Genomic DNA, 57,671 nt, shown 5'->3' on the forward strand with positions numbered 1-57,671 from the left:
TGCCGTCGTAGATCAAATAGGTCGCGCCGTCGTGCGTGGCCAGCACCGCCTCACCCGGTGCGGCACGGCGCATTTGGGCACCGAGCCGTGGTGCGCCGGCCAGCACGGTGCTGCGCAGTCCGGTGGTCGCGTCTTCGCACAACGTCCATTCCGAGCGGCCGCGGTCGGCTGGGCCGGGCAGCGCCGACGGTGCGCCGGGAATGCCGAGCAGCGGCCCGCGCGGCAGCGACGACAATTTCGCGTCCTTGACCGAGGTCGGTGATTCACCGCTGCCCGTGATCAGCCGTGCCGACGCGAGATTGAGTGCCGGATGCAACGTTCCGTCGACCACCGCGTACAGCGCGCCGGTGCCGGAACCCAGCACAATCTTCGCCTCGCCGACCTGCCCTTGCGGGCGCAGAAACGACAATATCGCGCAGCCCGCGGTGACCAATACCGCCAGCACAATTCCGGTGATCAGCGACCGGAATTGGATGCGCATCGGATCGTGCAGCATACGCACATCTCGGCGCACCATCGCGTGCCCGTAACGCTGGAGCAGAAAGCGATATCCATTCACCTGCGCGCGGGTAGTCAACTGGGCAGGCACCACAACTCCTTACGCAATTTCGGCTGACCTGTGAGACGCTAACGCACAATGGAGGGTTTGTGCTGAATGGAGACAGGCCGAGTGAATAACGAACAAATTCCGGGAACCAACCCGGCGGAGTCGAATGCAATTCCGGTACCGGCGCTGTGCCGCCGCACCCTGTTCGACAGAGTGCCGTTGCCCATCGTGTTGCCGTGCGCCGCCGCGGGCACCGCGGCCGCTACCTCGGCAATCGCGTGGAACGCCCCGCCATGGGCGGTGGCGGGCGCCGGTATCGCGGTTTCCGCGCTCGGTGCGGCCCGCGTGCGGAAAACAAACATTTGGCGAATTCTGGGCATGCGCACCGCACTGTGGTTGCGCAATCGCAGCAAGAATGCCGCCCCTTCGCGTACCGAACCGTTCGATGTTCCGATACCCGAATCCGGCAGCAGCCGGTGCGGAATGCGCTGGGACGGCCGCTATCTGATCACCATGCTCATGCTCGACAGCGCCGCGGTGACGCCCACCCTGCTCGACACGACCGATGTGCACTCCCCCTCGACCATCTCCCTGGCCGACGTGGCAGGTTGCGTGTCCCAGTTCGATATTCGGCTCGCGGCCGTGGACGTGATCGCCCACGGCGTACGCACCGATGGCCCGCACAATGTGGCCGGACTGTACAAGAAGTTGCTCGGCCCGCTGCCCGCCGCGGCATCGCGCACGGTGTGGCTGGTTCTGCGGTTCGATCCACTGGACAACGCGGGTGCGATCGAGAACCGGGGCGGCGATCAGGAGGGCATGATCCGGACGGCGCTGGTCGCCACCCGCCGCGTCGCGAGCCGCCTCACCACTCGCGGGGTGCGCGTTTCGGTGCTGACGGCCGCCGAGCTGGCCGCGGCGGAGGCGGCCGCATTGCACGACACCGAGGTGGCGCAGTGGTCCGAGGACTGGCGCACGCTGCGCAACAACAGCATGGAGTTGACCGGCTACACGATCCCACCGGCTCGGCTCGACTCCGGTGTGCTGTCGGCGGTGTGGACGCTGCCCGGCAAATCCGTCCTCACCAGGCTGCGCCTGACACCGCAATCGGAATCGAACACACCGGGCAACCGGGGTACCGCGGTGGCTTTGACCGCGCTGGTTCGGCGCGACACGACGGGCACCGCCGACGCTGAACCCGACACCGCCGCAGAGGATCTCGGCCTGCTCGCGTTGCCCGGCAACCAGCGCAGGGTGTTGCTCGACGGCGGCCACCTCGACTCGTCCGCCGCGCTGAGCGGACCGCCCGCGGCGATGGCCCGTTTCACCGTGCCGGTCAGCGGTTGCGGTCAGGTGATCGGCGCCACGGAAGCCGGTGCGGGCGTGGCCGTTCCGCTGTTCGGCCCCGCGGTCCGGCGGGTGGAGATCGTCGGGTCGCTGCGGCTGACCCAGCTGATGGTGTTGCGCTCGGTGGCCGTCGGTGCCCAGGTGCTGGTGCACAGCGTCCGGCCCGATGCCTGGGCACACCTGATCGATGAAGTCGGCGCCCCTGCGGCGCTCGCCATGTCGTCGGCGGGCGGCTCGCACCAGGCAGCCACGATGATCGTCTACGACGGCGTCACCGCCGCCGGACAGGTCTCGGACGCGACCGCGGTCTACGTGCGCGAACCAGTGGAAGCACAGGTCATCCCGGATGCCGACGTGGTGCTGATCGAATCCCCGGACACCCCTGGCCGGGTGGTGCTGCGCACCGCGGGCGAAGACCTGACGGTCCAGCTGGTGTCCATTTCGGAGGAGTTCGAGTACCTCGGTGCCACCGCGACCGAAACGCGCGCGCTGGTTCCGACGGCATGAGAAAAGGCCCGTCGCCACGGCGACGGGCCCTTCTCGGTGTCAGCTGTTTACCAGACGAAGTCGTCGGCGACGTTCTGGTCGGTGGCCTGCGCCTTCTCCAGCGCGGCCCGCACATTGCCGATGCCCTTGCCGAGAATGACCAGCAGGTCGTCCATATCGGTCATCAGGGTGTTGTGCTTCTGCTGGAAGGACGCGGAAGCCCCCGCATCGCCACTCTGCCACGCCTGGCTGAGCAGCCTTTTCGCCGAATCGTCGGCGTTGGTCCGTTCCGTGGTGATATTGGTCTTGTACCCTTCCAGATCGGTGATCAGCGCGTTGATTTTCGCGGGGTCGTAAAGCATGGTGGTGAAATCCCGTTCTCTGGTGTGTATTCGGTGCGATTCAGAGGTAGTTGGTGTTCAGCGTGGTGAAGCCGGACATGCTCTCGTCTTCCGCCGACGCGACCTTCTTCTCACCGGTGTTCAGTGCGTCGGACACCAGACCCAGGTCGACGTTCACGGCCTTGATCTTCGTCTGAAGTTCGGTGGCGAATTTGTTGAAGGCGGTGTAGGCCTCACCTTCCCAACCGCTCTTCGCGCTTTCCACCGCGACACCCAGATTGTCGACGGTCTTGTCGATCGGGGGAATGATCGCGGCATATTCGTTCGCGTACTTCTGGAAAGTAGCGAAATCAAGGTGAAGTGCACCGGCCATGAGACGTCCTCTCGAGTGAATGGATCTGTGAAACTGCCGGAGCGATCACTCCGGACGATCGGGAAATCGGCGGTTACGGCATCCAGCGGCCCTGCGGCAGCGCCTCGATCTGCGCGGCGACCGCATGGGCCAGTCGGCGATCGCTGCCTGCGGCCAGGGTGGTCCAGGCCCGCCCGTCGCCGGCGATACTGCCGCCGGCGATGATGCGGCCCACCGCCGTGTCGTACACCGCGGCGGTGGCGGGCGAGCGCACGGCGACGCCGTCGGCGTGGGCGTAGCAGACCAGCTCGGCGAGCGAAGTCCATTGCCGCAGTGCGAGTCCCAGCGTGACCGCTTCCGCCTCCGGCATACCGAGCTGGTACACGGCGTTGGTCGCGCTGCTGCCCGCCTCGTCGAGTCGCTGCTGCAACTCGTCGGTGGGGGCGCGGAAGGTCGGGATATCGGCGGGCTGCGCCGGCCCGAGCGCGTCGAGCAACGGCCGGGCCAGCAGCTCCGGATCCTCGTCACCCCACACGGGCCGGATGTCGAGTTCGTCGCCGACGCGGACCGCGACGGCATGGTCGAGTCCACGCCGGACCAGACAGACCCGGTGCAGCACCCCACCGCGTCGGATCCGCAGCACCAGTTCGCGTTCCGGGCGGGCGAGAGCGAACAGCGCGGTGGCCAGCTCGTCGTCGCGGACGTCCCCGTCCGCGTCGAGCAGGCCGCGATCACGCAGATCCAGTACCGCGGCAGAGCGCGCCACCGACGCGGACGCGTGATCGGCATGGCCTGAACGCAGTGCGAGCACCGCGGGGAAAGTCTGCACGCCGAGCGCATCCGCGACGACGAGCGCGCCGTCAGTGGTCAGGGTCGCCATCGGCCCTCCCCTCTCGGGATCGATCGGCGGCCTTTGCGCTGCACCATGTTCGAGCGGCGTGCGGCGTCGGGCAGTTCGGTGACGGGGGCAAGCCCTCGGCGGGTCGCATCATGACTGCACCTCCTGTGGCACAGTCTCTGCGCGCCGGACTTGTCCCATGGCGCCGCCACCCGACACCACTGCCGGACCACCGCCCGGTGCCGCTGTGGCACCCAATACCGCTGGCGCGGTAGTAAATCCGGCGTCCACCACGATCTGCTCGCTGATGTCGCTCGCATCCGCGACCCCGGCACGGGCCGCGGCCTGTTGCGCGGGCGAGGCGGACTGTGTCGTGGTGGGCGGCGCGATCGGCGGTGGCACCGCTGTCGTGCCGAGGGGCATCGAGCCCGACGAGGGCACCGGCGCGAGGGCCGGGCCCGGCTGCGGTAGCGGGGTGAGCATCAGCGACTCGCTGCCGACCGGCACGGTCGGCGGCGGCGGTGCCAGGTCGAGGGCGGACAGATCAATCGTCACCGCTGGCGCGTGCACGACCTCGGCGGGCACCGGCGTCGCGGCGGGCGGCTCCGGGGCCGCGGGCGTATTGCCTTGGCCCCGAGCCTTTTCGGCGAGCAGGTTGGCGCCCGCCGACACCGCCGGTGCCAGCTCCTGCGTCCACGGGACCGCCAGCTTCTCCCCGGCCGCCTCGTAGGTGCGCATCACCTGGGCTGCCTGCTCGCGCAGCGCGTCGACCTGGCGTTCGGCCAGGTCGAACAGCCCGGCCAGCGGTGCGCCGAGCAGGCTGCCGTGCAGCATGTCCTCGGCCGAGCGCACCGCCGCGTTCAGCTCGCCCACCGGCGGCATGGCGAGTTTGGCCAGCTCGTACGAGGCGGCCTGCTGGGTGGCGGTCGCGGCATTGTCGGTCGCCGCCGCGGTGATGGCGTCGAACCACGTGGACAGCCCGGCCAGCTGGGCCAGGCCGTCCTCGCTGGAGTCGGATCCCCAGGCGCCGCCCACCACCGAGAGGATGGCGCGAAATTCCGTACCGGCCTCGCCGAGTCCTGCGGCGAACTCGGCGTAGGCCAACCCGGCGTCGCCCATCTGGGCCGCACCGGGACCGGTGGTCAGCTCGTGCGCCAACTGCTCGGCGGGCACGGCTGCCCAGTTCGTGCCGGTGAACCCGGCCAGCGGTGGCTCGACCATCGCGTTACATCAGCGGCTTGAACGAATCGACCACGTCGCCGTCGGCCACGGCGGCGAGGTCGGCGTGCGAGCGCAGGTTGGCGGCGATCTTGCGCAGTTCGCCGACCCCGCTGAGGTACGACTCCTGGAACGACCCGCCGACCGCGCCGATGGTCTGCGCGGTCTGCCGCGACACCGGGTCGAGGCCTGCGGCGGCCGGGCTGAGCGCGTCGCCACGCCGATGCAGCGTGCCCTCCAGACCGTCGGCCAGGGTGTCGAGGCGACCCGCCGCCAGCCGGGCGAGTTCACCGTCGAATGCGATCTGACTCATCGAAATCTCCTCTGCTACAAGCTGTACGGGTTATCTGTCTTACTCGGTGGCGCCGCGCCGATGACCGGCGCCGCGGTCTCGGGGGGCGCGCCACCGACGAGCTCGTCGACGTACCTGGCGTCCACCAGCGCGTCGGCATCCCCGTCCACCGGCCGCGACCGATCACCCACGCTCGCAAGCCCACCCATGCCGGGCACGAGAGGTGGCAGCACCTCCCCCGCGAACCGGACGGTCGAGGTGGTGGCGCCCGGCGCCGGCCCCGACGACGTGGCGACGACGGTCTCCGCCTGCCAACCACCCAGCGGTGCCGCCGCGCTGGTCACCGAAGGGGTGGACATCAGCGGTCCGATCGGTGCGCTCAACGCGGCACCGGTCGGCGGTCGATTCGGCACCGGCGCTGTGGTCTCCGTGGCCGGTTTCGGCGGCAGCTGTGCGGTGACCTGCTGGCCCGCCTGGCGCGCCGCCGAGATCAGCGGCTGCACGAGTTGCACCAGCTGCTGGACGACCTGGTCGCCCGAGGTGGTCGAACTGGCCGCCGTGGACTTCGCCGACATCCCGCCCGATGTCTGCACCGAGCCGGGGGCAGGGGTCGCCTTCCCCAGGTTCACGCCCTTCATCAGCGACTGCGACGATTTACCCAGGCTGCCCAGCTTCGGGGTGGTCGGCTTGCGCACCGCCACCGGCTTACCCGCTTGCGCCATCTGCGCGGACTGCCCGGCCAGCTGTCCCTTGGTGTGCGCGGTGATCGCGATCGCCTCGAGGCCGGCTTCGATCGCCGATGCCAGCAAGGCAGTCTGCCCGGCCGGAGTCGCCAGGGTCAGACTGAGCGCGGCGGTGGTCGCCGCGAATCGCGCTGCCACCGCGGCCATTTGCAGGTATCCGATGGCCACCGTCCCGGCGGCGCCCGCGGTGATGCCTTTCATGTGCGTTGCCTGCCCGGCGATCTCGGTCGACGTCGCGACCGTCTGCACCGCGGCGGAGGTGGCGGCCCGGCTGCCCGCGCTCTGCATCTGCTGCAGCAGCTGAATGCCGGTCGTCGCCAATTGCGTTGCGGTGCTGATTGATTGAGTGATCTGCTGGAGCACGGTCTTCGGGTCGAGCGGGCCGTTGGCGCCCAGATTGCCGTCGCCGAAGCCGCTGAACAGATCGGTGACCGGCTTGATCAAGTTCAGCGGATCGATCGTCGGCAGCGGCGGCAGGCCGGGCAGCGGCGGCAACGCGGGCAGTTGGGGCAGCGACGGCAGCCCGATGTGCGCCAGCACCTGTTCGGTCGGCCGGTCGAGGAAGGGCGCTACCGGGGTGTTGCGGAGCGCGTCGAGCACGGTCGGTGACAGCGGCGCCGCGAGGTGCGCGGCCGTCATGCCTGTGCGCCCGCGGGCGGGACGAAGGCCTCCGCGTTGGTTTGATCGGCCAGCTCGTAGGACTGCGCGGCGGCGCGCGCGGTGAGCGCGGTCCCGGCGAAGTTGGTCACCAGCTCGCCCACCGCGGTGAGGTGATTCGCCTGCGCGTAGGCGAAACTCACCAGGAATTCTTGCCCGATCAATCCGAACACTGGGGCGGCGGCGGCCACGACCGCGGCCTGATCGACGGCACCGGCGACGGCGACCGCCGCGGCCATCCCCTCGGAAATGTCGCCATATTGACGGAATGTCTGCGGCTGCACATTGACAACATTCATCGCGGTACCCTCCTGGGCTGATCTGCGAACTCGATACCTGGCGGTTCACCCGGAAATCTAACGAGCACACGGTCTTTCGCAAGATCAGCGCGGGTCGCGGATCCTACTGTTCACCTTGCTGTTGTTTGTTCACCTTGCTGTTGAAGTCCTCGACCAGCCCGCCGCGGACCGCCAAGGCGCGCTGCGCCGCGACGGACGCCGCGGTTACCACCGCGCTGTCGAATTCGGTTGGTGACAAACGGGATATGCCCTCGGTCAGGCGAAGGTCGAGGAGCCGGCCCGCGCCGTCCACGACGGCCGTGACCGTCGCATCGTCGCTGGTGTGGTCGACCTTGATCGCGGCGATATCCTCCGCGAGCCTGCGCATCCGATGTATCTGCGCGGTCGCATCCGCTTCGAGTGCGGCGAAATCGGTCACCATGTGCTCCCATCCTGATCGAGCCAGCTGCGCGGCTCGTATTCGTGTTCGGCCTCGTCCGCTAGTTCGGACTGTTCGACAGCCTGCTGGGTGGGCAGGCCGAGCAGACGCAACGCGTCGTCGCCGAGGCCGAGGCCGGTCAGGTATTCCCGGCGGCTCACGCCCGCCCGGTCGGTGGCGAGCCGGCACAGCCGCAGCACGTCGTCGGCGAGATCGTCCGGATCGCGGCGGAGTTGGTCCGGGGTGACGCGCACCATGGTCGGGAGCCCGGAATCCGTTGCGGTAACAACGATGTCGCCACCGCGCAGGGAGGCTTCCCCGGTCGCGAAGGTTTCGAAGTCCGGCACTTCGGGTGCTTCCGGTGCCGGTTCGGGCTCGGTGCCTTCGTACACCGGGTCGTCGTGCACAGCCGACTGGATCGCGCCGGTGTACCAATCGGTGTCGGCGGCTCGGGTTTGCTCAGGCACGGCGCTCGTCCTCCAAGGTCTGCAACACGGTGGTGATGTGGGCGGTGATCATGGTCGCCAGCAGGGGGCGGTCGACGGGCGTCGCGACCGGCCCGGCCGTGTCGGTGACGGCGTAGCGGCCGTCGTCGACCAGGTCGTGCCATTCGATGCGGTAGCGGGTTATCCCGCGTGGCCCGAAAATGGAACTGCCCAAGCGGGTTTCGATAACGCCGAGGAACTCGGCCTGCTTTCCCAGCCATTCGGCGCTCCGCCGGTCGGCATCGGCGTAGCTTTCCTGCACCTTCGACCGGCCGTAATAGTGGTCGGTGGCACCGTCGTCGGGCGCGGTCACCAGTGGCGTATCGGGCACGCGGCCCGCGGCACGCTCGGGCAGTGCCCCGGCAATGGCACCGGCGAGCCGATCCGCGGCGCCGACGGTGATCACGTAACCGCCACTGTGCCAGATACTTTCGCCCGGCAGCTGACTGATCAGTGTGGCTACTGCCCCCTGCCTTGCACCGAGTACTCGAACCAAGCCGTCGGGGCGGTCCTGGTGTCGTGGATCGAATCCCTTGGCCGACACCAGGACATCGGCCCGCGCGACCCGGATGAGCGCGTCGTGCAGGGCGCCGTCATCGAGATCGGCCGTGCGCGCCCTGGCCTCGGCGCGCAATCGCGCCCAGTCCTCGGTGCTCTCGCCGCGGTACAGCGCGAACAGTGGGGCGGGCAGCCTGTCCTGAAACAAGCTGTCCCACAGGTCGATCAGCTCGACATCGGTGAGCCGCCAGGTGCGGCTCACCGGTCGAGCACCGGACGGATGCCGCGTCCGGGCTCGCCGAGTGCCTCGTCGAGATGATCGGTGGAGTTCAGGTATTCCGAACGCTTCTTCTCACGTTCATCGTTCGGGTTCGACCGGCCGGGGACGCCACCGTACGGCGCGCCCGGCTGGAGTCCGCTGCCCGGCCCGGCCCGGCCGACCACCTTCGCCTCCGTGGGCACCACGGCGCGGGGAAACAGCGGACTCGGCGCCGCACCGAGGGCAACCGGGGCGCGACCACCCAAGCCTCTGCCGCCGATTCCACTGCCGCCCTTGCCGACCGGAGCTCCGGTGTGCGTGCCGACCGGCGGCACCGTGCTCGCGAAGATCCCCGGGTTCTTCGAGGGGTCGGTGGACAGATCGCCGAGCGGTTTGTTCAGCGGCGACAGCGATTTGTTGCCGATGCCCTCGAGCGGATTCGGTGGCTTGCCCGGATTGGTGGTCGGTGGTTTCGATCCGGGGTCGGGATTGCCGATGGTGGGCGGCTTGGATCCACCCGTCCCGGTGCCACCGCCGCCGCTGCCCTCACCGCCTTCGCCACCGCTACCTTCACCACCACCGCTGCCTTCGCCGCCTTCGCCGTCGACCGGCGGCTTGTCACCGGAATCACCGCCCACGCCTTCGGGTTTCGTCTCGCCGTCCGGGGTTGTCGGTTCGGTCATCGGCACCCCGGGCGTCTCGTCGCCGACGAACAGCCCCGGGGTCGTCACCGGATCGGGCGACGGCAAGGTCACGACGCGGCTCAGCGTCTGCGGGTAGCTGTCGGAGTAGTGGAGCTGAAAGTTCTCCTGGTACCGGATCAGGTTGACCTCATTCGCCATATTTTGCGAGATGGAGGTGGCCGGCGGCGGCGAGGGTGTCGGCGGCATCGCGGTCTGCTTGGTCTGCTGGAGCCAGCCCGAGGTGTAGACCAAGGTGTCGCCCAGGAGGTTCATGTCACCGGTGAGCTGCTTGGAAGCCTCGGTGTAGCCGGTGGTCGCCGTGATCGCCGACTGCGAGCCGACCCCCTGCCACCGGTCCGAGGTGGACGAGATCGTGGTGCGCAGGGTGGTGAAGCCGGTTTCGAGGGTCGTGGACAGCCAATGCCACACCTCTCCGGCATTGGCCACTGCCTGCGGGGTCATCGAATTGCAGATGATGTAGAGCATTTCCCAGCCCAGCTGGCCGCCCATTTCAGGGCCGAACCCGAACGAGTCGTATTTCGTCACCGGGTCGGGTTTGCGTGGACTGCTGGGGATGGTGCCGGTCGGTGGGGCCCCGCTCGGCGGCGTGCCCTTCGGGTTGAAGGAGATGTCTTCGAAGCTCGCCGCCGACTCACCCTCGGTACGCGCGTAGCGCTTGCCCGCGGTGACGAACGTATTGCCCATGTCGACCAATATCTGACGGTGCCGGTCGATGCGCTGGCGCAACTCGGTGCCGAACTTCAGGCTGAACACCGTCCACATCAGCTGGCCCGACACCGAGGCAGCGATATGCGGGCTCGCCGCAGCGGTGTTCTGGTTGATCCAGTTCTGCACGCCCACCACAACTTCGAGCATGTCCTCGACGTGCTGGGCACACTGTTCGGCCGTGCCGGGTTCGAGTTTCAGGTTCCCGTTCTTCGCCGAGGTGAGCAGGCCAGCCCAGAGCGTGCCTTCGGACGGATTCGGTTCAGGTGCCATGTGTTTCTCCGATCACCGCAGTTGGTCGCGAAGACGTTCGATGCCCGCCAGCACGACGTCCGGTCCGGGGAAGCGCGGCCGGTCGTTCTCGACGGTCGGCGCGTAGAGGTCGGCGACTTTACGCGCGACCGCCGCCACCGCCGCGCGGGACGCCGCGACGATGGCCTCGGCAATCTCCTCGTAGCCGAGATCGGCTATGGCGCCGGAGAATTGCAGATCGATCAGCACGCCGTCGGCGTTTACCGCTACGGTCACCCGGCGGCCCTCGGCGGACGCGGTGGCGAAGAGGCGAGCACGCTGTTCCTGAAGTTCGACAAGGTCGGCATGCTCGCTGACAACGGCGAGTGGCTCGCGCTCGGCAGGTGGGGTCAGCAATGCCGGCGGCGGTGGCGGCAGCTGCTGTTCGTCCGGCATCCAGTCGACCAGATCCGACAGCTTCGGCAAGCCCAGCAACGCCGCCCGCTGCGCCGACAGAATCTCGTCGGCTTTGCGCTGCACCGCCGCGGCCGCCCGCTGCGCCGCCTGCACGACGCCGCGGGCGATCTGGTGATAGCCGAGATCCTCGATGTCGTCATCGAAGTCGACCTCCGTCACGGCACCGGACACGTCCGCTACCACGACGATTCGCTCCCGCTCGGCCGACGCCGACGCCGTCACCTTCTGATGCAGGCGTTTGGCCTCGGCGAACCCGCTGATGAGCCGGTGCACGTCGTCGACCACCTGGGCGACTTCCATTCTCAGCCGATCATTCGGACCGTGCACCGGGCCTCCGTCTCCTGGGTGCGGCACATGATTCGCTCGCCGCTCATCGGCCGTGGTCGTAGACGCTGGCCCTGGCCACCCCGCGGCGCGACTCGTCTTCGCGGACCAGCATGAGTTCGTCGCAGTGCCGATCGATGAGGGCGCGGAATCCGTCGCTGTCGACCGCGACGGCGGCGGTAGGTGTTTCCATGCCGATCGCATAGCAGCCGTCGCCCGGATGGTCTTCCCAGACAAGCCATTTCGTCACCTGGCCGGCCGGGCCGAAGTTCGAATGGCCCTGGGTGATCACGACCCGGCCAACTGTCGCCTTCGGCGCCGCCTGCCACTGCCTGCACCGGGCGTCCACGTCGCCGTCGCCCTCGTCGTAGAGCGAGCTGCGGCCGTGCCAGTGATCGAGATCCGCCGCCCCGCCCGAATCGAGCAGTTCTACCCGAGTCTGGTGGCCCGCCGTCATGGGCGGAAGTTTCTCCATAAGCAGGCGGGTCAGCGATGCGGCATCGCACTCGGTGATCTCCAGCTCGTCCTGACTTTCCAGCATGGTCGGGCTGAAACCCTGGATCAGTACCGCGCGATCACCGAACTTCCTGCCCGCCATCACGATTCGACCATCCAGCACCCGTGCGGCGCTGTAGTCGTCGGCGTGGACAGCCAGCCGGATATCGGCCCGAAGCGATTTGACCAGCACGTCGGCCAGTGCCGGATCCCACGCGGCCTGCAACTCACCCCAGACCCGCGCCTTGGCGAACTGGTAGTCGTAGTAGCCGCGAATGGGTGAGGTGTAGATGAACGGCCAGTTCCGATCGCGGTCGACGAGTCGTTCGCGCAGCACCCGATATTCGAGGCCGCTCAGGCGCCAGGTGCGTTCCACTATCGGTTTCCCTCCACCGTTATGCCGGGGGTCCCGGTCGCCGTTTCGCCCGCCACCTCGGTGGTCGACTTGGTAGCCGTGAAGTCCTCGAACACCTCTGGCTGATGCCCGCCGGCTCGGCCGGGAAGGTCGAGCCGCAACTGCGGTGCGCCGCCAGGGGGCAGCGCGAAGGACACACTGAGCGGCCCGGTCGCACCCGAGGGGAACAGCTGCTCCTCGAGCTCGTGCACCTGCCGTCCGATCCGCTCCGACGCCTCGTCCAGCGCCTGCTTCACCGTCATGGTGCCGTTCTCCACGGCCTTCGCCAGCTGCTGCAAGGCGGGCCCGAGCTGGGCGGCGAGCTGATTGCCGAGCTGGACCAGTGTCGGGATCGCCGACGCAATCAGTTGCAGCGCTTCGGAGAACAGACTCATCATGTCGGCACCGGAGGCCCCGCCGCCACCTATTCCGATCGGGCCCATCGGCCCAGTTGGGCCGACGCCCTGACCGGGATTACCCGAAGGGTTCGAGCCACCGCCACCGGTGCCGCCACCGGATTTGCCGCCGTCGGAACCGGTTCCGCCACCGGAGCCTTTGCCTTCGCCCCCGCCACCGGTGCCGCCGGACTTGCCGCCACCGCTCCCGGCGCCCTCACCGCCGCCGCTCTTGCCGCCGCCGGATTCCCCGCTCTTACCGCCGCCGGATCCGCCGCCATTGCCGCCGCCGTTTCCGCCGCCTTTACCGCCACCGCTGCCGCCGCCGGGATTGCCGGTGGGCTCCTTATAGTTGTAACTGCCGGGCAGATCACCGGTGGCACCCATCAGCTTGTTCGGATCGGCGAACATGGGAATCAACCCCGCAAGCTGCGTCACACCCCCGCGATAACCCTTCTGACTACTCTGCGCATCACCCTTGTCCCAGAACGCCCGCATCGCGGTCAATGCACCATTCACATCGGTGGATCTGAGGACCGTGGAGGGCTGACCACCCGCGTCATACGCCTTGAAATCCGCGTACTGATACAAACGAGAATAAATGAAACTGTTGAAATCAGCCGTATTACCGACAACATTCGACATCGACTCCATACCCCGCTGCAAGGTATCCGTCGCCTGCAGATATTTCTCCAGGAAAGCCACCGCGCGTTCGGCGCCACGACCCTCCCAAAACCCATTCTTGAAAACGAACTCCACCTCGTCGACGAACTTCTGCACCGAACGCCGCCACAGCACGCCCAACGCCTTCCACTCACCCGCGAGCCAGAACGTATTACCACCATTCTTCTCGATCATCTTCGCGATATTGGCGAAATCGAGCAGGACGAAAAAGTCACCGCTCTCGATCGCACCCTCGATCCGCCCCTTCGCTCCCGAATCGAAACTGACGCCCGAACCAGCAGTCGTCGGCAAACCCGGACCCGACTTCCAATTATTGGGCGCAGTAGCGTGAAACTTCGACAACTCCGACCAATGATCCGTCCCCTTCTCCGGGGCGTTAAAAGTATGCGCATTATCATCATCGGTATTGCTATACGACTTGTGTGCCGCAACAAAAGTATTCGCCATCACCGTGACAATCGCCTGATGATTCTTCAAAATGTCGACCAGCTCGACCGTCCGCTTGTCTTCGAACCTGTCGAACAACATCTTCATACTATCCAAAGTCGTCACACGCTGCGCAGCCTTATCGACCGAAAAATCCTTCTTATTATCGATCGTCCACACGAACTTCCCAAAATGTTCCCCCAGCACCAAATCAATAAACCCCTTGATGTCGGCAGCGAATCCCTCAGCCGCCGACACCAGCTTCCCCAACCCCCCACCATCGACCTTCAACAACTTCAACTTGCCGTCCTGCGCGCCCTTCAACAACCCAGACCACTCGGTCTGATCGAAACCAGGCCCACCCGACGTCATCCCACTCCTACCGTCAATTCACTGCGTCCGCCCTGAGTTTCTAGCACCGAACAATCGGGCGGTCACGCTGTAAGGCGACCGCAGCCCGGTCCGTACACCATCCGTTAACCAACGCCGTGCGATGGCTCGTCGCGGTACGTGCACCCCGGCATGAGACGACGTCTTCCCTACGCACTCAGTCGCGTCGAGCGAACGGGCGAGGGCCGCTGGAGCACTGCGTCCAGGCGCATCAGTTCGCCTTCTTCCACCATGCGCCGGACCATTCCGTCACAAGGGATTTCGGCTCGGAAACAGGCGCCGGCACCGTCGAGACTGCCGTGCGCTACGGCCACCTGCAGCAGGTCACGGGAGTAGTGCGCGAAATGGCGCGCCATGGTGCCGCCGCTGCTCGCCGCCTCGGTGGCCCGGGCCAGCCAGCCCTCGAAACTCGGGTATGGGTAGTGCAGAATCATCGGCGCGGTGACTGTTCCGCTCGCGCCGGTGAATCCGGTGAAGCTGTGTGTATCGACCGGCTCGATATCCGAATCGAGCCGGACGGCGCTGCGGTTCGCGGGCGCGTCGAGGAATGCGGAGCGCCCGCTGACGCGGAACAAGGTGCACTCGCGGAACGGGTCGGCGACCGGCTGCGGCTTCGGAACTGCCTCGTGGGCGATGAAGGTAACTTGCCCCGCCCCGGGGATCTGCCAGCGGCGCCTGCCGTCGTCATAGAACAGTTCCCGCGGGCCGAGCGGAAGCAGCCAGGCCATACCGGCCGAACGTGCGGTCGCGACGGCAGCGTGAATATTGGCCACCGCACGCTCGACCGGATCGGCGACGGGAACACTGTTGTCGCACAGCAGTATCGGGTGCTCAGTGTCGCGTGCGAGTGCGCGCACGGCCGGATCATCGGAGTAGACAATGATCAGGTCCGCATGCACCGCATGGTGATCGAGCCAGTCCGTGAGCCCCGGCTGCGGCCCGTCGACGGAAACGCAGATCGCCGTCGGCTCGGCCCGTTGCCGGTACCCGGCACCGACTCCCCGATACACCGTCGTTGTCAGGTCGATCTCGTGCTGTATCAGGTAGTCGTAGTACTCCGTCCACGTGTTCACCCCTGCCGCACGGGCCGCCGCGTAATTCGGGCCGCCGACCGGTCGGGTATGCCGCACGGTCACCGCGTCGACAATCGCGATCGACGAGGTGTCCGGCACGAATCTGGGCCAATGGAAGTCCAGGCCCCACCCGGTCTGCGTGGCGTTGAACGTCGGCAGGCAGCGGAGCAGGAAATCCCGGCGAAAACACGGCGCCATGATCTCGACGAAATTCGTATACCGGAGCTCGAACCTGCGATCGACCAGGGTGATCTCGTGGGAGTAGTAGCTGTCCTCGGTGAGTGCGGGCTGGGACAGCGCGAGCCGATAGCGGGCCGCGTATTCGAACAGTTCATTGATGGACGCGGTGTCGGTGGCCAGATCGTCGTCCGGGAGCCAGATGTAGTCGTAGTCCTCGATCGTGCCGGCCAGGTCGACGGTGAGCACGTGATGCAGCGCAGGCCATTTGGGGCCCTTGCGGTCCAGCCGGCGCACGTCGCCCGTGCGATAGCGGTGCGGGTCGTCGCCGAAATAGCTCACGACCAGATCCCAGGTGCGTGGCTCCGGCCCGGCGAGCCATTGTTCGTGCAACGAGGTGTCCCCCGCCCGTAGCACCACCAGGTTCCGGCGCCGTCCGCCTGCACGGAAGACACTCCGCCGCTGCCGAATTGCTCCGCTTGTCACGCGGCGTACCAGCCCTCTCCCCAGAGCGTGCCGAGACGTTCGAAATACGTCTCGTATTGCGGGGCAACGACATCGGTGGAAAACCTGGACACCGCGTAGTCGCGAATCCCTTGGTAGTCGAGCTTGTCGACCGCATCCGCGGCCTCGCAGAATTCGCGCAGCGTTCGGCAGCGAAAACCCTGCACACCCTGTTGCACGGTCTCGGTGAACACGCCCCAGTCGGTGGTGATCACCGGAGTCCCGCACAGCATCGCCTCGGCATGCACGCCGCCGAACGGTTCCAGGTAGAGCGAGGGCACGAAAACCCCACGCGCCCGGCTCATCAGCTCGCCGCGGCGCACATGATCGACCACGCCGACATACTCGGCGACCTCCGCAGGCGGCGCCACGCCCGCGCCCGCGACCACCAGCTTCACCCCGAGCCGCTGACAGGTGTCGACGGCGATCTGAATTCCCTTCGCCTCGACCAGGCGACCCATGAAGAGAAAATAGTCGTCCTTCTCATCGGAGAACGGAAAGTCTTCCACCTCATAGTAATTCGGGATCACTGCATCGTAGAACTGGCCGCGAGCGCTCATCACGCCGGGAACCGTGGAACGCGAACCATAGACGGAGTGCATCCACGCGTAACTTTCGAACACACGATAGTTCGCGAACACCCCGCTGTAGCCGATCCCGAACTCGACGGTCATCAACTCGGGGAACGTGTCCGCGATCGCCTGCTGACAGGTGCCACCGAGCACGCAGATGAAATCGCGATCCTGTCTGCGCTTCGCGATCTCGGTGATAGCGCGCTCATTGGTGGTGGTCCAATGCGGATCGTAGGCATTCCAGGTGAGGTTGTTGAGGTCCTTGTACAGATCGTTGCCGCCGAACCACTCGGCCTGCTCCGACTTCGACGCGATGGTGACGAACTCGGTGCAGGCCGCGTCGTTCTCCTCGCCGCCGTACAGGAACACCTCGTGGCCCAGACCCGTCATCATTCCGGCGAAACGCCGGATCTTCTGGGTGTACGCACACGGCTGATAGTGCTTGGTGGTCTGTGTATTGGGGAAATTCACGACATGAAAACGCATGGCAGAGCTCACGTTTCGGTTCGAAGGATGGACTGGTCAGCGGTCGATGATGGGCCGGACCGACAGGGGATCTTCGCCGACCGCCTCCTCCAGGTGCTCGGTACTGTCCAGGTAGGCCGCGCGTTTGCGCTGTTGCTGCTGTTGCTGTTGCCCGCCGGGGGCGCCGCCGCCCATGCCGCCACCCATCGGGTAGCCGCCGTAGGGCATCGCGGCCGAAGGCGCCACGCCGGCTCGCGCGGTGACCGCTTCGGCGGAGTTGCCTGGCGCTGCTGCGCGAGGGAACAGTTTGTCCTCCAACGGATTTGCAGGTTTGCCTACCCCCGCCGCACTACCACCCGCCGAGCCGCCACCCACACCGGCCGGCTTGATGTCGAAACCGAATGGACCGGAGGCACCGGTGGGTCCTGACGCTCCCCAGGGACCGGAGGCGAACGGCAGCGAGGGGCCGGACACCATTCCCGATGCCAGCTGCTGCAATGCCTTTGTCAGTGCCGACAGCGGTCCGGTCGCGCCGACGACCGGTCCGGTGGCCCCACCGGGAACCATGTCTTTCGCAGACGATGGTGGGCGGGAGGATGATTCGGTGCCGCCGCCGGAACCCGGCGGCTTGCTGCCGGATCCAGGTGGTTTGCTGCCCGCGCTGCCCGCACCGCCGCCGGTGTCTTTGCCTTCGCCGCCGCCCCCGGTGCCGCCACCGGATTTACCGCTGCCGGTTCCGCCGCCGTTGTTACCGCCGCCGTCTTTGCCGCCACCGGTTCCGCCGCCACCTTTACCGCCACCGCTGCCACCACCATTGTTGCCGGTGGGGTCCTTATAGTTGTAGCTACCCGGCAAATCACCACTGGCACCGAGCATCTTGTTCGGATCGGTGAACGTGGGTATATACCCGGCGAGCTGGGTGATACCCCCGCGATACCCCTTCTGCGCACTCGACGCATCACCCTTGTCCCAGAAAGTCCGTGCCCTGGTCAGCACATCATTGACATCGGTAAAATTCTGAACCGAAGAAACCGATCCGTCGATATACTTGTAGTGCTCATACAGAGGCTGATGCGACCTGATGAAGACATTGAAATTCGCCGTATTACCGATAACATTGGACATGGATTCCATGCCGCGCTGCAAGGTATCGGTGGACTGCAGATACTTGTCCAGGAAGGCCACCGCACGATCGGCACCAGCACCCTCCCAATACTGGTTCTTGAAGACGTAATCCACCTCGTCGGTAAACTTCTGCACCGACCGCTGCCAGACCACGGCCAGCGCCTTCCATTCACCGGCCATCCAGAACGTATTGCCACCGTTCCGCTCGATCATCTCCGCGATGGCGGCAAAATCGAGCAACGACAGGCTATCGCCGCTTTCGATCGCGCCCTCGATCCTGCCCTTCGCGTTGGTGTCGAAACTGACACCCGACCCGGCAGTCGTCGGCAACCCAGGGCCGGACTTCCAATCGGCCGACGGAGTCGCATGGAACTTCGCGATCTCCGGCCAATGGTTCGTCCCCTGCGCGGGCGGATGAAACATACTCGCATTATCGTCATCAGTCTTACTGAACGACTTGTGCGCCGCACCGAAAGTATTCGCCATCACCGTGACGATCGCCTGATGATTCTTCAAAATATCGACCAGCTCGACCGTCCGCTTGTCATCGAACTTGTCGAACAACATCTTCATACTATACAAAGTCGTGACACGAGGCGCGGCCAGCGCAGCATTCGAATGTGCTCCGGCAGCCTTATTATCATAAACCCACGAAAACTTCGGAAAATTATCCTCACGAAGCAGAAAATCAATCAATCCCTTGATATCGGCCGCGAATGCCTCACACGCCGACACAATCTTCCGCAACGCCCCCGCATCCACCTTCAGCAACTTCAACTTGCCGCCCTGCGCACCCTTCAACAACCCAGACCACTCGGTCTGATCGAGACCAGGCCCACCCGACGTCATCCCACTCCTACCCGCTCAGCCGCTGCTGCCGGACACCTAACCACGAGGAACCGACTACGTCAGGCCGCCCACAACCCGAACCACCAACCAGACACCTACGGTTAACCATGGGCCGCGCACCACGCATGCCGTCTCGGTTCCGGGAAGGGAAACAGACATGACTGCCGCAGATCTGATCGCCACCCTCGGCGCACGCGCATTACAGACCCGCTGGTTGGTGCGCGCGCCGATCCGGCTCTACCGCGCCGGACTCGGGTTCCTTCTCGGTACCCGCGTCCTGATGCTGGAGCACGTCGGGCGCAAGTCCGGGGCGAAGCGGTACGTCGTACTCGAGGTTGTCGACCGGCCGGGATCCGACGAGTACGTGGTCGTGTCCGGGTTCGGCCCGAAAGCGCAGTGGTATCGCAATATTCGAGCGCAGCCACGGGTGCGTATCTCTACCGGCCGACTACGGGACGCCCCGGCGATCGCTGCGCCGATAAACGAGGACGACGCGGCCGATGCGCTGGAGCACTACATCCGCCACCATCCGGCGGCGTGGAAGCGGCTGCGGAGCAGCATCGAGCGGGCGACCGGGCAGCCGGTCGGCACGTTGCCGATGGTGCGCGTGCGTCTCGCCCGCTGAGGCACTTCGGGTTTTGCCTCGGATCTTGCGGGTAGTAGCCGTGACGGAAGGAGGGATGCCGACGACACAGCCAGTTCATGGAGAAAGTCCAGGTGGCAGTGGTTATCCAGACCCCTGCCGGACGATCGTGGAAACGGGGTGAGCACGATGGCGGAAACCCACGTCGACGACGATTTGTGGGACGAGTTCCATCGCGTCGTGAACATGTCCTCCCGCGAGTTGCGGGATTGGCTGCGCACCGCGAGCGCGGGCCCGGACGCCGAGGCGTTGCCGGACCACTCGGGGCCGCAGCTCGGTCAGCGGGTGCTGGCCATTCTGGGTAAACGGCGCACCGATCTGGTGGCCGAGGATGCCGAGGCCATGCGCAGAGTGGTGCGCGAGGTGACCGATGCGCGCCGAGCCGACTTGGAACCGGTTGCCGGCCAGGCACATTGGCGGCACCGGCTGATGTCGCTCGGCCACGATCCGCTGAAGGGACCGTGACCATGCAGAATACGAAACTTCGCGAGATCGTCGAACGGGACGGCCCGTTCGCCTCGCTGTACATCGACGCCTCGCACAACACCGATCGCTGGCCGTACGGCGCTGGTCGCCGACGAAGTGCTCCCGGAGCTGCCGCCGCGCGATATCGCGCGCGTCGCCCGCCTGCCCTATGTGCTGCCACTGCTCGAGCGCGCGGCCCGGCAGGTTGCCCATGTGGTCGCGGCGGTCGACCGGCGTTGACCAGCGGGGCCACGATCACGCCGGTCGATGAGGCGAGCGCACCACCGGAAGGTGTGGGAGCGCTGCTTCGGCACCGGTAATCCGACGAACCGAGGAGACAGCGATGGAACGGGGAAACAGCAAACACGGTCCCAAGCTGGACGACGAACTCGCCCACGAACTCGAGGGCACCATCCGCGGCAACCGATCCAGCCGAGCCGAGGAATGGCGCGACCCGGGGCCACCCGCCGACGATGACGAGATCACGGGTGACCGGCCGACGCGCGAACGAAACTCCTAGCAGGTAGATCCGGGTGCGGCCGTCGCGCCGCACCCGGACGTTATTCGGTAGGGGCCCCGATCGGGGTAGGTAGGAATCCGGATTTCATGAAGGCGCCGATATAGGTGTCGAGCACGCTCGCGTCGATCGGCAGGCAGGAGATCGCGCTCCCCGTGAGTGCGCGTTTCGTGTTGCCGCAGTCCACCACGAGATCGGCCGCGCCACCCGCGTAGTTACCGCCGAGGAGTGCGGCGCGCACCAGCGAGTCGTCGCCGGCCAGATAGCGGGCATTGGCTTGCTCGGCGAGGCGCCGCTGTACGGTTTCGAGAGATGCTGTCTCGATGGGTATTCCGTGGCGGCGCAGACACTCGAAGATGTCCCGGATCGCCAGTGGTACCTCGTTCACCAGGTGGTAGGCGGTGTCGGTCGCGTTGCTGAGGGAGATCTCCACGATGGCACGCGCCACGTAGGTCACCGGAGCGAGCGAGATCGTCGCCGCTCCCACGTCGGGGGCCATGCCGAGGATCGCTGCCGCTCGGATCATGTTCCAGAAGGAGTCGTCGGCGCTGTTCACACCGACCTGTAAGTCACCGGAGACCAGGCCGGGCCGATAGATCTTGATCGGCACGCCGCGCTCCCCCGCCTCCAGGGTCAGTTGCTCCGCCGCCCATTTACTCGTTGGGTAACCCTGTGCGGGCAGCTCGGCGGCGGTGATTCGGGTGCCCTCGTCGACCGGGGCGCCAACGTGGACCGCCGACATCACCGTGTTGATCGTGGAGACGAAATGCACGGGCTTGACGCGCCGAGTCGTCGCCAGCCGCAACACTTCTCGTGTTCCGTCGACGTTGGCGGCCCGCAGCCGCGCGTACGGCTCCAGGTGATTCACCTGAGCGCCGTTGTGATAGATAACGTCGATCCGTTCGGCGAGCCACGCGTGACAGGTGTCGGACAGCCCCAGCGACGGTGCCGCGAGATCGCCCGGCACCGGGACGATTCGGGACTCCGGGACGTCGCCGCACAGTCGATACCGCTGCAACGCCTGGTAGATCCGGTCTCGCCCCGCAGCGACGGTGTCGGCCCGAACCAGGCACCACACGACGGCGTCGGTGCGGTCGAGCAGTTCCCTTAGCAGGTATGCCCCCACGAAACCGGTCGCTCCGGTCAGCAGCACGTCACGTGCGGGCCCCTGGCGGATCGGCGCGATGCCGACGGCCGAAATATCCGGTCCGAGTACGGCATCGGCGGCGATCAGCGCCGGACTGTGCACCGGCGCATCCTGACCGGCTATGCGTGCCGCCAAGCTGCGCACAGTGGAGGCACTGAACAGCGACGACACCGGCAGCTCGACACCGAGCCGGGCCGACAGCGCGTGTTGCAGGGTGAGGGTGAGCAGTGAGGTGCCGCCGCGGGCGAAGAAGTCGTCGTCCGCACCGACCTGCTCGACACCCAGCACCTCCGCGAACACCTCCGCGACGATCTCTTCGGTCGGCGTCGACGGGCTCCGGAACGCTACAACGTCGAACATCGGCTCCGGCAACGCCTTTCGATCCAGCTTGCCCGCGGGCGTCAGCGGAAGACGGTCGAGTTCCATGATCACCGCGGGGACCATATGCCGTGGCAAGCTGCGCTCGGCATATTCGGTAAGCCCGTCCGCATCGAACTCCGCGCCCGCCACCGCACGCACATACGCCACCAGAACCGTTTCGCCGGTGGGAGTTTCGTGGCCGACAGTCGCCGCAAAGTCGACGCTGTCGTGTCCGCCGAGCACCGCGTCGATTTCGCCGAGTTCGATGCGGAAGCCGCGGATCTTCACCTGGAAGTCCGACCGCCCGACGTACTTCAACTCCCGAGGGGCGGGCCGGGAATCGCCCTGCTGCTCCGGCACGCACCAGCGCACCAGGTCCCCTGTGCGGAACATGCGCGCACCCGGCTCGCCCCAGGGGTTCGCGACGAACCATTCCGCCGTCAGCGCAGCACGCGAGCGATAGCCGCGAGCCAATGTCCCGCCAGCCAAATACAATTCGCCGGTGACACCGGGCGGCACCGGATGCAACCGCCGATCCAGCACCAACGCGGACACGCCTTGCACCGGTCCGCCGATGGTGATGTCGCGACCGGCGGTTTGTGCGCCGAAGGTCGCGGCAATCGTGACCTCCGTCGGCCCGTAGGCGTTGATATACCTGCGGCCCGGTTGCCACTTCGCCACCAGTTCCGGCGCGGTGACATCACCGCCGACCAACAGGGTCCCGATCGCCACACCGGTGGGATCAACCGTGCTCAATACGGCCGGAGTGACGCTGCAATGCGTCACCCGTTCGTCGCGTAGCACCGCCGCGAACTCGGGTCCGCCGATCACCGCAGGCGGCAGGATGACCAGCGTCGCGCCGACCGACAACGCACACAACCACTCCAATGCCGCCGGGTCGAAGCTCGGCGAAATCGAGTGCAACAGACGATGTTGCGGCTCGAGTTCCAGGACCCCGACCGTGTGCTCGATCAGCCCGGCCAGCCCGGCATGGGTGACGAGCACGCCCTTCGGCACACCCGTCGAACCGGAGGTATAGATCAGGTACGCCGGATTCTGCGGGCGCAGTGGGGCTGTCCGGTCGGCGTCGGTGATCGCTCGCGCGGACCGCCGCGCGCACCCGGCCTCGATGGCCGGATGGTCGAGCATCAGCCACGTCAGCTCCTCGGGCAGGCGATCGACATACTCGGTGGCGGTCAGCCCGATCACCGCCGACGCATCGGTCACCATGTGCCGCACCCGATCCGCCGGATACGTCGGATCGATCGGGAGATACGCGGCACCGGTCCTGGCGACCGCGAGCACTGCGGCCAGCATCTCGTAAGAACGTGGGAAAGCCAGCGCGACAACACGTTCCGGACCGACTCCGAGATTGATCAGGAATCGCGCCAGCCGGGCCGAAGAATCATCCAGTTCGCCGTAGGTGATCGATCGGCCCCGGTCCCGTACCGCGATCCGATCGCGGCCCCACCGCACACCACGCAGCAGCAGCTCCGGCATCAGGGCACCGGTCATCGCTTGGGCGGGCTCTACCCTGGTGAGCGCGGCGTACTCGTCGTCGGCGAGCAGCGGAAGATCGCCCACCGGTATGCGCGGCTGCGCGACGATCGCCGCCAGCAACCGCGTGAACCGGCCCGCCATCACCCGGATCGTGGCTTCGTCGAAGAGGTCTCGCGCGAAGGAGAATTGCGCGGCCATGCCTGCGGCGCTTTCCCGGACGGCCAGTGACAGATCGAACTTCTCGATACCGGTGTCGAAATCGACTGCGGCGGCGCGCAATCCAGGCAGCTCGAAGGCGGATTCCGGCAGATTCTGGAACGCGAACCCGACCTGGAACAACGGATTGCGGGCGGTGGATCTGGCGGGGTTCAACGTCTCCACCAGCCGCTCGAACGGAATATCCGCGTGCTCGAAGGCCCGCAGATCGTCGTCGCGGACCCGTTCGAGCAACGCGGTGAAATCGTCCTGCGCACGGACCCGGGTGCGCAGCACCAGCGTGTTGACGAACATACCGACCACCGCATCGAGTTCGGCCTCGCCGCGACCCGCGACCACCGTGCCGACCGCGATGTCGCCGGTGCCCGACCAGCGGGCCAGGAAGATCGCGAACGCGGCGTGCAGCACCATGAACACCGTCGCGCTCTGCGCACGGGCGAGCTCGGCCACTCCGCGCTGCACGTCGGGGCCGATCGAGAACTGCACCTGCCCACCGGCGAACGATCGCGTGGCCGGGCGCGGCCGGTCGAAGGGCAGGGCGAGCTCATCGGGCAGGCCGGCCAGCGTGGTGCGCCAGTACTCGGCCTGTTGCGAGATCAGGCTGCCCGGATCCGACTCGGCGCCGAGCGTGGCCCGCTGCCAGAGACCGAAATCGGCGTACTGCACCGGTAGTGGCGCCCAATCCGGCTCCGCGCCAGCGCATCTAGCGGCGTACGCCAACATCACGTCGCGGGTCAACGGCGCCATCGACCAACCGTCGCTACAGATGTGGTGTGCGACGAGCACCAGGACATGCTCGGATGGGTCGATACGCAACAGGCTGGCGCGCAACGGAATCTCGGTCGCGACATCGAACCCGGCGGAAGCCACCTCGATGATCCGCGCCAGCACACCGGCGGCGTCGATCGGCTCCGGCGTGAGATCGAGAACGGCCTGCTCGGCTGGCAGGATCGCCTGGTAGGCCACACCATCGTGCTGCGGATATATCGTGCGCAGTATCTCGTGCCGCGCAATCACGTCCTCAATGGCACGGCGCAGCGCCGGGACCGCCAGGTCGCCGGTCAGCCGCACCGCGACGGGGATGTTGTAGACCGCCGAGCTCCGATCGAACTGGTTCAGGAACCACATGCGCTGCTGTGCCATCGACAGCGGAATCCGTTCCGGCCGAGGCCCTGCCACTAGTGCGCGGCGGCCGCCCGCGACCAGATGCCGCCCCACCTCGGCAGCCAGCGCGGCAACTGTCGGCGCGGTGAACAGCAGCCGCGCGGGCACCCGTGCGTCCAGTGCCGCGCCGAGCCGGGCCGCGACCTGAGTGGCCAACAGCGAGTTGCCGCCGAGGGCGAAGAAGTTGTCGTCCAAGCCGGTTCGGTCCACGCCGAGCACCGTCGCGAACACGTCGGCGACCGTTTGCTCGAGCGGATGCTCCGGCGCACGGAACTCCGCGGTCTCGACCACCGGTGCCGGTAGGGCTGCCCGATCCAACTTCCCATGTGCGGTCAGCGGTAATGCGTCGACTGCGACGAACGCCGACGGAACCAGGTAGTCGGGCAGCACCCTGGTCAGCTCGCTGCGCAGCGTCGCCACCTCCCGCTGTCCGACCACATACGCGACGATCCGCTGATCGCCCGGAGAATCGGTCCGGACGACCACGGCGACCTGGTCGACCGACTCCAGTGCGAGCAGGGCGGCCTCGATCTCGCCGAGCTCGATGCGGAATCCGCGTACCTTCACTTGATCATCGGCGCGCCCCAGATACACCAGGTCGCCGTCGGCATTCCACGCGGCGAGGTCACCGGAGCGGTACAGCCGGGATCCGCCGGCAGTGAAGGGATTTGCGACGAATCGCACGGCGGTCATACCCGCGCGGCCGAGATAGCCCCGCGCCAATTGCGGACCCGAGAGGTAGATCTCGCCGGACACCCCGGTCGGGACGGGGTTCAAGCGGTCGTCCAACACCCAGATCCGCAAACCTGGTATGGCAGAACCGATTACGCTGCGGCTGGTCGCCGAAACCTGATGGCTGGTCGCGTGGACGGTCATTTCGGTGATGCCGTACATGTTCACCAGCTGTGTCGCGCCGTGCCGGGCGCGCCAATCGTCGAGTCGGTGGAACTCGAGCGCCTCTCCCCCGAACACGATGTACCGCAACGCCAATGGGGCGATCTCATTGTTCGCCGATGCGGTGCGGTCCGCGTCGGCCAACTGATAGAACGCCGAAGGCGTCTGATTGAGCACGGTCACCCGCTCGGTGCGCAGCAACTCGATGAATTCCGCCGGCGACCTCGATGTTTCGTAGTCGACAACGAGCAACGTCCCGCCGTGCAGCAGTGCGCCCCACAGCTCCCACACCGAGAAGTCGAACGCGTACGAATGGCACATCGTCCACACGTCACGATGGTCGAAGCCGAACTGCGCTCGGGTGTTCGCGAACAGCGCCACCACATTGCGGTGCGGGATCTGCACACCCTTGGGGCGTCCCGTGGAACCGGATGTGTAGATCACGTACGCGAGGTTTTCCGGGCGCAACGCGGCGGTCCGGTCCGCGTCACCGATCGGCGAGGCGTCCATGCCGAAGTCGCTGCGGCCCAGCTCGATCGAGGGTGCTGCGGTGGGCAGAGTGATGCCCGGCCCCGTCACCACGCACATCGGCTCGGCGTCGGCCAGCAGGTAGGCGATGCGATCGGCCGGGTACGCCGGGTCGACGGGCAGGTAGGCACCGCCGGCCTTGACCGTGGCGAGCAACGCGACCACCAAGTCCAGCGATCGGGGCATGGCCACGGCCACCAGCTTGTCCGGACCGACACCCAGTGCAATCAGCTTGCGCGCCAGCCTGTTTGCCCGTGAATCCAGTTCCCGGTACGTCAATGTCTCTGCGCCGAATTTGACCGCGGTCGCGTCCGGGCGTGCCGCCACCACGTCAGCGAACAACTGCGGGAGGGTCTGCTCCGGCCGCGGCGCGAAGGCGCGGGGGAACACGGTGGTGAAGAACTCGGTGAGCGGCTCCGGACATCGTTCCGGCCGAGCGCCGATCGCGACCACCGCCGCCTGTGTGATGGGCACGGCATCGAAGACACCCGTCGAGCCTGCGGTCACACAGGCGATGTCGTCGTCTTGGATCGGACGCACCCGATCCTGGTGCGTCACCGGATCGCCGGGCAGCTGGGCGAGTTCGCTTCGGGTGCCGGGGTCGTCGACCATCAGCCACTCGATCGAGTGACGCGGATTCGAGGCCGTTCTCGACCCGGAGTCGAGCCATGGTGTGCCTGCGGTCAAGCCGAGCACCGGCCTGGTATCGGAGAGAAGGTACTCGGCCTGCTGCGTGGAGGCTCGCGCGTCGATCACGACGAAGCCCGCGCCGGTCTTCGCCACCGCCCACATCGCCGATACCGCCCCGAGCGGCGAGGCGACCGCGACCGCCACCAGTTCCCCGGGGCCGATGCCGCGACTGATCAATAACCGCGCCAACCGCGACGAGACATCGTCGAGTTCGCGATAGCGCAGCGCCGACCCCCGAAAAGCTATGGCAATACCATCGGGGTCGGACTCCACCGCCACCGCCAACAGCCGCGGCAGGGTCGCTGCCTTGGGCCGCCGCGTATGCACTGGGCGCGTGCGTACTGGTTCCCGCACTGGCCCGGACGCGTTATCCCTCACACCTATCTCTCCTACACATTGCCCGACTCGGCAGATTGCCACTGTTCGCCGCCCCCTATTGGTCACATGACCAGTTAGTGGCGTATAGATGTTTCGGGGTCGGCGGCGTTGCCGCCGTTCTCGCCCGTCGGATTCCTATCATGAACACGACCGGTAAACGTTACACCGAGAGTTCCTATTGGAAATAGCCAATTAATAGCTCTTTCCAGAGAATGGTACCGGAAATAGTCGGAGTTTCGCACGGATAGGACACTTGAACGCCACTCGGCTTCAGCGCGTCACCAGGCTTCGGCAGACACGTCGAAGCCATCCGCGCTGGCGATACGAGCCCGAGCTCAGGTAGTAGATCACGACTCCTTGCAGCTGAGACATTGGGTGGCTGACGTACGCAACCTCGTTTAGTTATAGTTAACATCGCGAACCTGAACGAACAACGGCACCATTCAGGCTGGATTGCCATCAATTTGCTACTGATCATTCTACGTGAAGATGAGGGTGAGCAACCACATATATACCCTTTGGGTATTATTAGAAAACTATGATGATTTAATTACGTTCCTCGATGCACAGGACAACGCATTCTGCTAAAGCACCTTCGTAGCTTCCGATCCGCAACCGAACACCGGCAAACCCGCGCGATGAATGTCACCTCGGCCGACTTGGCTTGCGCCCGTTGGGATTCAACGGTCACCCCGGCCGCACCGCAGGCCTGAGCACCGTGTGCGGGTGGTTGTGCGCCCGCTTACAGTAGGAGAGCGCAGCCCGGTTATGTCCGAGTGAGCGGCACCGATGTGTAACAGTTTTGCCGCTACGGAAGACGCACTGGGTGGGATTGGGGCAGCCCGCGCGCCGGTCGAAGCTACAAGCCATAGGGAGTACTAGATAGATGCACGTTCGATGAAGCTTTCCGCACTACGCCACACCGCTACGCTGCGGACCACCGTCGTCGCGCTCGCCGCCATGCTGTCCGCGAGTCTGCTCGGCGCTACCGCCTCGGCCGAACCGCAGAAGCCCTCGGCCGTCACCTCCATCACCAAGGAGGGGCGCACCTGGCACCTCAAGGTGTACTCGGCGGCGATGAACACCGAGATCCCGGTCGACGTGCAGCGTCCGGCCGACGAGGGCAAGTCGGCACCGAACCTCTACATGCTCAACGGCCTCGACGGCGGCATCGGCACCGCCAGCTGGCAGGCGCAGACCGACGCGCTGCAGTGGCTGGCCGACAAGCAGGTCAACGTCATCTCGCCGATCGGCGGTCGCGGCAGTTACTACACCGACTGGCAGAAGCCCGACCCGGCGCTCGGCGTGAACAAGTGGAAGACCTTCTTCACCGAGGAACTGCCCCCGCTGCTGGACCAGACGCTGCAATCCACCGGCCGCAACGCGCTCGCCGGGCTCTCCACCTCCGGCACCTCGGTGCTGCAGCTGGCCGAGGCCAAGCCCGGCCTGTGGAAGTCCGTCGCCGCCTACAGCGGCTGCGCGCAGATCGCCGATCCGGCCGGTCAGCAGTTCGTGAAACTGGCCACCGAGACGTGGGCGGGCGGCAACACCGAGAACATGTACGGTCCGTCCAACGACCCGCAGTGGGCGGCGAACGACCCGGTGATCAACGCGGAGAAGCTGCGCGGCACCCTGCTCTACGTCTCCAGCGGCAGTGGTATCCCGATGCTGGACGACGTCAAGTACTACCTCGGTAGCGCGCCCGGCCCGACGGGCGTGGCAAACCTCGGCCTCGGGGTGATCATCGAGGCGGCCGTCAACGGCTGCACCGCCAATCTGAAGAACAAGCTCGATTCGCTGAACATCCCGGCGACCTACCAGTTCAACCCGGTCGGCACGCACTACTGGCCGTACTGGGAAGAGGCGTTGCACAAGTCCTGGCCGCTGCTGGCGCAGGGTATGGGCCTGACTGCCTGATCGCTCAACTGTCTCCGATGGCCTGCCACCGCCGCACCAGGCGGTGGCAGGCCGTTTTCAGTTCCGGTGGCTCCACTTCGGTGAGTTCGGTGTCGAAGGTGGCGAGAATGCCCGCGACACCGGCCCAGGACCAGGCCCCGAGGGTGAGCCGGCAGTGCTGCGGATCGAGGTATTCGACGACCGATCCGCCGGGCGCCCAGCGGGCCACCGTCTCGGCCGCCAGCCGCAGGCGTGCGGTGCCGACGCATTGCCACTCGGCCGGAGTGTCGCCGCGGTCGTGGCTGGTCATGACGAAGTGGGCGACGTCGCCGCCGGGGAGATCTCGCGGAGTGAACGGCGTACCCGTCGGTGTCTGGAGGTGCAGGCGGTCCACCCGGTGCACGCGCCAGGTGTTATCCGCGAGGTCGTAAGCGACCAAGTACCAGCGCCCAGCCCAGACCACCAGGTGGTGGGGCTCGACGCGGCGCGGTGGGATGAAGTCGGCATCGCGTGGATCGGGGCGCGTGCCGTCGGCACGCAGCGATTCGATGACGAGCACGTGCTGGTGGCGCACCGCTCTGCCCACTGTTTTCAGCGCATCCGGCGCGATGGGCGGACCAGGGAACTCCCAATAGTTTTGCAGCCTGGTCAGCCGCAGCGATTCCATGGCCGCGCGCAGTCTGGCGGGCATCACCTGTTCGAGGGTGTCCAGTGCGCGAGCGGCGTCCTGGCCGAGGCCGAAAACCGTGCTCGGGGCGGTCTGCAACGCCACTGCGACGGCGATCGCCTGCTCGTCGTCGAACAGCAGCGGCGGCAGGGTGTGACCGGCGCCGAGCTCGTAACCACCGGTAGGCCCGTGCACGGTGCGGATCGGGTAGTCGAGCAACCGCAGTGTCTCGATGTCGCGCCGCGCGGTGCGTTCGCTCACGCCGAGCCGGTCGGCGAGTTCGGGCAGTGACCAGCGTCGGCGGGTGGCGAGCAGCGACAGCAGGCGCAGCGCTCGGCGGGAGGTATCGGCCACCGGCACATGATGACCGATAGTGGCCGTTCGGTGTCCACTATCGGTGGCAGTCTCGCGTCCGAAGGTTGTTCGACATCGACCAGAGGAGCCGAAACAAGATGCGCATCATCGTCGCAGGGGGTGGGATCGGCGGGCTCGCGCTGGCCGCCGGTCTCCGCCGAAACGGGTTCGACGTGGCGGTTTTCGACCGCGACACCGACGTGGCCGCGACCGGTGGGTACCACATCACGCTCGACGGGCGGGCGCAGTCGGCGCTGCGGGAACTCGTCGCGCCGGAGATCTTCGAACGGTTGCTGGCCTCCGCTTCGGCGCTGCGGTTGCGGGAGCCGGACGCGCTGTGGGATCGGCGCGGGCGACTGCTCGGGCACGGGCGAGATCTCAGCGGTGACGTCAGCGTGGACGTCGACCGGATCACCTTGCGGACCCTGCTGGCCGAGGCGGTCGGTGCCGATCTGCAGCTGGGCCGAACCGTCACTGCGATCGGTCTGGCCGAGGACGGCACACCGCAGGTGATGTTCGCCGACGGGGCACCTGTTCGAGGCGATCTGCTGGTGGGAGCGGACGGTGCGCACTCGCTGGTAGCTCGCCACCTCGCCGGCGGACCGACCAACGCTCCCGCCGGCATCATCGGCTTTTCCGGGCGGACTTCCGTGGGCGATCTGAGCTCGGTCGAGCGGCAGCGGCTCGGAGCGCGGTCCGGGCTGGCAATCGGCCCGCGGGGTGCGGCGCTGTACATCGGCTATCTCGATCCGGCGGGTAATGCGGTGCTCGATGCCCCCGGGCTTCGGGCGGCGGTCACGGTCGGGCCTACCTATATCTGGGGGGCCATGTTTCCCGAGTCCGCCGCTACCGACGCGATGCGTGCGGCTCCCGGCGAGGTGCTGCAGAAGGAGCTGCTGACCTGGTTCCGCCGAGTCGGCTGGAGTGAACGTTCGCTCGAGGTCATCGCTCGTGCCGACCCGGACAGTGTTGCCGCGTTTCGGTTCAACGCGGCGTCGACTCGGGCACGAGACCTCGCGCCCTGGCCGGCCGGCGTCATCACCGCGCTCGGCGATGCCGTGCACGCGACCCCGCCGACCGCGGGGATGGGGGCTGGTGCGGCCATCCGCGATGCCGCGAGTTTGGTTGCGAATCTGTGTGAGGTCGCGGCGGGAACTACCGCGCTCACGGTGGCTGTCAGTCGGTTCGAGGCGGACATGCGGCTGCGCGGTAGTGAGGTGCTGACAATGGCGATGAAGACGGTTCGATGGATACTGGCCACCGATACCCGGTTCGGAGCGGGTGCGGTGGTTGCGGCTAGCCCGCTTCTGGCTGCTGCCAACAGGATTCGGCGGAGCTGACCGCAGGTTCTGCGGCGCGGCTACTCGGTGGAGTACTGGCCGCGGTCCTGCTCGACGAATGGTGGCTCCAGGCAGGTGCCACCCCGTCGTAGGCCGGGCGTGCGTCCATAGCCCCTGTTACTGCGCGGGCGGGCTCCACCGCCGCGCCAGTTCATCGAGGCGGTCACGGATTCGCCGAATCCGTTTGTTCGGAGCGGTTTTCGGCGAGCACAACGAAACCGACAGCAGGCTCAGTGGTGCCCGCGTGGGGTGCGGCGCATGTGCGCGCTGCAGGACGGCGCCGAGTTCTGGCCCATATCCCAGATCGACCACGATTTGATCGGTCCGATATTCGATGCGGTCGGCGATCGGGATCAGCACCAGCGCCACTACCTCGGGTATCAGTCGCAGCAGCACGGCGGGGGCGAGGCCGACGATCACCGTGGTCGCCGCGACCGTCGGGCAGGCGACGAGCACCCTGCTGAATACGGTCCAGCCGACGGAGAAGACCCGGGAGCCCCGCGCGGGCAGCCGTCGCGCGATCGCCTCGCCGACGGCTGCCAGCCCGAGACCCGACATCAACGCGCGCTCGATCCAGATGACAGGCAGATTGTAATGGCGAAACACCAACTGCCAGAACGTCAGTCGCCCCTGCACGCGTTGCGCGAGCTGATGCGCGAGCACAGCTTCCAACTCACGCGGTTCGAGCAGGCGCAGCGATTCCGCGGGCACCGCGATCGTTCGGCCCGGCACCACAAACCGCCGATCCTTCTCCCGCACCCACAGCGTGTAGGACGCGGCGGCCACACCGGCCTTGTACGCAACATTCTCGAAAGCAGGAACCAGCTTGCGCGGCTCGTCGGACGTCGGCCGCCGCAACCCGACCAAGCGCGCCACCCACCGGCGGTCCGAGCCCCGGGCACACACCGCGGACCAGACCGCACACCCCAGCAACCAGGCCGCCGCCAACGCACCCGGCAACTCGACTCCCGCCGCACGGCCGAGGCCGTACAGCAACACCGTCACCAACGCCGCCGACGGCACCGCCGACAACAGCAGCACCGTCCACGCCCGCACCCGATCCGCCACAGACCGCCGGGCCACAGCAGTTCCGCCTGGGTAATTCGCCGCAGCGATCACTTCGGAGGTCATGCCCGACGGTACAGCGGATGCCGCCCGCCCCGCTGAACCGGCAGTGACCGTTCGGTGGCCATCCACTTGCGATTCGCACACATCCCGCCGCACCCTCCCGCACTCTTCGACACAAAGTTGAGCGAGGTCACACCGCAGCGACGACGGCCCACCATGCCACAAGACGATCGGCCAACCCATCCACCCCGTAATGCTCCCGATGATGATAAGGATTCAGCCCGAAATGCCCCTCGAGCTCAGTCCACAGAAACTCACTGACCTCAGCCCGCCCCGCCCCCGCCCCCAACCTCGTCAACAACGGAACGATCAAACATTCGTACTCATCGTCCACCAGATCAGCCACCCCGACCGGATCCCATTGATTCAGTAGGTATTTCAGGTTGTCCTCGACCTCCCCTGCCCACACACCCACATCGTTCAGGACGCGCCTTTCGACCGCAACATCACGCAGCTGAGCGACCGAGTCGGGCCTCGGGAGCGCGACAGTTCGCACGTGCGGATGCTATGTGGGCTGATCCCCCGCGCCGTATGCGCGAACGGCGGGGCACAGCGCCTATCGTCACTGCGATGAGCGCACACTTCGAGGAACTCGGCTGGCAGCAGACTGCGATGGGGGAGATCAGTTTGCGGCGGCGGTTCGATCCGACGGCGCGCACGGATGTGTTCGAGGTCAAGCTCGGGGATGAGTATTTGATGTCGAGTTTGTTCACTGTGGCGGAGCGTGAACTTGCTCGGCTGGGGCTTGCGCGCACTGTGGGGGCGGAGCTGGATGTGCTTGTCGGTGGGCTCGGGTTGGGTTATACCGCGCAGGAAGCGTTGCAGGACAAGCGTGTTCGGGCGCTTACGGTGATCGAGTACTCGGCTGCGGTGATCGACTGGCACAATCGTGATTTGTTGCCTGCCACTTCGGGATTGGCCGCGGACGATCGAATCACCTTGGTATGTGCCGACTTTTTCGCGGCGGCGGCGAGCACCGTGGGATTCGACCCCGGACATCCGGGGCGGACCTACGATGCGATCCTGCTGGACATCGATCACTCGCCGCGTCATGTGCTGCATCACCCGCACGCGCCTTTCTACACGCGGGACGGGCTGCGGGCGCTGTCTGCGCATATCGTCCCGGGCGGCACGTTCGCGCTGTGGTCCGATGACGCTCCGGACGACGAATTCCTGGCCATCCTCGAATCCGTCTTCACCGATGTGGCATCGGAAGAGGTCGCCTTCGACAACCCGCTCACCCGCGGGCGGTCGACCAACACGATCTATCTCGCCACCCGCGCCTGACGGGCAACCGCATCATTGTCCGCGCGGGATGACGTGCAATTCCACCTGACTCAGTTGTCCCGCATGAACAGTCGCGGTCATGTATGTGTGCTCGGGCTGCCTTCGCCGATCCGTCGGCGAGCCGGGATTGAGTAGCCGTAAACCGTTGTCCGCGACGGTGTCCCATGGAATGTGACTGTGCCCGAACACCAGCACGTCGGTGTCCGGGAAGTCCCGAGCGCACCGCTGCTCGCGACCTTTGGCTGCCCCGGTCTCGTGCACTACCGCAAGTCGCACCCCGGCCAGTTCGGCCCGGGCGATCTCGGGCAGCCGCGCCCGCAGCAGCGGTCCGTCATTGTTGCCGTAGACGCCGATCAACCGTTTGCTGCGCACCTCGAGCCGATCCAGCAACCCCACCTCGACCCAGTCACCCGCGTGCACGACGACGTCGGCCACGTCGACCGCTCGCCACAGCTGCTCGGGCAGATCGCGCGCCCGCTTGGGCACGTGCGTGTCGGACATGATGAGCAACCGCATGCTGTCCGGTGTAGCACGGGTGGCGGCCGGTGCGGGTCAACGCAGCCGGAGGATATTGATCGGCCACCAGAACCATCGACCGGTCAGCGCGGCGATGGCGGGTACGACGAACGAGCGGACTATCAGCGTGTCGAGGAAGAGCCCGATGCCGACGGTGGTGCCGATCTGAGCGATGTTGTGCGCGTAGCTCACGAGCATGGCGAACATCGTCACACCGAAGACCAGCCCCGCGGTGGTGACCACCCCGCCGGTATTGACCATCGACCGGATGATTCCGGTATTGATCCCCGCCGAGAGCTCTTCCTTGAATCGGCTTACCAGCAGCATGTTGTAGTCCGCCCCGACGGCGACCAAGAAGATAAAGGACACCGGCGCCACCGACCAGTGCAGCGGGTTACCGATGATGTGCTGCCAGATGAGCACGGCCAGCCCCAAGGCGGACAGATAGGACAGCGCGACGGTTCCGATCACCGCGATGGCCGCGACGAGACTGCGCAGCAGCAGCAACACCACGCAGAATACGAAGGCGAACGCGGCGACCACGCTGGTGATGAAGTCCTCTCGGACGAAGGCCTCGATATTGAGCAGCGTGCCGCCGGGCCCGCCGATGCTGACCGTGCTGCCGGCCAGCGAGGTACCCTTCATCGCTTCCAGCGCCGTCGGAATGATCTTGGCGCTGAGATCCATGGCCTCCCGGCTGAAGCCCTCCATCTGCGGCGTCACGATCATGCGGGTCACCTTGCCGTCCGCCGAGAAGAAGAAGGGCAGTGCGCTTTTGAAGAGCGGGCTGTCGAACGCTTGGCTCGGCAGGAAGAAGAATTCGTTGGGATCGCCTGCGGTGAAACCCTTTCCGACTTCGTCCAGGAATTGGGTGATCTCCGAGATCTGCGGGAGCAGGATATTCAACGTGCCCTGCAGCGGCGCGAGCACGCCGGTCACCTGGCCGATGAACTCCCGCAGGCTCGCGACCTGAGCATCGAGCTGCGGAAGCGCTTGCGCGGCAGTACGAACGCCGCTCACGAGCCCGTCGACGGTGTTGTCGAGCCGCCCGACATCGTCGAAGAGGGAGAACCCGGTGAGCGCCGCCTGGCAGGCGCGGACGTCCTGGCAATTCGGGATCGAGCTCACCATTTGCTTTGCGGGCCCGGCGGTATCGCGAATGGAGTTCAGCTTGTCGACGACACCGGCGACGGCCGACTGCAACGCGACCGCATTGCCGTTCACCTGGGCGAACCCCTGTTCCCCGGTATCGAGCGCGCCCTGCACCCCTTTGATAGTGAGGTTCAACTGGTCGATGCGCCCGGCAAGGCCGGTGAGATCATCGAGCCGCGGCGCGAGCATGTCCTTCAGCTGGGTGAACCGGTTGCCGATGTAGCCCGCCTGATTGGTCAGCGTGCCTTCCTCCAGCGGAGTCGTCAGCGGCCGGGTAATCCCTTGCACCGCACTGACTCCGGGCACCTTCAGCACCGCGTTGGTGAGCTTCGCGAGTGCGATCAGATCGCCGGGATTGCGCAGATCGTGATCGGATTCGACGAGAAACATGCTGGGCGCCATGATGTTCGGCGGCAGATGACGATCGGCCGCCGCGATCCCCAGGTTCGCAGGCGAATCGCTCGGCTGCGCGATGCGCTCGTTGAAGCTCGGTGCGAACGTCGGCAGCACGAGAATCGCGAGCACCAGCACGGTGAGACTGGCCACCAGAACCGGCCCGGGCCAGCGAACGACCGAGGTCGCGATCCGCCGCCATCGCCGCTGCGACGACTGCGGACGTGGCTCGAGAAAACCGAGCCGACTGCCGAGCGCCAGCAGGGCGGGCCCCAGCGTCAAGGCCGCAGCGAGGGTGACGCTCACCGCGATCGTGCACGGCAACCCGGAGGTGCTGAAGATGGCGAGCCTGGTGAAGGACATGCAGGCGGTCGCGCCCGCGACGGTGATGCCGGAGGCGACGATGATGTGCAGAACCCCGTGCAGCGCGGTGTAATACGCCGTTTCGGGGTCTTCGCCCGCGCGCCGGGCCTCTTGATATCTACCGAGCAGGAAGATGCCGTAGTTCGTGCCCGCGCCGAGCACGATCACCGCGAGCAGCGCGGAGGCGAAGATGGAGACGCCGATGATCTGCTGCTCGCCGAGGTAGGCCACCACCGGCCGGGCCACCGCCAAACCCATCCCGACCGTCAGCAGCGGCATCGCCACCGTGATCGGCGAGCGGTAGACGCAGAGCATCACCGCGCCGACCAAGCCGGCGCACATCATGATGAGCAGCAGCATCGAGTCGTTGATCGAGACGAGTTCGTCGTTGACGACCGCGGACGGACCCGTCAGGTGCACTTCGATGCCCGGCGGCGGTGGATAGTCGGCGATGATGTCCCTGGCCGCCTGGGTGGATTCCATGGCCAGCGCCGTGCCCATATTCCCGGCCAGGTTCAACAGCACGTAGGACGCTTTGCCGTCGGAACTCTCACTCGCCGGGGAGAAGTTCGGATTGGACCACAGGTCCATCGCGGAGTTGACGTGCTTCTTGTCCTGCGTCAGCCGGTCGAGCAGCGCCGAGTAATACCGGTGCGCGTCATTACCGAGCGGCGCATCCCCTTCCAGCAGCACATAGACGAAATTGTTCGTCCCCGCCCCGCCGAACGAATCGCCCATCTTGACGATCGCTTGCACCGAGGACGCCTCGTCCGGCAGAAAGGACCTGGCGTGCCCGTTGACCACCGTCTCCAGTTGCGGGACAAGAAGATTGAGCCCGCCGGCGAGGAGCAGCCACACCGCCACTATCGGCACCGAGAACTTGTACAGCAGCCGCGCGGGCAACGGCCGACCCGGCGCGCGGCGCGCAAGCTTCCGGTCGAACGGCACCGAGAACTCTCCGCGCATCCTGCCGAGCACCTCGCGCACACGGATCATTCGCTCGCTCATGAGACCGGCACCGTGCAGTTGACCGCGGCAAACCGCCCGTTCGCCACCTGCGCGTCCCGGGCTTGCCCGTCGATGACTATCCGGCAGGAGACCTGGTCGGCTTCCGATTGCGCCACGATGCCGGTGGCCAGGGTCAGTTTGCGAGTGCGCAAGGAAGTCCGCCACGGCAGATCGGCGGAGACGTCGTTGACGTTGCCGTGCTCGTCCAGATACGACAGCCGCACCGGTGTGCCCCGCGGACCGTCGATCTCGTAGTCGACGACCTTCTCGCTGAGTCGCCCCAGCACCGGGGGCACGCTCGAATGCCCGATCGCCAGGTCCGGGATCTCACTCAAGCGCAACCGGGCGATGAATATGGCCGTCAGACCCAAAACCAGGAATACCACGCCGTATACCCAGGCACTCTTCATGACGTTCTCCGCTGTCCGTTCGAACCCTTCGACCGCATATTTCCGTGACGCACGGTAACAGATAAAATCAAACATAGGCAATATGCCATATGACATAGCTCGGCTAGCGCGCTGACCACTGCTTTTGATCTGAAACTCCGGCCAAGACCGGCACTCCTGCGCCTTTCAGCCCCGCAGGATCAATCCGTCGGGCACCCTGGTCTCGCCCGCACACTGCGCGACAACAGCACTATTCGGCGGCGCGACGGCCACAATCTGCTCCCCCGGATCGGTTGCAATGATCTCCGCGGGCAAGTGCAACCGCGCGACGATCCCACTGATCGGCGACGCGTTGAGCTCGACCTCGATACCGAGCCGCCGCGCCAACCGCCCGACCACGTACAGCCCGACATAGCGCGTCGGCGCGACGACGAAGTCCTGCTCGCCGCGCAGCCGCGCATTCGCCTGCGCCAGCTTGTCCGACGGCATCCCGATGCCGTGATCGACGACCGCGAGCAGATACCCGGACGCCACCATCCGGCCGTAGATCTCCACCTCGACGTCCGGTGGCGAGAAGGCGAGTCCGTTCTCGATCAGCTCGGCGAGCATATGCGCCAGACCGGTGACCGCCCCGCCGGCGATCGCGACCTCATCGAGCCGGTGCACCACCACCGGGTGATAGTCGGCCACCTCGGACAGTCCGGCCCGGATCACGTCGCTGAGCGCGATCGGCTCGGCCCAGCGCCGCGGGCTCGCCTCGCCGACGAGCACCAGGAGATTCTCCGCGTTGCGACGCATCCGGGTGGCCAGGTGGTCGAGCTCGAACAGGTTGGACAGCTCCTTGGGATCGAGTTCCGTGCGCTCGAATTCGCTGATCAAGCCGAGCTGGCGGCGGACCAGATTCTGATTGCGGCGCGCGAGATTCGCCAAGGATTCCTCGGTGTTGCGACGAACCAGCGCCTGCTCCGAGGCCAGCGCGAAAGCGGTGCTCTGTACACCGTCCAATGCTGCTGTCAGGGCGGTGATTTCGGTGCTGGCGCCGGGTGCGGCGCGCACCGGCTCGGGCGGGAGCGGCTGGGCACGGTCGGCCGCCTGCCAGGCGGCAATGATGCGTGGCAAGCGGCGATCGGCCACGTCGTCCGCATCGGCGGCCAGCATTGCCAGCGGGCGCACGATTGCTCGCACGCTGACGAAAACCAGTGTCGCCTCGGCGATTACCGTGATCAGCGCCGCAAGCAGGACACCGCCGAGAATCAGCGCGGCATGCTTACGCAGCACCGCCGCGCGCTGCCGGACATCGTCGCCGATCACCTGTTGCACGCTGCGCTGCGCATCGATGACCGCCGTCATCTGCGCCCACCAGTCCCCCGGCGCCACCGAGCGCAGCAGCGGTCCATTGTAGGACGCGACGGCGATCTGCTCGGATTCCGCTGCCTCAGTGGCATTTTCACCATGCAGCACGGCGTCGAGCAGCCGCTGCTGACGGTCCGTCGCGTACAGCGCGAACGCGGCGAGGCCCGCCGTCTTGGCGGCGCGAATCTCCAGGAATTGCCCGTACTCGTCGGGCTGGAACGCGTTGGCGGTGAAGACGCCATTGAGGAAGCCGCGCTCCTTGGCCGTCTGTTCCTTCACATCACCCAATGCGTACAGTGCTCGCAATCCGTGCCGGATCTGCTCGTCGCGCGCCGAGTCGAGGCCGAGCGTCAGCCGATTCAGCACGCTGATGCCGTCGGTATAGAACTGAAAGGCCGCCTGCCTGCTGACCCGATGGCCGTCGATCTGCGCACGTGTCGTCGCGAGGGTCGCGAATCTGTCTAGAGCCGAACGTAATTGGTCCCCATCGGCGGTTCCTGCGTCGAGTGTGTCGATCGCCCGATCGGTGCTCACCCGTTGGTCGGCCAATGCCTGCTCGAGACCGGCAGCACCACCCAGCAACCCGTTGCTCAGGCCACGCTCCCGCTGTATCTGCTGCACCAGATCCTGTACCGCCAGTGCGTGCGACACCGCGGTGACGGTCGCACCGCTCTGCCGATAGGAGCCGACCTCCCGGACCACGATCACCCCGAGCGACACCGACACCAAGACCAGCGAAACAATCAGAATTCGCCCCAATTGCCCACTGATGTTGCGCGGTCGAACAATTCGGCTGCGCCCAGCCGAACGGTCGCCAGCCGACCCAGCGATGATTTCCGTTCTGCTGCCGGAATTTTCCGATCGTCGACGTGAACGCACAGCCAGCTCCTCCGCTTTACCGAAGCGATCGCTTCCCGGTGAGCACGGAAAGTCAGGTGCAGCCTCTATCCGCACCACCCACCTGTCAACGCGAAGAACCGACAAATCAGGCACCCGTTACATTTCTAAACACGCTGGTAATCAACCATTTTCGACATGTCGATTCCCGCACAGCGGGCCGGCGGACGCGGTGAGGTTCTGCCGCGGGCCGTTCCGGCATAGGGTTTCCCTATGACGAGCAACCCGTTCTTCGAGCGCAGCACGCTTCCCTACCAGTTGCCGCCGTTCGCCGAGATCGGCGAGGAGCACTACCTGCCCGCGTTCGAGCGCGGCATGGCGGAGCAGCTCACCGAGATCACCGCGATCACCGCCACGGACGAGGAACCGACGTTCGGCAATACCGTCGTGGCCCTCGAACGCTCGGGAGCGCTGCTCACCCGGGTATCGAACGTCTTCTTCAACATCGCGTCGTCGGACTTCACCCCGGGGACCGAAGCGATCGAGGCCGAGCTGTCGCCGCGGCTGGCCGCGCACCGCGACGCCATCCACTTGAACGCGGACCTGTTCGCCAGGATCGAATCGCTCTACCGACGCCGCGCCGACCTGGACCTCGACGCCGAGGAATTGCGGTTGGTGGAGCAGTATCACCTGCGGTTCGTCCGGGCGGGCGCCGGCCTGGACGCGGCGGGCCAGGCCCGGTTACGTGAGCTCAACACCGAAATCGCGGCGGCGACAACGGAGTTCGGGCAGAACAACGTGACGGCCAGGAACGCCGCGACGGTGATCGTGACGAACGTGGAGGAACTGGCCGGGCTCAGCCCCGCCGAGGTGACCGCCGCGGCCGAGAACGCCCGCTCGGCAGGCCACGAGGGCGCATGGGCGCTGAGCCTGCAGAACGTCTCCAACCAGCCCGTCCTCGCCGAACTCGCGGACCGGGACCTGCGGCACCGGGTGATGGCGGCCTCGCTGGGGCGAGGATTGCCCGAGAACGGCAACCTCGCCGTCCGGATCGCCGCCCTGCGCGCCGAACGCGCCGCGCTGCTCGGATACCCGGACCACGCCGCGTACGCGGTAGCCGACCAGACCGCGCGCACCCCCGAGGCCGTCGAGGAGATGCTGGGTCGGCTGGTCCCGCCCGCGGTGGCCAACGCCGAGCGCGAGGCGACCGAGTTGGCGGCGGCGATGCGCGCGGACGGCACCGACGACGAACTCCGCTCGTGGGATTGGCAGTTCTGGTCGCAGCGGGTGCGGGCCGAGCGGTTCTCGCTGGACGCCGAGGCCTTGCGCCCCTACTTCGAACTCGAGCGGGTGCTGCGCGACGGGGTGTTCTTCGCCGCCGAGCAGGTGTACGGGATCACCCTGCGCGAGCGCACGGATCTGGTCGGTTACCACCCGGAAGTCCGGGTCTTCGAGGTGTTCGACGCGGACGGCAGCGCGCTGGGGTTGTTCCTCGGTGACTTCTTCGCGCGGCCGTCCAAATACGGCGGGGCCTGGATGAACGAGCTGGTCAGCCAATCCCGGCTGCTGGAGACGCAACCGGTGGTGGTGAACAACCTCAATATCGTGAAGCCACCGGCCGGTGAGCCCGCACTGCTCACCTGGGACAACGTCCGAACGCTCTTCCACGAGTTCGGGCACGCGCTGCACGGGCTGTTCTCGGATGTGCGCCACCCGTTCTTCGCCGGTACCGAGGTGCCGCGCGACTTCGTGGAGTTCCCGTCGCAGGTGAACGAGGTGTGGATGGTCCGGCCCGAAATGCTGGCCAACTATGCCCGCCACATCGAGACCGGCGAGCCGATGCCCGCCGAGCTGGTCGAGCGGATGACCGCGGCGCAGCGGTTCGGCGAGGGCTTCCGGACCGTCGAGTATCTCGGTGCGACGCTGTTGGATTGGGCTTGGCATCGCGTGCCCGATGCCGAGGCGCTGGCCGGGGCCGACGCGGCGGCGTTCGAGGCGGAAGCCCTGCGCAAGGCCGGACTGGCCATCGAGGCGATCCCGCCGCGGTACCGGACGGGTTACTTCGCGCACATCTTCGCGGGCGGATACGCCGCCGGGTACTACTCCTACATCTGGAGCGAGGTGCTGGACGCGGACACGGTGGACTGGTTCGACGACGGTGCCGCGTCGATCCGGGAGAAGGGGGCGGCCTTCCGGCGCGAGCTGCTCGCCAAGGGCGGGTCGGTGGACCCGCTGGCGGCGTTCGAAGCCTTCCGCGGGCGTGCCCCCGAGATCGAGCCGCTGCTGGCCCGCCGCGGGCTGATCTGAGGCCCGATAACGGCACGGCGGCGCGCGCGGGCGGCGTACGCTCCGGAGGATCGCTGCTTCCTGCACGAATTCGGTTGCGACATAGCCCGTTTGGAAACGATCGAGGCGGGAATGTCGCGAACACCCGGCCGGACCGCACCGGGGAGCCGATCCAGAGGAGCCCTGCTCGTGACACGAACCGCACTCGCCTTCGCCGCCGCCACCGCAACCGCGCTGCTCGGAACCGCTTCCGCCCAGGCCCAGGCGGACGACACCCCGCCGACCGTCGGAGGTGGCTCCGGCATCCTGGTCGACTCGAAAGTCGGTTGCACCTTGACGACCATCGGTAAGGACAGTGCCGATCGGCTCGTCGGTTTGACCGCCGGGCACTGCGGGGAGCCGGGCTCGGTCGTCGTGGTCGAAGGCGATCCCAACGGAGCGGCGGTGGGCCGGTTCGTCTACTCCGACCGCACGCTGGACTACGCCGTCATCGAGTTCGATGCCCAGCGCGTGCATCCGGTGCGCGGCGTCGGCGGCACCACCATCACCGATCTCGGTGCGCCCGCCCAGTTTCCGACGGTCGTGTGCAAGCGGGGCAGCACCAGCGGGACGAGCTGCGGTGTCGTGTGGGGCGATGTGCGCGCCGCAGGCACCGAGACCTGGACCCAAATGTGTGTGATGAAAGGCGATTCCGGTGCGCCGGTGGTGGTCGGCACCACACTGGTCGGCATGGTGAACGCCTACCTCGGCGTCGGCTGCCTCGGACCGCAGGTCGGCACCAACATCAGCGCCATCATGAACGACCTCAACGCGCGCGGCGGTGTCGGCGCCGGCTACCAGCCGCTCTGACCTACCCCCTACGGCAGGTAGCGCGCCACCTGCGGGACCGCTTCGGCAAGGTGTTGGGCGTATATCCCCTCACCGATCCCGAGGAAGTACCAACACTGCGGTGTGCGAACGAGTTTGCCCATCGCCAGCCCCGTGTGTTGTCCGCCGCTGAGCAGATAGCGGGTGATCTCGAGGCCCGAGGTGGTGTCGAGTAGCCGGAAGTAGGCGTTCTCGATCTGCGCGAAACTCTGCCCCGAGTACGAGGTCACGAGGAAGATGACCGACGTCACCTCGGGCGCCAGCCGCGCCAGCTCGACGGTGATCACCTCGTTGTCCCCCGCGCCGTCCCCGGCCGGGCTGTCGCCGCTGTGCGCGATCGCACCGTCGCGCGAGACCAGTTGCTCGTGATACACGGTGTCCACCAGGACTTCCCCCGCGAAAACCAAAGCCGCCGAATTCAAGTCGAACCTGGTGCCCGGGGACACCGTGCCATCGAAATCGACAAGCAGGGATTGATCCGACGGATCCCACCCCAGCGAAACAGCAACGTGCTCCGGTGAGGTGCCATCGGGATTCTGCAACGGGAAGGACAACCGTGTCCCCTTTCTCAGGGGCGAGCACGGTATCCAGCTACCGCAACGCCGAACTATCTCCAACTGTGCTCAGGGCTGGCACCGGTCGCTCCCGCCCTGCCTGCTCATCATCGAGAAGCTCGTCACCGTTGACGCTGCCGGGTGCGCCGCCACTCCGGGTCCGGCCCGCATCTCTGCCGACCGAACCCGGAAACAGCCCGTCATCGGCCGCATACCCCGCAAACCACGGATTCAATCGCGCAGATTCGCCCCGCTCGCAATTCGACCGGTGCGGCGATCCGGCGCAATACTGTCGCCCCATGGCTACCCCCGACTTCATCCGCACCATCCGGGCCGACGCGGGCCGGCAGCTGCTGTGGCTACCTGGCGTCAGCGCGGCGGTCTTCGATGACGAGGGCAGGCTGCTGCTCGGGCGGCGCGCCGACAGCGGTTCCTGGGCGATCATCGGCGGGATGCCGGAACCCGGCGAACAGCCTGCGGCCTGCGCCGTCCGAGAGGTGTTCGAGGAGACCGCCGTTCACTGTGTCGCCGAGCGTCTCGTGCTCGTCCGGGCCACGCCGCCGCACACCTACCCGAATGGTGACATCTGCCAGTTCATGGATATCACCATTCGGTGCCGGGCCACCGGCGGCACGGCGCGGGTCAACGACGACGAGTCCCTGGAAGTCGGGTGGTTCGAGGTATCGGCGTTGCCGGACTTGCCCGCGCACGACTTGTTGCGCATCGAGCAGGCCTTGGGTGACGGACCCGCCTGGTTCGAACCTGCTCCCTGACAACCGGTTTCGCGGCAGGCGACTACTTCTGCTCGCAGGCGGTGACCGAACCTCGCGAACCTTGCCCCTTGATGGTGCAGGTGTTGGTGCCCGCACTACCATCGACGAGATTGTTGTTCACGTCGATGGTGATGGTGTCGTCGTCGTTGCCGCCGAAGATGCTGCCGTTGTTGGCGATTGCGGTGATGGTGTCCTTGCCGGTGCCACTGTTGGGATCGGCGCCCGCGGTGGGGTCGGTGCCGTCGCCGAGCACGACGGAGTCGGTGGTGCCCACCGTGCCGACGTCGATCTTGTCGTCGCCGTTGCCGCCGATCAGGGTGGCGGCGCGGGTGCTCGGGTCCTTGTTGAGCGAGGTCGCCGACAGCGCGTCGTTGCCGTCACCGCCGAAAACGCTTGCGCCGAGGTACATGTCGCCGGCCTTGATGGTGTCGTTGCCGTCGTCGCCCCAGAGTGCGGCGCCCGCGCCGCCGAGGGTGCCGCCGGTGACGAGGTCGTCACCGGGTCCGCCGTGGACCCAGCCGCCGGTCATCTCGTCCACCGTGATGGTGTCACCGGCCGCGTCCGGGATGGGTGCGTAGGCATCGCCGTAGATATCGGCGGCACCGACGGTTCGGTGGACCGAGATCGTGTCTTTGCCCGCTCCGCCGAACACGGCGTCCGGGGCGTCCGGCGCGGTGCCGCTCGGCGGGCGCTCGCCGAGGCTGACGGTGTCGATGGTGATGGTGTCGTCACCGTCGTCGCCGGATACCCGGCCGCCGTGTGCACCGGCGGCGGTCTCCGGCTTGGCCGGGTCGGGCTGGAAAACATAACCGACACTGCCGATTCGGAGCACGTCGTTGCCCGGCCCGCCCACGACGGCACCGTGGCGCCCGACATTGCCGCCGGGCCCTTTCTGCATGGCGGCATCGCAGGCCGCGGGCCGGTCCTGGCCGCCGACCGTGATCTCGTCGTCGCCCGGACCACCGTCGAGGACGCCGCCGTTGACATCGTCGGCGCCGAGTTCGGCTGCCGGACAGAGGAACCGGCCGACATTGCGCGCGGAGATCTTGTCCTTGCCCACGCCGCCGGATACCACCGCGCCCTCGAGGACGTCACCCTCGATCACGATGGTGTCGTCGCCCTCGCCCGCGTCGAGCACCGAACCGGCCGTGAGGTTGTCCGAACAGGTGATGGTGTCGTTGCCTGCCGTCACCGCACCTGCGCAGCCCGCGGGCAACCCCTCCGCCCGCACCGGAGCGCCCGCCAACACCATTCCCGCCAGTAATGCGGAGACTCCCACCATCGACCGTGCACCGCGCGCTCGAACGACCACAGTTCATCCTTCCGGTCTCACCGACAACGATGTCCGGCGTGCACGCCTCGAGTGCGCACACCGCCGGTTCGTATTCGAACCTGTGAGCCGTCCGGATCGGTCGGATCGCGTCAGCGGAGCGTTATTCCACCGGATCGGATTCGTAGACCGGGATGCCCCTGGCGTCCAGCATCTGGATGATGCCGACGAACTGATCGCGATCGCCGACGGCCTCGGGGACGTACTCATTGATCTCGGCGTGGGTGATGTACTTCTGTTCGTGCCCCAGCGCGATGAGTTCTTTCATTCCGGGATTCGCCATGCAATGTCTCCAGTGTCGGGTGGCCGAACGGCTGTCCGTCCAGGGACGGCCAAGGCTATCAGCGCGACCTGGGTGACGACTGAGATATCGCTGGACTCTTGATATTTGACTGCCGCAGTCCGCTGCACGACGACGCCGCGCTCGGCAGCAGGCGCCGCGTCGGCAGACGAGCAGCGAACTATTTGGCGATGGTGAAGCTGGTGCCGTTCTCCTTGATCGACCCGGGTCCGAGCTCACCATTCGTGGCGCCGATCGAATAACCCACCGGCTCGAATGCGGTCAACGGTTTTCCGTCGATCTGCACATTGGTGAAGGTGATCGGGCTGAATGTCGGCAGGGCGCTGTTCAACTGTCCTTCGACGATGATTTCCGCGCTCAACGCGGGGGCATCGGACTCCGCGACGGTGGTCCGCGTCCAATTCTGCGTCATATTCGCCAGTGTCATGGTGTACGCCTTACCGTCGAAGCTGACGGAGGCTCGCATTGTGTCGCCGGGGTTCGAGGTGACGTCCGGATAGATCACCGGGTTCGCCGGATAGGCCTCCCACAGCGCCATTCGATACGTCTGCTGGGCACACATCGCGGCGCCCTGGGCCGAACCGGTACCCAGCACCTCGCACCCTTCGGAGGCGGCCTGCCCTATCTGGCTGTTCATGCTCTGCGCAGCCTTGACCGCATTGCGGAACCACGCCGGATTATCGGCCACGGTGGCGCTGGCCAAATTGACGACCGCCAATCCCGGCAGCGAGGCGAGCGCGCCCGCCGGGCTGACGCAAATGGCCTCGGAACCGGTCTGCATCAACGGCAAGGCCTGCTTGCCGTCGACCAGCGTCCCGTTCAGCCCGACCCACGGCACAACGCGCTGGATCACGCCGGTGTCGGAGCAGGTGACCTCGGGTTCGACCCATTCCGCGCTGACGCTCTTGAAACTTCCCGTGACGACGTAACCGGCCCAGTTCGTGCCGCGGATGCGCGGCGGTGTCTGCTCCGATTTCGCACCCGGCGGCGACTTCGGTGCCGGTTTCGGCACCGGCTCGGGCGCCGCCTGCGCGGGCACCACCGAGGGCGAAGCCAGCACCACCACGATCGCCCCCACCACCGACGCGGCGAGACGGCTTCGAATTCGCGTCCGACCCGGGGTAGTCGTCATGAAGGGCCACGATAGCCGAAAAGTATGACCGAGTTGCGATGGCGCACCCTACGGACCACAAAAATTATCTCTATACCCGAAACCCGCGATTGTATTCATTTCGCGGACACTCCGGCGCAGCTGCGCCACATCGCCAGTTACTAGTGATTTGCTGAATTAGCACTACCGACTTCGAGATTCACCCGTGGATACGAAAGGACCGAATCAATGATGCGGTACTTCATTCCTACCCTCGCAGCAGCCGTCTGTGCCATTTTCCTCGGCGCCGCCCCGGCTGACGCCGTCGCCACCGACTGCGCGGCCCCCGATGCGCCACCGATTTGCGCGACACCGTCGAGCAGTTGGAAAACCCATCCGGTGGGTTCCTCGCTCTCGCTACCCAGGGCCGGCGTCAAGGCGCTGGCCATGACAATGGTGCCGCCACACCATTTCTGGGCGTTCGACAACATCATCACCCGGGAAAGCGGCTGGAATGTCTTCGCCGTCAATCCGGAGAGCGGCGCCTACGGCCTCGGCCAGGCCCTGCCGCCGCACAAGATGGGGACCCACGGACTCGACTGGGCGTTCAACCCGGTGACCCAGATCCGCTGGACCTACGACTACATGAACAAGCGCTACGGCAGCCCCATCGGCGCCTGGGAATTCTGGCAAGCGCACCACTGGTACTGATCCGCGACACAACGGGACGCGGCGCACCTAGTCTTGATCCGTGCGTCGGCTCCTCCCCCTCTTGCTACTGCCCCTCGCTGCCTGCGGTGCGGAGCCGGCCCCGGCGCCGCCGCCACCGCCCACCACCACCGAACACGTTCGCACGCCGCAGGACTGCACCAAGCTGACGGTCACGGCCATGACCGTCGAGCCCGGCATCGCCTACATCTTCGGCACGCACGCCGAGTGGCTGCCCAAGGGCCAGTTCATCCGGGTTCGGGTGGCAATCACCAACACGGACAACACCTTCCGCACCACCCGGCCGAGCGACTACCACCTCGACGACGCGGCCGATCGCCCGCACCCGCCCAGCGTCGACGCGATGGCGATCAAGCGCCAACCCACCGAGCTCACCCTCGGCGCCGGCAATCGTGCGGAAGTGGACCTCTGGTACGACATCCCGGCCGATACTTCCCCGAAACTGCTGCGCGACAACACCTGTGTCACCACCATTGCGCTGCCCGGCTAGCACCTGCGCGGACGGGTGAATTACGGCGCGGGAATGCCCGACCAGAGATCGCAGTGATGGTTTCGGGATATGTCGGTGGTGGTGAACTTCTCCGGTTCGAGCACCAGCGTCTGGTCACCGGTGTGCCGGGGCCAGTCCGGGAGGCCCTTGCTGTTCGGATCGCCGGACCGAACGAAACTGGACCAATAACGGACCATCTTGTCGGACAGGTCTTTCTGCGCAGGACTGGCCAGCGTCGATGCCCCCTTCAGGTCGAACAGGTAGGGCAGTTCGAAGGCGTGTGACGCGCCCAGCGGAAAGGGCGGCGGGGTGGGCAGGCCGGGCAGCGGCGCGGCGTTGTGGTCCGCGAACTGGTAGGCGTACACCGGCCCGGTGCGAACGAGAGATTGCGCCATGCCCGCGATCGGGCAGACGAAGAGGTAGTCGGTCATCACCGCCGACCAGGCCAGCGTCGGCTGGTCGTAGCCGGTCAGCGGATAGCGCTCGGCCACGGCCTCGGCGCGGGGCCCGAACACCGTCAGCAGCTGGGGATATTGCTCGGCGGTGATCGTCTGCCGGGCGGTGAAATAGGTGTACTCGTCGTGGTTCGCCCCGATCAGCACCGGCACCTTCGCAGCCTTGCCCGCGCGGAAAGCGGCAAGCGGGTCTTCGGGCAGCAAGGGTTGACCGAAGATCGGACCGGGCAGCCCGTCCCCGCCCTCGCCGGTGAACTGCAACGGCGTCGCGGCGACCTTGTCCGCGGGCAACGCGCGCAGGCACTGCGCGGTGGCGGCATCGGCGCCCGGACAGCCGAGCGTCGCCGCGTATTGCTCGCTCTTGGCGACCGCGGTCTGCCGGTCGGCCTGCAATTCGCATGGGCCGCTCTGCAAGATCGCGCCATGGAACAACCGCTCGGAGGCGGGCGACACCAGGTGATCGCACACCGACATCGCACCCGCCGACTCACCGGCGATGGTCACCTTGGCCGGATCGCCGCCGAACGCGGCGATATTGTCGCGCACCCAGCGCAGCGCAGCCTGCTGATCCATCAGCCCGAAGTTGCCGACCTGCCCGTCGTCGTGTGCCACCGCCGGGTGTCCGAGAAAGCCCAGCGCACCCAGCCGGTAGTTGACTGTGACCACCACCATGTCGCCGGTCCGCACCAGCCGCGACGGGTCGTACCAGTCGCCGCTGCCGACGAGGAACGCCCCGCCGTGGAACCACACCATCACCGGTCGGGGCCGCTCGGGCGTGCCGCTCGGCGTCGACACGTTCAGGAACAGGCAGTCCTCGCTGCCCGAGAGCGGCCCTGGGCCTTCCGCCTGGAGGCATTGCGCGCCCGGTGCGGTCGCGTCCCGCTCCTGCGACCAGTTGGCCGGTGCGGCAGGCGGTTTCCACCGCAGCTCGCCCGTCGGTGCTGCCGCATAAGGTATTCCGGAGAACGAGCGCACGTCCGCGGTCGCCGACCCGCGCACCGGCCCGGACTGGGTTCGCACGACCGCAGCGTCGGTCGGCTGCTTCTCGTTCGAGTCGTTGCACCCGACTACCGCCCCGCACAGCACGGAGAGGACGGCGACCGTCACGGCCATCCGTCGTGCCCGCCACCGGAGCTTGTCGGACCAGTAAGGGTGCATCGCGGAGCCTCTCTGTCGAGTGACGGTCGGCTGAACCGTAGTGCGCCCTATCGCAACCCGCTAGGAAGCACTGCCGGTGGCCGGACGCGACCGCCACCGTGCACATGCGGCGGGGTCGGCGTTCGGACGGTCCGCGCCGTTGCGGGCACAGCCCTGTGCCGTGTACCCCTCCCGATCGTAACCGGACCGGTCATAGCCGAATTGGTTGTAACCGAACCGGTTGTAGCCGAACCTGTCATAACCGAAGACGTCGTAACCGTCCACCCCGTAGCGATCGTCGAAACCGTTGCGATCGTCGAAGCCACCGGGACGGTGGTGCGGACCCGTATTGAGGGTTCCGTTGGGGTTGGTGCAGCCGACATCGGTCGGCGCGTGGCATGGGATGGCGGATGCCACCGGGACAAGGACCGCGGCCGGTGCCAGTACCAGGGTTGCGGCGACCACGCTCCGCACCATCACCCGTCGGGCCCCGCCGGAACACACACTCTTCTTCGACACCATCGACCTCTGATTCACCGGGAACGCACACATCGCGTTCGAATTCGAGACAGACCCTTCCCACCGGAAGTTTTTCCTGGTACGGCAGAGCGTCTAAAGCATTGGAGTGCAGCATTTTTCGGTCTGCGACTCCGATACGACGAAGATATCCGAAACGAAACTGTTTACGCCTCAGGGGAATCCCCCATTTCGCCGTCGATCGTTGGACGTACGCTTCCGCAAGGTTCCCGGGGCGGCAGCCCACCGGACGCCGATCGGCGCCGCACCCGAACATGACAAATCTCCACTATTGCGACCGATCGGTCGGACTTATTGAATAGGATATCGACATGACGAACAGGCCCCCGGCCGACGGGCGCCGAGCGCGCGGCGACCGATCCAGAACGGCCGTGCTGGATGCGGTCGTCTCGCTCGCCTCCGTCGAGGGACTCGGCGCACTGAGCATGGGTCAGGTGGCCGCCGAGGCCGGCGTGAGCAAGTCCGGACTGTTCTCGCTCTGGCGCGACAAGGAAGAGCTGCAGTTGGCGGCCATCGAGCGCGCGCGACTGCAATGGGCGGAGCGGGTGGTGCAGCCCGCCATGCAAGCCCCGACCGGCGCGCGCCAGTTGTGGGCGCTGCACGAGGCGCGATTGGCGTTCTATACCGGCCGGGTGCTGCCCGGCGGCTGCTTCTTCGTGGCCGTCCAGCACGAGTTCGACGATCAGCCGGGCCCGGTGCGCGACCGGATCGTCAGCCTCGCCCGAGAATGGGATGCGTTCGTACACACCATCATTCGCGCCGCGCTCGACGCCGGCCAGTTGCGGAAGGACACCGACCCCGGCGTGCTCGCCTTCGAGCTCGACGCGCTCGGCTACGCCGCGATCACCCGTTCGCGACTGCTGGACCGGGAAGCCACGTTCGCGCAGTCGCGCGCCGCCATGCTGTGGCGACTGCGGGCGTACTGCACCGACCCGTCGATCCTTCCCGCAGCCTGAGCGGAGCTTCACGACCGATCGTCCGCGCGGGACGTCGCCGTCGAACAGTACGGCCGACATGACCGACCACCTGATAGTCGCCGGGCAACGAGGCGTAAGTTTGTGCATAAGTTTCCCTGCCGTGGACAGGCAGAAGGGGTGGTACGACGGTGCAGGCCGAACCAGCGAGACCCGCCGAACGAGGTCCCGCTATCTCGCCGGATACAACCAGGTTGCGGACGTTTTCGACCAGCAAGCCACCTGGTCTACGTTGCGTGGGTCAGGTCGACCTCACGACGCACGACACGTGGCAGAGCGCGCTCGCCGAACTACCCGCCGCACCCGATATCCACCTGGAGTTGTCCGAGCTCACCTTCATCGATACCCATGGCACCCTGATACTGGTGGAAGCCACGAATCAGTCGGCCGAGGGACGCCGGGTCGTGCTGCACAATCCGCCCGTGACGCTCGTCCGCATCCTCGAGCTGTTCTGGCCGTCGCTTCCCACAATTGAGGTAGACCGCGCATGACCATCACCACCGACCCGCTACCCACCGCAGACCCCTTCGTGCACCCGGCGCTTTTCTACAGCGACACCGAGGAATACCTGGCGGGCACCGTGGGCTTCATCCGAGCGGGATTGGCCAACAACGAACCGGTCGCGGTCTCGGTCCCCGGGCCGAACCTGGAACTGATCCGCGCCGAACTCGGCTCGGATGCCGAGGCCGTGCGGCTGATGGACATGACCGTCGAAGGCCGCAACCCCGGCCGGATTATTCCGGGCGTGCTGCGGGCCTTCGCCGATACCTACCCGACCGGCCGCGTGCGGATCATCGGCGAACCCATCTGGGCCGGGCGTTCGGCGACCGAGTATCCGGCGTGCGTCCAGCACGAAGCGCTGATCAACGCCGCGTTCACCGGGCGCGAGGTCACCATCCTGTGCCCCTACGACACCGAACGCCTGGACCCGGCCGTGCTGGTCGACGCGCACGCGACGCATCCGACCCTGATCGACGGCGACGGCGAACGCGCCAGTAGCGCCTACGATCCCGACCGCATCGTCGCCTCGTACAACAAGCCGTTGTCCCCGCCGCCCGCCATCGCGAGCGTGCTCGCCTTCGACGCCGCGACGCTCGCCGAGACCCGGCACCGGGCGGGCGCCTACGCGCGCGGCCTCGGCATGGACGACGACCGGATCATCGACCTCGAGTTGGTGATCGCCGAGACCATCACCAACTCGGTGGTGCACGGCGGCGGCAGCGGCACGCTCGCGCTCTGGATCGAGGGCAGGCAGCTGCGCGCTCAGGTCCGCGACGCGGGCCACATCACCAATCCCCTCGCGGGCCGCCTGCCACCGGCACCGTTCCAATTCGGTGGCCGCGGGCTGCTGCTGGTCAACCACCTCACCGACCTGGTCCGCATCCACACCGGCGTGCACGGGACCACCATCCAGATGGATCTCCGCCTGGCCTGAGCGGCCCGCGAAAGGCCTGGCGTTTCGGCCTTACTTGCCGGTGAATCGCGCCTTACGCCGCTCGACGAACGACTGGATGCCCTCCGCACCGTCGGCCGTCGCGAACAGTTTTGTGACATCGCCGACCAGGTGCTCGGCCGCCGCGGCATTGCCTTCGTCGCGAGCGCGGTGCGCGGAGGCGAGGATGGTGCGCACGCCCAACGGTGCCGAGTCCTCGGCGATTTCGGTGGCCAGGGCGCGCGCCGCGGCGAGCGCCGTCGCAGCATCGGGCGTGACCTGCTGAACCAGGCCGATCCGGTAGGCCTCGGCGGCATCGAACTCAGCTCCGGTCAGCACCCAGCGCATCGCGTTGCCCCAGCCCGCTTCCCGCCAGAACCGCAGCGTCGCACCGCCGAACGGGTAGATGCCGCGCCGGACCTCCAGCTGACTGAACCGGGTGCCTTCGGCGGCGATCCGGATGTCGGCGGCCAGCAGCAGCTCGATGCCGAGCGTCATGCACCAACCCTGTGCCACGGCGATCACCGGCTTGGTCCAGCGGTAATCCAGCCGCCACGGATCCAGGCCGTCCTCGGGATAGGTGATCGCGCCGGAGGCGAGCGCTGGCGCGACATCGACCAGGTCGAGGCCGGCGGTGAAATGCTCGCCGTGTCCGAACAGGACGCCGGCGCGCAGCTCGTCGTCGCGCTCGAGCAGGGCGTACGCGCGGGAGAGCGCTTCGAGCATCTCTAGGGTGAAGGCGTTGCGCTTGTCCGCGCGGTTCAGCCCGATGAGCAGGACATGTCCGTCGCGTTCGACGGTAACGGTGTCGGCCATGGGCTTCAGTCAACAAGACTGATATCGATTATGCAATAGACCATAATCAGTGCGTAGGGGCCTGCGAACGGTTTGCTCAGGAGTCCGATTCGACTCGGCTCTGCGCCGCCAGCCGCTGGAAGGTGCCTGCGATGTATTCGATCCGAGTGTCTTCGAGCTCGGGTCTGGGATAGGTGGAGCGGAAGATCGCCTCGCCGTCGAACATGTGCACAATCGAGGTGGCCAGCAGGCGCGCGATATCGGCGGGGACGGCGGGGCTGAGGGCCGCGACGGCGACCCGCTCGACGTCGTCGATCAGGGCGCTGGCGACCGGGGCGAGGCGGGCCCGCAGCTGCGGTTCGGTGCGCGCGGCGACCAGCAGTTCGAACCAGACCGTGTTGGTCTCCTGCCGGATCTGGTTCCGGGCGCGATGCAGGATATGCGTCAAATCCAGTGGGCGGTCGGTGTTTTCGCGCACGCGAATATTGTCGAACGCGCGCATGTGCCTGCGGCCGACCTCCTCGGCGGCGGCCACCACCAGGTCGGTCCGCGAGTCGAAGTGCCGGAAGATGCCGCCCTTGGAAACGCCTGCGCGGCGGCTGATCTCACCGAGCGAGGCGTTGTGGTAGCCGACCTCGGCGATGGCCTCGATGGTGGCCTCGACGAGTTTGGTGATCGCGGCGGCGCGGCGCTGGGCCTGGGTTCGGCGCGGTGGCGCGGTCACCGCACCTGCGACCTGAGGAATCGCCCGGTGCGGTCGGTGCCGAGGATCGGCGCGGCCGTGCCGTCGCCGAAAACGTACTTGCCGCCGATGAAGACGGCCGAGACCGCTCCGTCATTGCGATTCACCATGCGAGACAGATTGTCATACTGCGCGACCGGGCTTTCGGCGTAGGCGTCCAGCGAGTCGTCCAGGTGCGCCGGGTCGATGATCACCAGATCCGCTCGCTCGCCCGGTCGCAGGTGGCCCGCGTCGATCCCGTACCAGTCGGCGAGCTCGCCGGTGAGCCGATGCACCGCACGCTCCAGCGAGAGAAACGGCGTCCCGGCACGCTCGGCGTCGTGTACGCGGCGCAGGAAGCGGAGGCCGAAGTTGTAGAACGCCATGTTTCGCAGATGCGCACCGGCGTCCGAAAAACCCAGCTGCACACCGGGGTCCGCGCCGAGCTTGGTCAGGAACTTCGGCCGATGGTTGGAAATCGTGGTGCGCCAGCGCAGTTTGGTGCCGTGCGCGACCACCAGATCGAGAAACGCGTCCACCGGGTGCGTGCCGCCGCGTTCCAGGCCGACCTGACCGAAGGTCTTCCCGATCACCGAATCGTCCGGACAGGAGACGATCTCGGCGTCGAAGAAGTCACGGTGCCAGACCCGCATCCCGAACTTGGCGTCGTAGTCCTTCCGGAACCGCCGCCGATACGACTCGTCCTGCATCAGCGCGTTGCGCTCGACCTGGTCGGCGAGGTGCAGCGCGGCGGCACCCGAGCCGAACTCCTCGAAGATCACCAGGTCGATGCCGTCGGCGTAGACCTCGAACGGCACCGGCAGGTGCTGCCAGCGGAAGTCACCGCCGAGCGCGTTCAACGCGCGCGCGATCGGTCCCATGATGTAGACCAGCGCAGGATTCGCCTTGATGTCGGCGGCCGAGAGCAGCGTCGTCTTCAATCGCTTGCGGAAGATGCCCAAGCTGCTCAGCGTCATCGCGGCGATACTGCGCACCGAGGCGATGTCCGGACCGGCCTGCAATACGCGGCGCCGCCGTCGCAGAATCGCGTTGAGGCGGCGGCGTTCTCGCGCCTTGGCGTAGGTCGACGGCAGGGTGCGCGAGCGGCAGGTGTCCCCGTCGATCTTGTCGAAAAGCAGCTGCTGCGCGGACATTCCGACGAATCCGGCATCGAGCGCCTCGGTCAGCGCCGCTTCCATCGCCGCCTGCTCGGCCGGCGTGGGCCGAACCTCTTTGCGGGTGGCGCGGTCGAGTCCCATCTGTGCGGTCCGGATATCCGAATGCCCCAGCATGGCAGCGATATTGGGGCCGAGCGGCAGCTCCTCCAGCGCAGTGATGTACTCGCCCGCGGACTGCCAGGTCTTGACCTCGTCGACCGCCTCGATGACGTGGCGCCGCGGGATCGCCTCGACCCGGCCGAACAGATCGCCCGCGTCGGTCGCCCCGACGTGCACGGTCGACAGCGAACACGACCCGAGCAGCACCGTGGTGATGCCGTGGCGCACCGACTCGGTGAGCGCGGGCGTCTTCAGCACCTCGATGTCGTAGTGCGTATGGATGTCGATCATGCCGGGGACGACCCACTTGCCCGCGGCCTCGATGACATTCGGACAGCCCGTCTCGTCGAGCGGGTCCGCCGACACCGTCACGACACGATCCCCGCGAAGTCCGATGTGCCGCGTGGCGGAGGGCGAACCGGCACCGTCGAACCAGCGTCCGGACTTGATGATCGTGTCGTAGCTCACTCTCACATTGCAACCGATCGGTCACTAACCGTCAAGGGGTCAGTTCTCACACCGCACCGGGATCGCGTGCGCGCAATGATTTGCCATTGCGTAACTCCACGCTCGGAATATGGTCACCAACGCCAGTCATTCTCACCCGAACGAATATGGGAGCAGAGTAGTAAATTTGCTCGATAACGCCCCCGTACCACGGACAACAAGCCGATTCACGAGATCGCGCCCGGCGCCAAATAAGCATCGACAATGCGAAAGCGCCCGATGTCTACCAATTGTCCGAATAGTTGCTGAATATACTGACCTGACGCAGCTCCTCGGCGAACAACTCCTTGTTTCCCGTATTCGTAGAACCAGGATGGAGGGGCCGCATGCCCACACCGATACCGGAACGTGCCGATCATCCGCTCGCGCTGCCCACCGAAGCGGAGATCGCCGAGGTGCGCGCCGTCGTCGCCGAGGCCGGGCTGATCGCGGCGACAACACGTTTCGTCTACGTCGGGCTGGACGAACCGGACAAGTACGCCGTCTACGACTGGTCGGGCACCACGCCGTTGGACCGCTGCTTCCGGGTGCTGCTGCACGACGTGGACCGTCCGAACGCCGTCGACCTGACCGTGTCGCTCGGCCGCCGCGCGGTGCTCACGCAGCGCACCATGGACGCGATCAGCGACGGCCAGCTGCCGGTGCTCGACGAGGAGTTCGAGCTGGTCGAGGCGGTGCTGGCGACCGATCCAGACTGGCTGGCGGCGCTGGCCGCCCGCGGCCTCGACGTCGCCCAGGTGCGGGTCGCCCCGCTGTCGGCAGGCGTGTTCGACTACCCGGGCGAGGCAGGTCGGCGCATCCTGCGCGGCTTGGCATTCCACCAGCAGCACGAGAAGGACCACCCGTGGGCGCACCCGATCGACGGGCTGGTCGCCTTCGTAGACGTCATGACGCGCGAGGTGCTCCGGGTGATCGACGCCGGGCCGGTCGACATACCCGAGGAATCCGGCAATTTCGACGATCCCGGCGTGACCGGCCGCCTGCGCAGCACCCAGAAACCGATCGAGATCACCCAGCCACAGGGGCCGAGTTTCACCGTGCGCGGCAATCTGGTCGAGTGGGAAAAGTGGTCGGTGCGGGTGGGTTTCGATGCCCGCGAGGGACTTGTCCTGCACCAGATCGGTTTTCACGACGGCGGCCGGGTCCGGCCGATCATCCATCGCGCGTCCATCGCGGAGATGGTGGTGCCCTACGCCGATCCGTCACCGATCCGCTCCTGGCAGAACTACTTCGACACCGGCGAGTACCTCGTCGGGCGCTACGCCAACGCCCTCGAGCTCGGCTGCGACTGCGTCGGCGACATCACCTACTTCGACGCGGTCATCGCCGACGAAGCGGGTCGGCCGCGCGTCCTGCGCAACGCGATCTGCCTGCACGAAGAGGATTTCGGCGTGCTGTGGAAGCACACCGACCTGTGGACCGGCTCGCGGGAGGTGCGCCGCCAGCGCAGGCTGGTGATCT

General features: G+C 66.7%; 51 protein-coding genes (2 of these 51 cut by a window edge). 16 read left to right on the plus strand and 35 right to left on the minus strand.

Annotated elements, in window-relative coordinates; genetic code table 11:
- Positions 1–589, minus strand: the 5' portion of a protein-coding gene (eccB, locus tag NN4_RS06195) for a type VII secretion protein EccB (RefSeq protein ID WP_147128984.1). Its footprint begins 812 nt before the window's first position; the window shows 589 of its 1,401 coding nt (coding positions 1–589); its start codon is at positions 587–589; its stop codon lies off the left edge, out of view.
- 81 nt (positions 590–670) lie between these two features.
- On the opposite strand from eccB, the gene eccE reads away from it, so the two are divergent.
- The gene (gene eccE / locus NN4_RS06200; protein ID WP_186818290.1) at positions 671–2,401 is read left to right on the plus strand and encodes a type VII secretion protein EccE; all 1,731 of its coding nucleotides are present in this window, start codon (positions 671–673) and stop codon (positions 2,399–2,401) included.
- 47 nt (positions 2,402–2,448) lie between these two features.
- On the opposite strand, the gene NN4_RS06205 is transcribed toward eccE, so the two are convergent.
- The 17 genes from NN4_RS06205 to NN4_RS06280 form a co-directional block, all read right to left on the minus strand.
- Complete coding sequence (locus tag NN4_RS06205) at positions 2,449–2,742, minus strand: hypothetical protein (protein ID WP_147128986.1); 294 nt, start codon at positions 2,740–2,742, stop codon at positions 2,449–2,451.
- A 40-nt stretch (positions 2,743–2,782) separates the two neighbouring features.
- Complete coding sequence (locus NN4_RS06210) at positions 2,783–3,094, minus strand: WXG100 family type VII secretion target (protein WP_135235261.1); 312 nt, start codon at positions 3,092–3,094, stop codon at positions 2,783–2,785.
- Positions 3,095–3,167: 73 nt separating this feature from the next.
- Positions 3,168–3,953, minus strand: coding sequence for an ESX secretion-associated protein EspG (locus NN4_RS06215; protein WP_147128987.1), 786 nt, complete (start codon positions 3,951–3,953; stop codon positions 3,168–3,170).
- A gap of 108 nt (positions 3,954–4,061) precedes the next feature.
- Positions 4,062–5,132 carry a PPE domain-containing protein gene (locus NN4_RS06220; protein ID WP_147128988.1) on the minus strand — a complete coding sequence of 357 codons (1,071 nt, stop codon included), beginning with the start codon at positions 5,130–5,132 and terminating at the stop codon, positions 4,062–4,064.
- Positions 5,133–5,136: 4 nt separating this feature from the next.
- Positions 5,137–5,442, minus strand: a complete 306-nt coding sequence (locus tag NN4_RS06225; protein ID WP_107654631.1) for a PE domain-containing protein — start codon at positions 5,440–5,442, stop codon at positions 5,137–5,139.
- A gap of 14 nt (positions 5,443–5,456) precedes the next feature.
- Positions 5,457–6,803 (minus strand): hypothetical protein, encoded by a 1,347-nt coding sequence (locus tag NN4_RS06230; RefSeq protein ID WP_147128989.1) that lies wholly within the window; start codon positions 6,801–6,803, stop codon positions 5,457–5,459.
- A complete protein-coding gene (locus NN4_RS06235; RefSeq protein WP_107654629.1) occupies positions 6,800–7,120 on the minus strand; it encodes a type VII secretion target in 321 nt (106 codons plus the stop codon). The genes NN4_RS06230 and NN4_RS06235 overlap by 4 nt, the downstream gene beginning before the upstream one ends.
- A 103-nt stretch (positions 7,121–7,223) precedes the next feature.
- Positions 7,224–7,541, minus strand: a complete 318-nt coding sequence (locus NN4_RS06240; RefSeq protein ID WP_147128990.1) for a YbaB/EbfC family nucleoid-associated protein — start codon at positions 7,539–7,541, stop codon at positions 7,224–7,226.
- On the minus strand, positions 7,535–8,005 hold the full coding sequence (locus tag NN4_RS06245; protein ID WP_246180729.1) for a hypothetical protein: 471 nt from the start codon (positions 8,003–8,005) through the stop codon (positions 7,535–7,537). Before NN4_RS06245 ends, NN4_RS06240 begins: the two co-directional genes overlap by 7 nt.
- A complete protein-coding gene (locus NN4_RS06250; protein ID WP_147128991.1) occupies positions 7,998–8,783 on the minus strand; it encodes an ESX secretion-associated protein EspG in 786 nt (261 codons plus the stop codon). Before NN4_RS06250 ends, NN4_RS06245 begins: the two co-directional genes overlap by 8 nt.
- Positions 8,780–10,462 (minus strand): hypothetical protein, encoded by a 1,683-nt coding sequence (locus NN4_RS06255; protein WP_147128992.1) that lies wholly within the window; start codon positions 10,460–10,462, stop codon positions 8,780–8,782. Before NN4_RS06255 ends, NN4_RS06250 begins: the two co-directional genes overlap by 4 nt.
- Before the next feature lie 12 nt (positions 10,463–10,474).
- Positions 10,475–11,224 carry a YbaB/EbfC family nucleoid-associated protein gene (locus tag NN4_RS46550; protein WP_222594997.1) on the minus strand — a complete coding sequence of 250 codons (750 nt, stop codon included), beginning with the start codon at positions 11,222–11,224 and terminating at the stop codon, positions 10,475–10,477.
- A gap of 43 nt (positions 11,225–11,267) precedes the next feature.
- On the minus strand, positions 11,268–12,092 hold the full coding sequence (locus tag NN4_RS44800) for an ESX secretion-associated protein EspG (RefSeq protein ID WP_186818292.1): 825 nt from the start codon (positions 12,090–12,092) through the stop codon (positions 11,268–11,270).
- On the minus strand, positions 12,092–13,987 hold the full coding sequence (locus NN4_RS06265) for a hypothetical protein (RefSeq protein WP_147128994.1): 1,896 nt from the start codon (positions 13,985–13,987) through the stop codon (positions 12,092–12,094). The genes NN4_RS44800 and NN4_RS06265 overlap by 1 nt, the downstream gene beginning before the upstream one ends.
- Before the next feature lie 167 nt (positions 13,988–14,154).
- Positions 14,155–15,741 carry a DUF707 domain-containing protein gene (locus NN4_RS06270; protein ID WP_186818293.1) on the minus strand — a complete coding sequence of 529 codons (1,587 nt, stop codon included), beginning with the start codon at positions 15,739–15,741 and terminating at the stop codon, positions 14,155–14,157.
- The gene (locus tag NN4_RS06275) at positions 15,738–16,817 is read right to left on the minus strand and encodes a glycosyltransferase (protein WP_147128996.1); all 1,080 of its coding nucleotides are present in this window, start codon (positions 16,815–16,817) and stop codon (positions 15,738–15,740) included. The genes NN4_RS06270 and NN4_RS06275 overlap by 4 nt, the downstream gene beginning before the upstream one ends.
- A gap of 36 nt (positions 16,818–16,853) precedes the next feature.
- On the minus strand, positions 16,854–18,770 hold the full coding sequence (locus tag NN4_RS06280) for a hypothetical protein (protein WP_147128997.1): 1,917 nt from the start codon (positions 18,768–18,770) through the stop codon (positions 16,854–16,856).
- A gap of 157 nt (positions 18,771–18,927) precedes the next feature.
- Between NN4_RS06280 and NN4_RS06285 the strand changes: the two genes are divergently transcribed.
- The 3 genes from NN4_RS06285 (at position 18,928) to NN4_RS44805 (ending at position 20,398) form a co-directional block, all read left to right on the plus strand.
- A complete protein-coding gene (locus tag NN4_RS06285) occupies positions 18,928–19,395 on the plus strand; it encodes a nitroreductase family deazaflavin-dependent oxidoreductase (protein ID WP_147128998.1) in 468 nt (155 codons plus the stop codon).
- Positions 19,396–19,542: 147 nt separating this feature from the next.
- Positions 19,543–19,878, plus strand: coding sequence for a DUF3140 domain-containing protein (locus tag NN4_RS06290; protein WP_107654620.1), 336 nt, complete (start codon positions 19,543–19,545; stop codon positions 19,876–19,878).
- Positions 19,879–20,221: 343 nt separating this feature from the next.
- Positions 20,222–20,398 (plus strand): hypothetical protein, encoded by a 177-nt coding sequence (locus tag NN4_RS44805; RefSeq protein WP_186818294.1) that lies wholly within the window; start codon positions 20,222–20,224, stop codon positions 20,396–20,398.
- Between the two features lie 40 nt (positions 20,399–20,438).
- Here the strand turns inward: NN4_RS44805 and NN4_RS06295 are convergent, their stop codons facing one another.
- Positions 20,439–27,221 (minus strand): non-ribosomal peptide synthetase, encoded by a 6,783-nt coding sequence (locus NN4_RS06295; RefSeq protein WP_147128999.1) that lies wholly within the window; start codon positions 27,219–27,221, stop codon positions 20,439–20,441.
- Positions 27,222–28,169: 948 nt separating this feature from the next.
- Between NN4_RS06295 and NN4_RS06300 the strand changes: the two genes are divergently transcribed.
- The gene (locus NN4_RS06300; protein ID WP_147129000.1) at positions 28,170–29,189 is read left to right on the plus strand and encodes an alpha/beta hydrolase; all 1,020 of its coding nucleotides are present in this window, start codon (positions 28,170–28,172) and stop codon (positions 29,187–29,189) included.
- A gap of 4 nt (positions 29,190–29,193) precedes the next feature.
- Here the strand turns inward: NN4_RS06300 and NN4_RS06305 are convergent, their stop codons facing one another.
- Positions 29,194–30,189, minus strand: a complete 996-nt coding sequence (locus NN4_RS06305; RefSeq protein ID WP_147129001.1) for a helix-turn-helix transcriptional regulator — start codon at positions 30,187–30,189, stop codon at positions 29,194–29,196.
- A 98-nt stretch (positions 30,190–30,287) separates the two neighbouring features.
- On the opposite strand from NN4_RS06305, the gene NN4_RS06310 reads away from it, so the two are divergent.
- Positions 30,288–31,529 (plus strand): FAD-dependent oxidoreductase, encoded by a 1,242-nt coding sequence (locus tag NN4_RS06310; RefSeq protein ID WP_147129002.1) that lies wholly within the window; start codon positions 30,288–30,290, stop codon positions 31,527–31,529.
- Between the two features lie 117 nt (positions 31,530–31,646).
- On the opposite strand, the gene NN4_RS06315 is transcribed toward NN4_RS06310, so the two are convergent.
- Positions 31,647–32,660: a M48 family metalloprotease gene (locus NN4_RS06315; protein WP_147129003.1), complete on the minus strand. Its 1,014-nt coding sequence runs from the start codon at positions 32,658–32,660 to the stop codon at positions 31,647–31,649.
- A 127-nt stretch (positions 32,661–32,787) separates the two neighbouring features.
- Complete coding sequence (locus tag NN4_RS06320) at positions 32,788–33,153, minus strand: hypothetical protein (RefSeq protein ID WP_222594998.1); 366 nt, start codon at positions 33,151–33,153, stop codon at positions 32,788–32,790.
- 74 nt (positions 33,154–33,227) lie between these two features.
- Here NN4_RS06320 and NN4_RS06325 point away from each other — a divergent pair, with 74 nt between their 5' ends.
- A complete protein-coding gene (locus NN4_RS06325) occupies positions 33,228–33,944 on the plus strand; it encodes a polyamine aminopropyltransferase (RefSeq protein WP_147129004.1) in 717 nt (238 codons plus the stop codon).
- Between the two features lie 12 nt (positions 33,945–33,956).
- Here the strand turns inward: NN4_RS06325 and NN4_RS06330 are convergent, their stop codons facing one another.
- From NN4_RS06330 to NN4_RS06345, 4 genes are all read right to left on the minus strand, one after another.
- The gene (locus NN4_RS06330; protein ID WP_147129005.1) at positions 33,957–34,460 is read right to left on the minus strand and encodes a metallophosphoesterase family protein; all 504 of its coding nucleotides are present in this window, start codon (positions 34,458–34,460) and stop codon (positions 33,957–33,959) included.
- A gap of 36 nt (positions 34,461–34,496) precedes the next feature.
- Positions 34,497–37,334, minus strand: a complete 2,838-nt coding sequence (locus NN4_RS06335; protein ID WP_246180738.1) for an MMPL/RND family transporter — start codon at positions 37,332–37,334, stop codon at positions 34,497–34,499.
- 38 nt (positions 37,335–37,372) lie between these two features.
- Positions 37,373–37,786: an MmpS family transport accessory protein gene (locus NN4_RS06340; RefSeq protein ID WP_147129006.1), complete on the minus strand. Its 414-nt coding sequence runs from the start codon at positions 37,784–37,786 to the stop codon at positions 37,373–37,375.
- A 165-nt stretch (positions 37,787–37,951) separates the two neighbouring features.
- A complete protein-coding gene (locus NN4_RS06345; RefSeq protein ID WP_246180730.1) occupies positions 37,952–39,877 on the minus strand; it encodes a sensor histidine kinase in 1,926 nt (641 codons plus the stop codon).
- Between the two features lie 351 nt (positions 39,878–40,228).
- Between NN4_RS06345 and NN4_RS06350 the strand changes: the two genes are divergently transcribed.
- Together NN4_RS06350 and NN4_RS06355 are read left to right on the plus strand one after the other, a co-directional pair.
- Positions 40,229–42,262 carry a M3 family metallopeptidase gene (locus NN4_RS06350; protein WP_147129007.1) on the plus strand — a complete coding sequence of 678 codons (2,034 nt, stop codon included), beginning with the start codon at positions 40,229–40,231 and terminating at the stop codon, positions 42,260–42,262.
- 168 nt (positions 42,263–42,430) lie between these two features.
- Positions 42,431–43,090: a chymotrypsin family serine protease gene (locus NN4_RS06355; RefSeq protein ID WP_147129008.1), complete on the plus strand. Its 660-nt coding sequence runs from the start codon at positions 42,431–42,433 to the stop codon at positions 43,088–43,090.
- A gap of 8 nt (positions 43,091–43,098) precedes the next feature.
- On the opposite strand, the gene NN4_RS06360 is transcribed toward NN4_RS06355, so the two are convergent.
- Positions 43,099–43,725 carry a TerD family protein gene (locus NN4_RS06360; protein WP_281289328.1) on the minus strand — a complete coding sequence of 209 codons (627 nt, stop codon included), beginning with the start codon at positions 43,723–43,725 and terminating at the stop codon, positions 43,099–43,101.
- Between the two features lie 236 nt (positions 43,726–43,961).
- Between NN4_RS06360 and NN4_RS06365 the strand changes: the two genes are divergently transcribed.
- A complete protein-coding gene (locus NN4_RS06365) occupies positions 43,962–44,435 on the plus strand; it encodes an NUDIX hydrolase (RefSeq protein ID WP_147129009.1) in 474 nt (157 codons plus the stop codon).
- Positions 44,436–44,457: 22 nt separating this feature from the next.
- Here NN4_RS06365 and NN4_RS06370 read toward each other — a convergent pair whose 3' ends face one another.
- From NN4_RS06370 to NN4_RS06380, 3 genes are all read right to left on the minus strand, one after another.
- Positions 44,458–45,747, minus strand: a complete 1,290-nt coding sequence (locus NN4_RS06370) for a hypothetical protein (protein ID WP_147129010.1) — start codon at positions 45,745–45,747, stop codon at positions 44,458–44,460.
- Between the two features lie 121 nt (positions 45,748–45,868).
- Entirely contained in the window at positions 45,869–46,048 is a 180-nt protein-coding gene (locus NN4_RS44810) for an RNA polymerase sigma factor region1.1 domain-containing protein (protein ID WP_159080163.1), read from the minus strand.
- 178 nt (positions 46,049–46,226) lie between these two features.
- Complete coding sequence (locus tag NN4_RS06380; RefSeq protein WP_147129012.1) at positions 46,227–47,198, minus strand: G1 family glutamic endopeptidase; 972 nt, start codon at positions 47,196–47,198, stop codon at positions 46,227–46,229.
- A gap of 207 nt (positions 47,199–47,405) precedes the next feature.
- Between NN4_RS06380 and NN4_RS06385 the strand changes: the two genes are divergently transcribed.
- Both NN4_RS06385 and NN4_RS06390 read left to right on the plus strand, forming a co-directional pair.
- Positions 47,406–47,867, plus strand: coding sequence for an aggregation-promoting factor C-terminal-like domain-containing protein (locus tag NN4_RS06385; protein ID WP_246180732.1), 462 nt, complete (start codon positions 47,406–47,408; stop codon positions 47,865–47,867).
- 40 nt (positions 47,868–47,907) lie between these two features.
- On the plus strand, positions 47,908–48,375 hold the full coding sequence (locus tag NN4_RS06390; protein ID WP_147129013.1) for a DUF4352 domain-containing protein: 468 nt from the start codon (positions 47,908–47,910) through the stop codon (positions 48,373–48,375).
- 20 nt (positions 48,376–48,395) lie between these two features.
- Here the strand turns inward: NN4_RS06390 and NN4_RS06395 are convergent, their stop codons facing one another.
- Both NN4_RS06395 and NN4_RS06400 read right to left on the minus strand, forming a co-directional pair.
- A complete protein-coding gene (locus tag NN4_RS06395; RefSeq protein ID WP_246180739.1) occupies positions 48,396–49,943 on the minus strand; it encodes a carboxylesterase/lipase family protein in 1,548 nt (515 codons plus the stop codon).
- 105 nt (positions 49,944–50,048) lie between these two features.
- Complete coding sequence (locus NN4_RS06400; RefSeq protein WP_147129017.1) at positions 50,049–50,432, minus strand: hypothetical protein; 384 nt, start codon at positions 50,430–50,432, stop codon at positions 50,049–50,051.
- Between the two features lie 383 nt (positions 50,433–50,815).
- Here NN4_RS06400 and NN4_RS06405 point away from each other — a divergent pair, with 383 nt between their 5' ends.
- From NN4_RS06405 to NN4_RS06415, 3 genes are all read left to right on the plus strand, one after another.
- Positions 50,816–51,460, plus strand: a complete 645-nt coding sequence (locus tag NN4_RS06405) for a TetR/AcrR family transcriptional regulator (RefSeq protein WP_147129019.1) — start codon at positions 50,816–50,818, stop codon at positions 51,458–51,460.
- A 149-nt stretch (positions 51,461–51,609) separates the two neighbouring features.
- Positions 51,610–51,969, plus strand: a complete 360-nt coding sequence (locus tag NN4_RS44815; protein ID WP_503826339.1) for an STAS domain-containing protein — start codon at positions 51,610–51,612, stop codon at positions 51,967–51,969.
- On the plus strand, positions 51,966–52,913 hold the full coding sequence (locus tag NN4_RS06415; protein WP_147129021.1) for an anti-sigma factor RsbA family regulatory protein: 948 nt from the start codon (positions 51,966–51,968) through the stop codon (positions 52,911–52,913). The genes NN4_RS44815 and NN4_RS06415 overlap by 4 nt, the downstream gene beginning before the upstream one ends.
- Before the next feature lie 30 nt (positions 52,914–52,943).
- On the opposite strand, the gene NN4_RS06420 is transcribed toward NN4_RS06415, so the two are convergent.
- The 3 genes from NN4_RS06420 to NN4_RS06430 form a co-directional block, all read right to left on the minus strand.
- Positions 52,944–53,726, minus strand: coding sequence for a crotonase/enoyl-CoA hydratase family protein (locus tag NN4_RS06420; protein ID WP_147129023.1), 783 nt, complete (start codon positions 53,724–53,726; stop codon positions 52,944–52,946).
- A 76-nt stretch (positions 53,727–53,802) separates the two neighbouring features.
- Complete coding sequence (locus NN4_RS06425; protein WP_147129024.1) at positions 53,803–54,429, minus strand: TetR/AcrR family transcriptional regulator; 627 nt, start codon at positions 54,427–54,429, stop codon at positions 53,803–53,805.
- Positions 54,426–56,171, minus strand: coding sequence for an N-acyl-D-amino-acid deacylase family protein (locus NN4_RS06430; protein WP_147129025.1), 1,746 nt, complete (start codon positions 56,169–56,171; stop codon positions 54,426–54,428). The genes NN4_RS06425 and NN4_RS06430 overlap by 4 nt, the downstream gene beginning before the upstream one ends.
- A 365-nt stretch (positions 56,172–56,536) precedes the next feature.
- Here NN4_RS06430 and NN4_RS06435 point away from each other — a divergent pair, with 365 nt between their 5' ends.
- Positions 56,537–57,671: the 5' portion of a primary-amine oxidase gene (locus NN4_RS06435; protein WP_147129026.1), read on the plus strand. Its footprint extends 821 nt past the window's final position; the window shows 1,135 of its 1,956 coding nt (coding positions 1–1,135); its start codon is at positions 56,537–56,539; its stop codon lies off the right edge, out of view.

The sequence above is a fragment of the Nocardia ninae NBRC 108245 genome (assembly GCF_007990755.1).
Lineage (GTDB): Bacteria > Actinomycetota > Actinomycetes > Mycobacteriales > Mycobacteriaceae > Nocardia > Nocardia ninae.

Excerpts from the sequence above, each read along its gene's own strand:
- NN4_RS06205 (WP_147128986.1), bottom strand. The coding sequence starts at position 2,742 with ATGCTTTACGACCCCGCGAAAATCAACGCGCTGATCACCGATCTGGAA.
- NN4_RS06210 (WP_135235261.1), bottom strand. The coding sequence starts at position 3,094 with ATGGCCGGTGCACTTCACCTTGATTTCGCTACTTTCCAGAAGTACGCG.
- NN4_RS06215 (WP_147128987.1), bottom strand. The coding sequence starts at position 3,953 with ATGGCGACCCTGACCACTGACGGCGCGCTCGTCGTCGCGGATGCGCTC.
- NN4_RS06220 (WP_147128988.1), bottom strand. The coding sequence starts at position 5,132 with ATGGTCGAGCCACCGCTGGCCGGGTTCACCGGCACGAACTGGGCAGCC.
- NN4_RS06225 (WP_107654631.1), bottom strand. The coding sequence starts at position 5,442 with ATGAGTCAGATCGCATTCGACGGTGAACTCGCCCGGCTGGCGGCGGGT.
- NN4_RS06230 (WP_147128989.1), bottom strand. The coding sequence starts at position 6,803 with ATGACGGCCGCGCACCTCGCGGCGCCGCTGTCACCGACCGTGCTCGAC.
- NN4_RS06235 (WP_107654629.1), bottom strand. The coding sequence starts at position 7,120 with ATGAATGTTGTCAATGTGCAGCCGCAGACATTCCGTCAATATGGCGAC.
- NN4_RS06240 (WP_147128990.1), bottom strand. The coding sequence starts at position 7,541 with ATGGTGACCGATTTCGCCGCACTCGAAGCGGATGCGACCGCGCAGATA.
- NN4_RS06255 (WP_147128992.1), bottom strand. The coding sequence starts at position 10,462 with ATGGCACCTGAACCGAATCCGTCCGAAGGCACGCTCTGGGCTGGCCTG.
- NN4_RS06265 (WP_147128994.1), bottom strand. The coding sequence starts at position 13,987 with ATGACGTCGGGTGGGCCTGGTTTCGATCAGACCGAGTGGTCTGGGTTG.
- NN4_RS06275 (WP_147128996.1), bottom strand. The coding sequence starts at position 16,817 with ATGCGTTTTCATGTCGTGAATTTCCCCAATACACAGACCACCAAGCAC.
- NN4_RS06280 (WP_147128997.1), bottom strand. The coding sequence starts at position 18,770 with ATGACGTCGGGTGGGCCTGGTCTCGATCAGACCGAGTGGTCTGGGTTG.
- NN4_RS06285 (WP_147128998.1), top strand. The coding sequence starts at position 18,928 with ATGACTGCCGCAGATCTGATCGCCACCCTCGGCGCACGCGCATTACAG.
- NN4_RS06290 (WP_107654620.1), top strand. The coding sequence starts at position 19,543 with ATGGCGGAAACCCACGTCGACGACGATTTGTGGGACGAGTTCCATCGC.
- NN4_RS44805 (WP_186818294.1), top strand. The coding sequence starts at position 20,222 with ATGGAACGGGGAAACAGCAAACACGGTCCCAAGCTGGACGACGAACTC.
- NN4_RS06300 (WP_147129000.1), top strand. The coding sequence starts at position 28,170 with ATGAAGCTTTCCGCACTACGCCACACCGCTACGCTGCGGACCACCGTC.
- NN4_RS06310 (WP_147129002.1), top strand. The coding sequence starts at position 30,288 with ATGCGCATCATCGTCGCAGGGGGTGGGATCGGCGGGCTCGCGCTGGCC.
- NN4_RS06315 (WP_147129003.1), bottom strand. The coding sequence starts at position 32,660 with ATGACCTCCGAAGTGATCGCTGCGGCGAATTACCCAGGCGGAACTGCT.
- NN4_RS06325 (WP_147129004.1), top strand. The coding sequence starts at position 33,228 with ATGAGCGCACACTTCGAGGAACTCGGCTGGCAGCAGACTGCGATGGGG.
- NN4_RS06330 (WP_147129005.1), bottom strand. The coding sequence starts at position 34,460 with ATGCGGTTGCTCATCATGTCCGACACGCACGTGCCCAAGCGGGCGCGC.
- NN4_RS06335 (WP_246180738.1), bottom strand. The coding sequence starts at position 37,334 with ATGCGCGGAGAGTTCTCGGTGCCGTTCGACCGGAAGCTTGCGCGCCGC.
- NN4_RS06340 (WP_147129006.1), bottom strand. The coding sequence starts at position 37,786 with ATGAAGAGTGCCTGGGTATACGGCGTGGTATTCCTGGTTTTGGGTCTG.
- NN4_RS06350 (WP_147129007.1), top strand. The coding sequence starts at position 40,229 with ATGACGAGCAACCCGTTCTTCGAGCGCAGCACGCTTCCCTACCAGTTG.
- NN4_RS06365 (WP_147129009.1), top strand. The coding sequence starts at position 43,962 with ATGGCTACCCCCGACTTCATCCGCACCATCCGGGCCGACGCGGGCCGG.
- NN4_RS44810 (WP_159080163.1), bottom strand. The coding sequence starts at position 46,048 with ATGGCGAATCCCGGAATGAAAGAACTCATCGCGCTGGGGCACGAACAG.
- NN4_RS06380 (WP_147129012.1), bottom strand. The coding sequence starts at position 47,198 with ATGACGACTACCCCGGGTCGGACGCGAATTCGAAGCCGTCTCGCCGCG.
- NN4_RS06385 (WP_246180732.1), top strand. The coding sequence starts at position 47,406 with ATGATGCGGTACTTCATTCCTACCCTCGCAGCAGCCGTCTGTGCCATT.
- NN4_RS06395 (WP_246180739.1), bottom strand. The coding sequence starts at position 49,943 with ATGGCCGTGACGGTCGCCGTCCTCTCCGTGCTGTGCGGGGCGGTAGTC.
- NN4_RS06405 (WP_147129019.1), top strand. The coding sequence starts at position 50,816 with ATGACGAACAGGCCCCCGGCCGACGGGCGCCGAGCGCGCGGCGACCGA.
- NN4_RS06415 (WP_147129021.1), top strand. The coding sequence starts at position 51,966 with ATGACCATCACCACCGACCCGCTACCCACCGCAGACCCCTTCGTGCAC.
- NN4_RS06420 (WP_147129023.1), bottom strand. The coding sequence starts at position 53,726 with ATGGCCGACACCGTTACCGTCGAACGCGACGGACATGTCCTGCTCATC.